At 54.8% G+C, this 57,671-nt stretch carries 48 protein-coding genes; 33 read left to right on the forward strand and 15 right to left on the reverse strand.

Going from position 1 to position 57,671, the window contains the following annotated elements; all coding sequences use genetic code 11:
- The first annotated feature begins 485 nt into the window (after positions 1-485).
- From leuO to mutT, 23 genes are all read left to right on the forward strand, one after another.
- Positions 486-1,430, forward strand: a complete 945-nt coding sequence (gene leuO / locus RS584_RS03600) for a transcriptional regulator LeuO (RefSeq protein ID WP_193042058.1) — start codon at positions 486-488, stop codon at positions 1,428-1,430.
- Between the two features lie 376 nt (positions 1,431-1,806).
- The gene (gene ilvI / locus RS584_RS03605; RefSeq protein ID WP_315748951.1) at positions 1,807-3,531 is read left to right on the forward strand and encodes an acetolactate synthase 3 large subunit; all 1,725 of its coding nucleotides are present in this window, start codon (positions 1,807-1,809) and stop codon (positions 3,529-3,531) included.
- 1 nt (position 3,532) lies between these two features.
- The gene (gene ilvN / locus RS584_RS03610; RefSeq protein ID WP_003856371.1) at positions 3,533-4,024 is read left to right on the forward strand and encodes an acetolactate synthase small subunit; all 492 of its coding nucleotides are present in this window, start codon (positions 3,533-3,535) and stop codon (positions 4,022-4,024) included.
- A gap of 179 nt (positions 4,025-4,203) precedes the next feature.
- Positions 4,204-5,208, forward strand: a complete 1,005-nt coding sequence (gene cra / locus RS584_RS03615) for a catabolite repressor/activator (RefSeq protein ID WP_003856369.1) — start codon at positions 4,204-4,206, stop codon at positions 5,206-5,208.
- 590 nt (positions 5,209-5,798) lie between these two features.
- Positions 5,799-6,257, forward strand: a complete 459-nt coding sequence (gene mraZ / locus RS584_RS03620; protein ID WP_033486443.1) for a division/cell wall cluster transcriptional repressor MraZ — start codon at positions 5,799-5,801, stop codon at positions 6,255-6,257.
- Positions 6,258-6,259: 2 nt separating this feature from the next.
- Positions 6,260-7,201 carry a 16S rRNA (cytosine(1402)-N(4))-methyltransferase RsmH gene (rsmH, locus tag RS584_RS03625; RefSeq protein ID WP_315748952.1) on the forward strand — a complete coding sequence of 314 codons (942 nt, stop codon included), beginning with the start codon at positions 6,260-6,262 and terminating at the stop codon, positions 7,199-7,201.
- Positions 7,198-7,563: a cell division protein FtsL gene (ftsL, locus tag RS584_RS03630; RefSeq protein WP_003856363.1), complete on the forward strand. Its 366-nt coding sequence runs from the start codon at positions 7,198-7,200 to the stop codon at positions 7,561-7,563. Before rsmH ends, ftsL begins: the two co-directional genes overlap by 4 nt.
- Positions 7,564-7,578: 15 nt before the next feature.
- Positions 7,579-9,345, forward strand: a complete 1,767-nt coding sequence (gene ftsI / locus RS584_RS03635) for a peptidoglycan glycosyltransferase FtsI (protein WP_003856361.1) — start codon at positions 7,579-7,581, stop codon at positions 9,343-9,345.
- Positions 9,332-10,819: a UDP-N-acetylmuramoyl-L-alanyl-D-glutamate--2,6-diaminopimelate ligase gene (murE, locus tag RS584_RS03640; protein WP_017383786.1), complete on the forward strand. Its 1,488-nt coding sequence runs from the start codon at positions 9,332-9,334 to the stop codon at positions 10,817-10,819. The genes ftsI and murE overlap by 14 nt, the downstream gene beginning before the upstream one ends.
- Positions 10,816-12,174: a UDP-N-acetylmuramoyl-tripeptide--D-alanyl-D-alanine ligase gene (murF, locus tag RS584_RS03645; RefSeq protein WP_023303078.1), complete on the forward strand. Its 1,359-nt coding sequence runs from the start codon at positions 10,816-10,818 to the stop codon at positions 12,172-12,174. Before murE ends, murF begins: the two co-directional genes overlap by 4 nt.
- A complete protein-coding gene (gene mraY, locus RS584_RS03650) occupies positions 12,168-13,250 on the forward strand; it encodes a phospho-N-acetylmuramoyl-pentapeptide-transferase (RefSeq protein ID WP_003856353.1) in 1,083 nt (360 codons plus the stop codon). Before murF ends, mraY begins: the two co-directional genes overlap by 7 nt.
- Positions 13,251-13,252: 2 nt before the next feature.
- Positions 13,253-14,569 carry a UDP-N-acetylmuramoyl-L-alanine--D-glutamate ligase gene (murD, locus tag RS584_RS03655; protein ID WP_047364708.1) on the forward strand — a complete coding sequence of 439 codons (1,317 nt, stop codon included), beginning with the start codon at positions 13,253-13,255 and terminating at the stop codon, positions 14,567-14,569.
- Positions 14,569-15,813 carry a cell division protein FtsW gene (gene ftsW, locus RS584_RS03660; protein WP_315748953.1) on the forward strand — a complete coding sequence of 415 codons (1,245 nt, stop codon included), beginning with the start codon at positions 14,569-14,571 and terminating at the stop codon, positions 15,811-15,813. Before murD ends, ftsW begins: the two co-directional genes overlap by 1 nt.
- Positions 15,810-16,874 carry an undecaprenyldiphospho-muramoylpentapeptide beta-N-acetylglucosaminyltransferase gene (murG, locus tag RS584_RS03665; protein WP_022650395.1) on the forward strand — a complete coding sequence of 355 codons (1,065 nt, stop codon included), beginning with the start codon at positions 15,810-15,812 and terminating at the stop codon, positions 16,872-16,874. Before ftsW ends, murG begins: the two co-directional genes overlap by 4 nt.
- A 59-nt stretch (positions 16,875-16,933) precedes the next feature.
- Complete coding sequence (gene murC / locus RS584_RS03670) at positions 16,934-18,409, forward strand: UDP-N-acetylmuramate--L-alanine ligase (RefSeq protein ID WP_315748954.1); 1,476 nt, start codon at positions 16,934-16,936, stop codon at positions 18,407-18,409.
- Positions 18,402-19,322, forward strand: coding sequence for a D-alanine--D-alanine ligase (locus RS584_RS03675; RefSeq protein ID WP_047733157.1), 921 nt, complete (start codon positions 18,402-18,404; stop codon positions 19,320-19,322). The genes murC and RS584_RS03675 overlap by 8 nt, the downstream gene beginning before the upstream one ends.
- Position 19,323: 1 nt before the next feature.
- A complete protein-coding gene (gene ftsQ, locus RS584_RS03680; protein WP_003856342.1) occupies positions 19,324-20,166 on the forward strand; it encodes a cell division protein FtsQ in 843 nt (280 codons plus the stop codon).
- On the forward strand, positions 20,163-21,419 hold the full coding sequence (gene ftsA, locus RS584_RS03685) for a cell division protein FtsA (protein ID WP_003856340.1): 1,257 nt from the start codon (positions 20,163-20,165) through the stop codon (positions 21,417-21,419). Before ftsQ ends, ftsA begins: the two co-directional genes overlap by 4 nt.
- Before the next feature lie 63 nt (positions 21,420-21,482).
- The gene (gene ftsZ / locus RS584_RS03690) at positions 21,483-22,634 is read left to right on the forward strand and encodes a cell division protein FtsZ (protein WP_003856338.1); all 1,152 of its coding nucleotides are present in this window, start codon (positions 21,483-21,485) and stop codon (positions 22,632-22,634) included.
- 101 nt (positions 22,635-22,735) lie between these two features.
- Positions 22,736-23,653: a UDP-3-O-acyl-N-acetylglucosamine deacetylase gene (gene lpxC, locus RS584_RS03695; protein ID WP_003856337.1), complete on the forward strand. Its 918-nt coding sequence runs from the start codon at positions 22,736-22,738 to the stop codon at positions 23,651-23,653.
- Between the two features lie 280 nt (positions 23,654-23,933).
- Positions 23,934-24,437 carry a secA translation cis-regulator SecM gene (gene secM, locus RS584_RS03700; protein WP_032103219.1) on the forward strand — a complete coding sequence of 168 codons (504 nt, stop codon included), beginning with the start codon at positions 23,934-23,936 and terminating at the stop codon, positions 24,435-24,437.
- Positions 24,438-24,495: 58 nt separating this feature from the next.
- Positions 24,496-27,201, forward strand: a complete 2,706-nt coding sequence (gene secA, locus RS584_RS03705; protein WP_015572673.1) for a preprotein translocase subunit SecA — start codon at positions 24,496-24,498, stop codon at positions 27,199-27,201.
- Between the two features lie 57 nt (positions 27,202-27,258).
- Complete coding sequence (gene mutT / locus RS584_RS03710) at positions 27,259-27,651, forward strand: 8-oxo-dGTP diphosphatase MutT (RefSeq protein WP_026080649.1); 393 nt, start codon at positions 27,259-27,261, stop codon at positions 27,649-27,651.
- A gap of 34 nt (positions 27,652-27,685) precedes the next feature.
- Here mutT and yacG read toward each other — a convergent pair whose 3' ends face one another.
- From yacG to coaE, 3 genes are read right to left on the reverse strand one after another with little or no spacing between them, the layout of a single operon-like run.
- Positions 27,686-27,880: a DNA gyrase inhibitor YacG gene (gene yacG, locus RS584_RS03715; protein WP_003856332.1), complete on the reverse strand. Its 195-nt coding sequence runs from the start codon at positions 27,878-27,880 to the stop codon at positions 27,686-27,688.
- Between the two features lie 9 nt (positions 27,881-27,889).
- Positions 27,890-28,633 (reverse strand): cell division protein ZapD, encoded by a 744-nt coding sequence (zapD, locus tag RS584_RS03720; RefSeq protein ID WP_015572676.1) that lies wholly within the window; start codon positions 28,631-28,633, stop codon positions 27,890-27,892.
- Entirely contained in the window at positions 28,633-29,253 is a 621-nt protein-coding gene (gene coaE, locus RS584_RS03725; RefSeq protein ID WP_315748955.1) for a dephospho-CoA kinase, read from the reverse strand. The genes zapD and coaE overlap by 1 nt, the downstream gene beginning before the upstream one ends.
- 228 nt (positions 29,254-29,481) lie before the next feature.
- Here coaE and RS584_RS03730 point away from each other — a divergent pair, with 228 nt between their 5' ends.
- Positions 29,482-30,525 carry a GMP reductase gene (locus RS584_RS03730; protein ID WP_017383777.1) on the forward strand — a complete coding sequence of 348 codons (1,044 nt, stop codon included), beginning with the start codon at positions 29,482-29,484 and terminating at the stop codon, positions 30,523-30,525.
- Between the two features lie 33 nt (positions 30,526-30,558).
- Here RS584_RS03730 and hofC read toward each other — a convergent pair whose 3' ends face one another.
- From hofC to nadC, 4 genes are all read right to left on the reverse strand, one after another.
- Positions 30,559-31,743, reverse strand: a complete 1,185-nt coding sequence (hofC, locus tag RS584_RS03735; protein ID WP_315748956.1) for a protein transport protein HofC — start codon at positions 31,741-31,743, stop codon at positions 30,559-30,561.
- Complete coding sequence (gspE, locus tag RS584_RS03740; RefSeq protein WP_315748957.1) at positions 31,733-33,112, reverse strand: type II secretion system protein GspE; 1,380 nt, start codon at positions 33,110-33,112, stop codon at positions 31,733-31,735. The genes hofC and gspE overlap by 11 nt, the downstream gene beginning before the upstream one ends.
- Positions 33,113-33,124: 12 nt before the next feature.
- A complete protein-coding gene (gene ppdD / locus RS584_RS03745) occupies positions 33,125-33,562 on the reverse strand; it encodes a prepilin peptidase-dependent pilin (RefSeq protein ID WP_015572680.1) in 438 nt (145 codons plus the stop codon).
- Positions 33,563-33,736: 174 nt separating this feature from the next.
- Positions 33,737-34,630 (reverse strand): carboxylating nicotinate-nucleotide diphosphorylase, encoded by an 894-nt coding sequence (gene nadC, locus RS584_RS03750; protein ID WP_015572681.1) that lies wholly within the window; start codon positions 34,628-34,630, stop codon positions 33,737-33,739.
- A gap of 87 nt (positions 34,631-34,717) precedes the next feature.
- Between nadC and ampD the strand changes: the two genes are divergently transcribed.
- Together ampD and ampE are read left to right on the forward strand one after the other, a co-directional pair.
- Positions 34,718-35,281, forward strand: coding sequence for a 1,6-anhydro-N-acetylmuramyl-L-alanine amidase AmpD (gene ampD, locus RS584_RS03755; protein ID WP_017694507.1), 564 nt, complete (start codon positions 34,718-34,720; stop codon positions 35,279-35,281).
- A complete protein-coding gene (gene ampE, locus RS584_RS03760; protein ID WP_003856320.1) occupies positions 35,278-36,132 on the forward strand; it encodes a beta-lactamase regulator AmpE in 855 nt (284 codons plus the stop codon). Before ampD ends, ampE begins: the two co-directional genes overlap by 4 nt.
- An 18-nt stretch (positions 36,133-36,150) precedes the next feature.
- On the opposite strand, the gene RS584_RS03765 is transcribed toward ampE, so the two are convergent.
- From RS584_RS03765 to aroP, 3 genes are all read right to left on the reverse strand, one after another.
- Positions 36,151-37,101, reverse strand: coding sequence for a family 43 glycosylhydrolase (locus RS584_RS03765; protein ID WP_315748958.1), 951 nt, complete (start codon positions 37,099-37,101; stop codon positions 36,151-36,153).
- A 10-nt stretch (positions 37,102-37,111) separates the two neighbouring features.
- Positions 37,112-38,509, reverse strand: a complete 1,398-nt coding sequence (locus tag RS584_RS03770; RefSeq protein ID WP_315748959.1) for an MFS transporter — start codon at positions 38,507-38,509, stop codon at positions 37,112-37,114.
- A gap of 164 nt (positions 38,510-38,673) precedes the next feature.
- The gene (gene aroP / locus RS584_RS03775) at positions 38,674-40,044 is read right to left on the reverse strand and encodes an aromatic amino acid transporter AroP (protein WP_315748961.1); all 1,371 of its coding nucleotides are present in this window, start codon (positions 40,042-40,044) and stop codon (positions 38,674-38,676) included.
- A 537-nt stretch (positions 40,045-40,581) separates the two neighbouring features.
- Between aroP and pdhR the strand changes: the two genes are divergently transcribed.
- From pdhR to RS584_RS03800, 5 genes are all read left to right on the forward strand, one after another.
- Positions 40,582-41,346 (forward strand): pyruvate dehydrogenase complex transcriptional repressor PdhR, encoded by a 765-nt coding sequence (gene pdhR / locus RS584_RS03780; protein WP_006173806.1) that lies wholly within the window; start codon positions 40,582-40,584, stop codon positions 41,344-41,346.
- Between the two features lie 123 nt (positions 41,347-41,469).
- A complete protein-coding gene (gene aceE / locus RS584_RS03785; RefSeq protein WP_003856315.1) occupies positions 41,470-44,133 on the forward strand; it encodes a pyruvate dehydrogenase (acetyl-transferring), homodimeric type in 2,664 nt (887 codons plus the stop codon).
- 14 nt (positions 44,134-44,147) lie between these two features.
- Complete coding sequence (gene aceF / locus RS584_RS03790; RefSeq protein ID WP_015572687.1) at positions 44,148-46,046, forward strand: pyruvate dehydrogenase complex dihydrolipoyllysine-residue acetyltransferase; 1,899 nt, start codon at positions 44,148-44,150, stop codon at positions 46,044-46,046.
- A gap of 175 nt (positions 46,047-46,221) precedes the next feature.
- The gene (gene lpdA / locus RS584_RS03795; protein ID WP_003856313.1) at positions 46,222-47,646 is read left to right on the forward strand and encodes a dihydrolipoyl dehydrogenase; all 1,425 of its coding nucleotides are present in this window, start codon (positions 46,222-46,224) and stop codon (positions 47,644-47,646) included.
- A 278-nt stretch (positions 47,647-47,924) separates the two neighbouring features.
- On the forward strand, positions 47,925-49,322 hold the full coding sequence (locus RS584_RS03800; RefSeq protein ID WP_232949619.1) for an RCC1 domain-containing protein: 1,398 nt from the start codon (positions 47,925-47,927) through the stop codon (positions 49,320-49,322).
- 207 nt (positions 49,323-49,529) lie between these two features.
- Here RS584_RS03800 and RS584_RS03805 read toward each other — a convergent pair whose 3' ends face one another.
- Positions 49,530-50,321 carry a DUF2950 family protein gene (locus RS584_RS03805; protein WP_315748962.1) on the reverse strand — a complete coding sequence of 264 codons (792 nt, stop codon included), beginning with the start codon at positions 50,319-50,321 and terminating at the stop codon, positions 49,530-49,532.
- 10 nt (positions 50,322-50,331) lie between these two features.
- Positions 50,332-51,786, reverse strand: a complete 1,455-nt coding sequence (locus RS584_RS03810; RefSeq protein WP_315748963.1) for a DUF3300 domain-containing protein — start codon at positions 51,784-51,786, stop codon at positions 50,332-50,334.
- A 449-nt stretch (positions 51,787-52,235) separates the two neighbouring features.
- Between RS584_RS03810 and acnB the strand changes: the two genes are divergently transcribed.
- Positions 52,236-54,833: a bifunctional aconitate hydratase 2/2-methylisocitrate dehydratase gene (acnB, locus tag RS584_RS03815; RefSeq protein ID WP_063624012.1), complete on the forward strand. Its 2,598-nt coding sequence runs from the start codon at positions 52,236-52,238 to the stop codon at positions 54,831-54,833.
- A 211-nt stretch (positions 54,834-55,044) separates the two neighbouring features.
- Positions 55,045-55,407 (forward strand): protein YacL, encoded by a 363-nt coding sequence (gene yacL, locus RS584_RS03820; RefSeq protein WP_017694501.1) that lies wholly within the window; start codon positions 55,045-55,047, stop codon positions 55,405-55,407.
- Between the two features lie 31 nt (positions 55,408-55,438).
- Here the strand turns inward: yacL and speD are convergent, their stop codons facing one another.
- The 3 genes from speD to RS584_RS03835 form a co-directional block, all read right to left on the reverse strand.
- Positions 55,439-56,233, reverse strand: a complete 795-nt coding sequence (gene speD, locus RS584_RS03825) for an adenosylmethionine decarboxylase (RefSeq protein WP_017383765.1) — start codon at positions 56,231-56,233, stop codon at positions 55,439-55,441.
- Positions 56,234-57,103, reverse strand: a complete 870-nt coding sequence (gene speE, locus RS584_RS03830) for a polyamine aminopropyltransferase (protein WP_193547996.1) — start codon at positions 57,101-57,103, stop codon at positions 56,234-56,236.
- Positions 57,104-57,204: 101 nt separating this feature from the next.
- Positions 57,205-57,552, reverse strand: coding sequence for a YacC family pilotin-like protein (locus RS584_RS03835; RefSeq protein WP_003856306.1), 348 nt, complete (start codon positions 57,550-57,552; stop codon positions 57,205-57,207).
- Positions 57,553-57,671: the final 119 nt, after the last annotated feature.

Below are 57,671 nucleotides of genomic sequence, written 5' to 3' on the forward strand. Positions count from 1 at the left end.
TAATTGTCTATTATTGGACTGGCGATTCATCTCTGGAATAATTTGAATATACTTGGTAGCAATTGAACACAGTAATTTTACCTATGTGCTGTGAAATGGAATATGTTTAATTTCATTGAGTTATAAGTTCCATGAATGAATCACGGGTGGGAAAGTTATCAATAGTGATATCATTTTGTTAATGAAATCGCTGTGTCTGCCCTGCATAGTTTAATATTACTTAAGTTATTATTAACTAAGGCGGTGATTGTGTATTTGCCTGCTTTATGGTTTCATGCATGCATTAAAGTTTTAGATATCATTTGAACGATTTTTAGCTCTTCATTTAGGGAATGCGTAATGCCATCTCTTGAATGAGGGTTCTTTATATATTCTGAATTTTAAATAATTTCCTTTCGCTTGTTGTATATGCATGGTAAATCATATTTTTCGAAGTTATTACTGTACTTTGGCAAAGGGAATTTAGCGTGACAGTGGAGTCAGAAATGCCAGAAAATAATATTAACCAACCACAGCCTTATGATGGGGTTAAGCCTCAGTTACGCACAGTGGATCTCAACCTGTTAACTGTATTTGATGCAGTTATGCAGGAGCAGAATATTACGCGAGCAGCGCAATCTCTGGGAATGTCTCAACCTGCCGTGAGTAATGCCGTAGCCAGACTTAAGGTGATGTTTAACGACGAGTTATTCGTCCGGTATGGAAGAGGTATCCAGCCCACAGCGCGTGCATTCCAGCTATTCGGTTCGGTTCGTCAGGCGCTACAGCTGGTTCAAAATGAGCTTCCCGGCTCAGGGTTTGAACCTTTAAGCAGTGAGCGGGTTTTCCATCTCTGTGTTTGCAGTCCGTTAGACAATTATTTGACGTCTGTTATATATAATAAAGTTGAACAGATTGCTCCTAATATTCATCTCGTTTTTAAATCATCTTTAAATCAAAACACTGAGCACCAGCTTCGTTATCAGGAAACGGAGTTCGTTCTGGGCTACGAAGAGTTTCGCCGTCCAGAGTTTGCCTGTGTTCCGTTGTTTAAAGATGAAATGGTGTTAGTCGCCAGCAAAAAACATCCACGCATGAATTCGCCGCTGCGTGAAAGCGATGTTTACAGCGAGCAGCATGCCGTTGTTGCTCTGGACAGATATGCTTCGTTCAGTCAGCCGTGGTATGACACTGCCGATAAACAAGCCAGCGTGGCCTATCAGGGGATGGCGATGGTCAGCGTTTTAAATGTCGTTTCTCAGACGCAGCTAGTCGCTATTGCACCGCGCTGGCTTGCTGAAGAGTTCTCCGATTCGCTGAGCTTACAAATTTTACCTCTGCCGCTCAAGCTGAATAGCCGTACCTGTTATCTTTCCTGGCATGAAGCGGCGGGGCGGGATAAAGGGCATCAGTGGATGGAAGAGCTGCTGATCAATATTTGTCGTCGATAAGTCAGGGTGAATAAACCGCATGGTGCCATGCGGTTTATTCTGTGATTTTTTATGCAGGCAATATTTTGTTCTGTGCGCATTTTTTCAGACACTCAGGGAGGCTTAAAAATAGATGATTTCCTGATCCATCCTCTATTTAAGAGATGAATTATTAGCGTCTCCCCTCATACCAGATGAATTCACCATATTCGTGTCTCATAGCTGTTTTTTCTGCTTTTATTGCCCATTCTCGCATTCCGTTTGCTAATTGCCTGCCTCATAACGAGCGGTTAAGGTATCCCTCACTCTGCACATTATAAGATGGGTTTACCCTGTCAGAAGACGGCGCGGAAATGAATTCTGTTGACCGTCTATAACAAAAGCCTGGAGGCAAAGCATGGAGATGTTGTCTGGCGCGGAAATGGTCGTCCGATCGCTTATCGATCAGGGCGTGAAACAAGTGTTTGGCTATCCCGGAGGCGCGGTTCTCGATATTTATGACGCGCTGCACACGGTAGGCGGTATTGATCATGTTCTGGTTCGTCATGAACAGGCTGCTGTGCATATGGCTGACGGCCTGGCCCGCGCCACGGGCGAAGTGGGTGTAGTGCTGGTCACTTCGGGGCCGGGAGCGACCAATGCCATCACCGGCATTGCGACTGCGTATATGGACTCTATTCCACTGGTCATTCTCTCCGGACAGGTGGCGACGTCACTGATTGGCTATGATGCGTTTCAGGAATGCGACATGGTGGGGATCTCACGCCCCGTGGTGAAGCACAGCTTTCTGGTTAAGCAAACGGAAGATATCCCGGGCGTGCTGAAAAAAGCCTTCTGGCTGGCCGCCAGCGGTCGTCCTGGGCCAGTGGTTGTCGATCTGCCAAAAGATATTCTCAATCCCGCGAATAAACTGCCTTACCTGTGGCCTGAGTCGGTGAGCATGCGTTCGTATAATCCGACGACGCAAGGGCACAAAGGCCAGATTAAGCGTGCGCTGCAAACGCTGCTGGCTGCGAAAAAGCCCGTAGTCTATGTGGGGGGCGGCGCCGTCAATGCAGCCTGTGAAACGCAACTACGCGAACTGATTGAGAAGCTGAACCTTCCTGTCGCGTCATCGTTGATGGGGCTGGGGGCATTCCCGGCTACCCACCGTCAGGCGCTGGGCATGCTGGGTATGCATGGCACCTATGAAGCCAATATGACGATGCACCATTCTGATGTGATTTTTGCCGTCGGCGTGCGTTTTGACGATCGCACCACCAATAACCTGGCGAAATACTGTCCGAATGCGACGGTGCTGCACATTGATATCGATCCTACTTCTATCTCTAAAACGGTGCCGGCGGATGTGCCCATCGTGGGGGACGCACGACAGGTGCTGGATCAAATGTTGGATCTGCTGGCGCAGGAGACCGCCTCTCAACCGCTGGATGAGATCCGTGACTGGTGGCAGCAAATCGAACAATGGCGCGGCCGTCAGTGCCTTAAATACGACACGCAGAGTGAGAACATCAAGCCGCAGGCGGTGATCGAGACGATCTGGCGTCTGACCAAAGGCGAGGCGTATGTCACTTCTGACGTGGGCCAGCATCAGATGTTCGCTGCGTTGTATTACCCGTTTGATAAACCGCGTCGCTGGATCAACTCAGGCGGTCTCGGTACGATGGGCTTTGGTCTGCCCGCCGCGCTGGGGGTGAAGCTGGCGTTGCCGAACGAAACGGTTATCTGCGTTACGGGTGATGGCAGTATACAGATGAATATTCAGGAGCTTTCTACTGCGCTGCAATATGAGTTGCCAGTGCTGGTGCTTAACCTGAATAACGGTTACCTCGGTATGGTGAAGCAGTGGCAGGATATGATTTATTCCGGCCGTCACTCTCAGTCTTATATGAAGTCACTTCCGGACTTTGTCCGTCTGGCTGAAGCCTATGGTCATATTGGCATGCGGGTAACCGATCCGTCAGAGCTGGAAGCAAAGCTCGGCGAAGCGCTTGAGCACGTTAAAAACAATCGCCTCGTCTTCATGGACGTCATCGTCGACGGCACAGAGCACGTTTATCCGATGCATATCCGTGGCGGTGGTATGGATGAAATGTGGTTAAGCAAAACGGAGAGAACCTGATATGCGCCGGATATTATCTGTATTACTGGAAAATGAGTCGGGCGCACTGTCACGCGTCATTGGGCTTTTTGCGCAGCGCGGATACAACATTGAAAGCCTGACCGTTGCGCCGACCGATGATCCAACGCTCTCACGCATGACGATCCAGACTGTCGGCGATGCAAAAGTGCTTGAGCAGATCGAAAAGCAATTGCACAAGCTGGTGGACGTGTTGCGCGTCAGCGAGCTGGGGCAGGGGGCTTACGTCGAACGTGAAGTGATGCTGGTGAAAATTCAGGCCAGCGGTTACGGCCGTGAAGAGGTCAAGCGTAACACGGATATTTTCCGTGGGCAGATCATTGACGTCACGCCTTCTATATATACTGTGCAGCTTGCCGGAACGAGCGATAAGCTGGATGCGTTCCTGGCCTCCGTCAGGGATGTGGCAAAAATTGTTGAAGTTGCGCGCTCTGGCGTTGTTGGCCTCTCGCGCGGCGATAAAATCATGCGTTAGTTGCGCAAAAGGTTCGCCTCTTTCAGCCCGGTAGCCAAAGCCGGGCTTTTTTTTGCGTAATCCGCCGACAACGCGGACAAAAGCGGTTGCCGTGAAAGCTATTCTGCGTTTAGATGTTAAAATATTTAACCATAACCTTGACAGGGCCATGGACTTTTTTCTTTTTTTGAGGGGCAATTGTGAAACTGGATGAAATCGCCCGGCTCGCCGGCGTGTCGAGAACCACGGCCAGCTATGTGATTAACGGTAAAGCAAAGCAGTATCGTGTCAGCGATAAGACCGTTGAGAAAGTGATGGCAGTCGTTCGTGAGCATAATTACCATCCGAATGCTGTCGCCGCAGGTTTACGTGCCGGACGCACCCGCTCGATTGGCCTGGTGATCCCGGATCTGGAAAACACCAGCTATACCCGCATCGCCAACTATCTTGAACGTCAGGCTCGTCAGCGGGGCTATCAGCTGTTGATTGCCTGCTCCGAGGATCAGCCCGACAACGAGATGCGCTGCATTGAGCATCTGCTGCAACGCCAGGTTGACGCCATCATCGTGTCGACCTCTTTACCACCCGAGCATCCTTTCTATCAGCGCTGGGCGAACGATCCCTTCCCGATTGTGGCGCTCGACCGCGCGCTGGATCGCGAACATTTCACCAGCGTCGTAGGTGCCGATCAGGACGATGCAGAAATGCTGGCTGCCGAGCTGCGTACCTTCCCGGCGGAAACGGTGCTCTATCTTGGCGCTTTGCCTGAACTATCCGTGAGCTTCCTGCGTGAACAAGGGTTCCGTACGGCGTGGAAAGACGATCCGCGTGACGTTCATTATCTGTATGCCAACAGCTATGAGCGCGAAGCGGCTGCTCAGCTGTTCGAGAAATGGCTGGAAACGCACCCGATGCCGCAGGCGTTGTTTACCACCTCGTTTGCCCTGTTGCAGGGGGTGATGGACGTGACGTTACGTCGCGATGGCAAGCTGCCATCCGATCTGGCGATTGCGACCTTCGGCGATAACGAACTGCTCGACTTCCTGCAATGTCCGGTGCTGGCCGTGGCTCAGCGTCACCGCGACGTCGCCGAGCGCGTGCTTGAGATTGTTCTGGCAAGCCTGGATGAACCTCGCAAACCGAAACCCGGGCTTACGCGTATCAAACGTAATCTCTATCGGCGCGGGATTTTGAGCCGCCATTAATATTTCCACAGGGGCGGTAAAACTGCCCCTTTTGCGGCGCATTTATTGCGGGAAATAATTCCCGGATAAAAATTAGGATTTATCTCTAAGATTCGTAGCCGGCTATTTTCTGAATCCGTTTTGGCGTTAAAAAGCGCAATTATAATTTTTAACGGGCATTCTTTTGTATTGTTTTGTTACAAACAGCCGCCAGCCGATGAATATTCAGCCATTTTTTACTCCCCCCTTCAGACCTCAATGCACACGAACGAATCCATATTGCCTTGCGCTTAATCTGGTGCTGTTATCCCCCGGCGATATGACTTAAAATGCTGCCCGCGTCGCAAACTGACACTTTATATTTCCCTGCGATGATATTGAGTGAGTCTTAACGCTCGTGTGCATATTCGGTTTTTTTCTTACAAATATTCATAACGTTAATTTTGCCTCGCCAGTTGTGTAGTTATTAGCCAGGTCACTCTTGCTCTGTAAATACGGTGCTTTCGCGTCCTTATAGAGAGAGTCCTGGCTTGACAAGCTTTTCCCTCGCTCCGTAAACTCCTTCAGGTGGGAATTTGTGGGTTAAAGTGGTGAGGAGGGGTGAGGCTGGCATGTTCCGTGGAGCAACGTTAGTCAATCTCGACAGCAAAGGGCGTTTATCGGTACCAACCCGATATCGCGACCAGCTGATTGAGAACGCTTCGGGTCAACTGGTTTGCACCATTGACATCAACTCCCCCTGCCTGCTGCTTTACCCTTTGCCTGAATGGGAAATCATTGAGCAAAAGCTGTCGCGACTGTCGAGCATGAACCCGCAAGAACGCCGCGTGCAGCGGTTGTTATTGGGACATGCCAGTGAATGTCAGATGGATAGCGCCGGGCGATTATTGATTGCGCCTGTGTTGCGGCAACATGCCGGTCTGATTAAAGAAGTGATGCTGGTCGGGCAGTTCAACAAGTTTGAACTGTGGGACGAAACGACCTGGTATCAACAGGTCAAGGAAGATATCGACGCTGAGCAGTCTGATTCCGCAACATTATCGGAACGGCTGCGGGACTTGTCTCTATAAATATGATGGAAAATTATAAACATACAACGGTGCTGCTGGATGAGGCCGTTAACGGCCTGAATATTCGTCCAGACGGCATCTATATTGATGGCACTTTTGGTCGCGGTGGCCACTCGCGTTTGATCCTCTCCCAGCTTGGAGCGGAAGGACGCCTGCTGGCAATTGACCGCGATCCGCAGGCGATTGCCGTTGCGCAAACCATCGATGATCCTCGCTTTTCCATCGTGCATGGACCTTTCTCTGCGCTTGCGGATTATGTCGCTGAGCGCGGCCTGACCGGCAAGATCGACGGGATTCTCCTCGATCTTGGCGTCTCTTCACCACAGCTTGATGATGCACAACGCGGCTTCTCCTTTATGCGTGATGGACCGCTGGATATGCGTATGGACCCCACTCGCGGCCAGTCTGCCGCTGAATGGTTACAAACGGCTGACGAAGCGGATATTGCCTGGGTAATCAAAACCTTCGGTGAAGAACGCTTTGGCAAACGTATTGCGCGCGCCATCGTGGAGCGCAACCGCGTTGAGCCAATGACCCGTACCAAAGAGCTGGCAGAAGTCATCGCGGCGGCAACGCCGGTGAAGGACAAGCACAAACATCCTGCGACCCGTACCTTCCAGGCGGTTCGTATCTGGGTAAACAGTGAACTGGAGGAAATAGAGCTGGCGCTAAAAAGCTCGCTCGACGTGCTGGCCCCGGGTGGGCGGTTATCCATCATCAGCTTCCATTCGCTGGAAGATCGCATCGTAAAACGCTTTATGCGTGAACAGAGCCGCGGTCCGCAGGTTCCAGCTGGGCTGCCGATGACGGAAGAACAACTCAGAAAGCTGGGAGGCCGTCAGTTGCGAGCATTAGGCAAGTTGATGCCGGGCGAAGAAGAGGTGGCAGAGAATCCACGTGCCCGTAGTTCAGTGCTGCGTATTGCAGAGAGGACGAACGTATGATCAGCAGAGTGACAGAGACCCTAAGCAAAGTTAAGGGATCGTTAGGAAGCAACGAGCGCCATGCCTTGCCTGGCGTGATCGGCGACGATCTTTTGCGGTTTGGGAAGCTGCCACTCTGCTTGTTCATTTGCATCATTGTGACGGCAGTCATGGTGGTTACCACCGCTCACCATACCCGTTTATTAACTGCGCAGCGCGAACAGATGGTACTGGAACGCGATGCGCTGGATATTGAATGGCGAAATCTGATCCTTGAAGAAAACGCGCTCGGCGATCACAGCCGGGTTGAACGGATCGCAACGGAAAAACTGCAATTACAGCATGTTGATCCTTCGCAGGAAAATATCGTAGTACAAAAATAAGGGAAAACGCGACGCATGAAAGCAGCGGCAAAAACGCTAAAACCAAAACGCCAGGAAGAACAGGCCAACTTTGTCAGTTGGCGTTTTGCGTTGCTTTGCGGCTGCATTTTACTGGCGCTGGGTTTCCTGCTGGGACGCGTGGCGTGGCTACAAATCATCGCGCCTGACATGCTGGTACGTCAGGGTGATATGCGTTCTCTGCGCGTGCAGGAAGTTTCTACCTCTCGTGGGATGATCACCGATCGTTCCGGCCGTCCGCTGGCGGTGAGCGTGCCGGTGAAGGCGATCTGGGCCGATCCGAAAGAGTTACACGACGCAGGCGGGATCACCCTTGATAACCGCTGGAAGGCGCTCTCAGACGCGTTGAAAATGCCGCTGGATCAGCTGGCGTCGCGCGTTAACGCCAACCCGAAAGGGCGCTTTATCTATCTTGCCCGTCAGGTGAACCCTGACATGGCTGACTACATTAAGAAACTGAAGCTGCCGGGCATTCATCTGCGGGAAGAATCCCGCCGTTACTATCCTTCGGGCGAAGTCACCGCGCACCTGATTGGCTTTACCAACGTGGATAGCCAGGGGATTGAGGGCGTTGAAAAAAGCTTCGACAAGTGGCTTACCGGCCAGCCTGGCGAGCGAATCGTGCGTAAAGACCGCTATGGTCGCGTCATTGAAGACATTTCCTCGACAGACAGCCAGGCCGCGCACAACCTGGCCCTGAGTATTGATGAACGCTTGCAGGCGCTGGTCTATCGTGAGCTGAACAACGCCGTCGCGTTTAACAAGGCGGAATCGGGCAGCGCCGTGCTGGTGGATGTGGCGACAGGTGAAGTGCTGGCGATGGCCAGTAGCCCCTCATACAATCCGAATAATTTTGCCGGTACAGCAAAAGATGCAATGCGTAACCGCTCCATCACCGATGTGTTTGAACCCGGCTCAACCGTAAAACCTATGGTGGTGATGACGGCTCTACAGCGAGGCATCGTCAACGAAAATACCGTTCTGAATACGATCCCTTATCGAATTAACGGTCACGAAATCAAAGACGTGGCACGTTACAGCGAACTGACCCTGACCGGGGTCTTACAGAAGTCGAGTAACGTCGGTGTGTCAAAACTGGCGTTAGCGATGCCGTCCTCAGCGTTAGTAGATACTTACTCACGTTTTGGGCTGGGAAAGGCGACCAATTTGGGGTTGGTCGGAGAACGCAGTGGCTTATATCCTCAAAAACAACGGTGGTCTGACATAGAGAGGGCCACCTTCTCTTTCGGCTACGGGCTAATGGTAACTCCCTTACAGTTAGCGCGAGTCTACGCAACGATTGGCAGCTATGGCATTTATCGTCCGCTGTCGATCACCAAAGTTGATCCACCGGTTCCGGGGGAACGTGTTTTCCCGGAATCTATCGTTCGTACCGTCGTGCATATGATGGAAAGCGTCGCGTTACCTGGCGGTGGCGGCGTGAAGGCCGCAATTAAGGGCTATCGTATCGCCATTAAAACCGGTACAGCGAAAAAAGTCGGGCCGGACGGCCGCTATATCAACAAATACATTGCCTATACCGCAGGCGTAGCGCCTGCAAGCAATCCGCGTTTTGCGCTGGTGGTCGTCATCAACGATCCGCAGGCGGGTAAATACTACGGCGGCGCCGTCTCCGCGCCTGTGTTCGGGGCTATTATGGGCGGCGTGTTGCGCACCATGAACATTGAACCGGATGCGCTGGCGACGGGCGAAAAAAGTGAATTTGTAATTAATCAAGGCGAGGGAACAGGTGGCAGATCGTAATTTGCGCGACCTTCTTGCTCCGTGGGTGCCTATGCTACCTGCGCGAGCACTGCGAGAGATGGTACTGGACAGCCGCGTAGCGGCTTCTGGCGATCTTTTTGTGGCAGTGGTGGGTCATCAGGCGGACGGGCGTCGTTATATCCCGCAGGCGATTGCGCAAGGTGTTGCTGCCATTATTGCTGAGGCCAAAGATGAGGCAACAGACGGTGAGATCCGTGAAATGCACGGCGTGCCGGTCATCTATCTCAGCCAGCTGAATGAGCGTCTCTCCGCGCTGGCAGGACGTTTTTACAACGAACCTTCCGATCAGTTAAAGCTGGTTGGCGTGACAGGAACCAACGGAAAAACCACCACCACTCAGCTGATGGCGCAGTGGGCACAGCTGCTGGGCGAAACCGGTGCCGTCATGGGCACGGTGGGGAACGGTCTTCTGGGCAAAGTAAGCCCGACGGAAAACACTACAGGCTCGGCGGTTGACGTGCAGCGTGTGCTGGCGGGCCTCGCTGAGCAGGGGGCGACCTTCGCTGCGATGGAAGTCTCTTCCCATGGTCTGGTACAACATCGCGTGGCGGCCCTGAAATTTGCTGCCTCTGTCTTTACTAACCTGAGCCGCGATCACCTTGATTATCATGGTGATATGGAGCACTACGAAGCGGCGAAATGGCTGCTTTATTCCACTCACCACCACGGGCAGGCGATCATTAACGCCGACGACGAAGTCGGTCGCCGCTGGCTGGAAAAACTGCCGGATGCGGTGGCGGTGTCGATGGAAGATCGCATTAATCCGAACTGCCGCGGCCGCTGGCTGAAGGCGGTCGAGGTGAACTACCACGATAGTGGGGCGACGATCCGCTTCGCTTCCACCTGGGGCGAAGGTGAAATTGAAAGCCGCCTGATGGGGGCCTTTAACGTCAGTAACCTGCTGCTGGCGCTGGCGACGCTGCTGGCGCTGGGCTACCCGATGGCGGATCTGCTGAAAACGTCTGAGCGTTTGCAACCGGTCTGTGGCCGCATGGAAGTGTTCAGCGCGCCGGGCAAGCCGACGGTGGTCGTGGATTACGCACACACGCCGGATGCGCTGGAAAAAGCGCTGGAAGCGGCGCGTCTGCACTGCGCAGGCAAGCTCTGGTGCGTGTTTGGCTGCGGTGGCGATCGCGACAAGGGCAAACGTCCGCTGATGGGCGCCATCGCTGAGCAGTTCGCGGATATTCCCGTGGTAACCGATGACAACCCGCGTACCGAAGAGCCGCGGGCCATTATCAATGACATTCTGGCGGGCATGCTGGATGCGGGTCGTGCGCGCGTGGTCGAAGGCCGTGCGGAGGCCGTGACTAATGCCATTATGCAGGCGCAGGAGAACGATGTGGTTCTGCTGGCCGGTAAAGGTCATGAAGATTATCAGATCGTCGGCAATCGTCGTCTGGATTACTCCGACCGCGTGACGGCAGCGCGTCTGCTGGGAGTGGTGGCATGATTAGCATTACGTTAAGCCAGGCCGCTGCGGTATTGCAGGGGATGCTGCATGGTCAGGATCTAACCATTGAGGCTGTGACCACCGACACCCGTAAGGTGACGGCGGGCTGCCTGTTTGTGGCGCTGAAGGGCGAGCGTTTTGACGCCCACGATTTTGCGCAACAGGCTAAAGATAACGGCGCGGGCGCGCTGCTGGTCAGCCGTAAGCTCGATATCGATTTGCCGCAGATTGTGGTGAAAGATACGCGCCTGGCGTTTGGCGAGCTGGCGGCATGGGTTCGCCAGCAGGTGCCAACACGCGTCGTGGCGCTGACGGGCTCGTCGGGCAAAACCTCCGTTAAAGAGATGACGGCGGCGATCCTTAGCCAGTGCGGTAACACGCTTTATACGGCGGGCAACCTTAATAATGACATCGGTGTACCGATGACGCTGCTGCGCCTGACCCACGAGCATGAATATGCGGTGATTGAGTTAGGGGCTAACCATCAGGGCGAAATCGCCTGGACCGTGAGCCTGACGCGTCCGGAAGCGGCGCTGGTGAATAACCTGGCGGCGGCACATCTTGAAGGTTTTGGTTCGCTGGCCGGTGTGGCGAAAGCGAAAGGTGAAATTTATACCGGCCTGCCGGATGACGGCATCGCCATTATGAATGCCGATAACAACGACTGGCTGAACTGGCAGAGCATTATTGGTTCACGCAAAACCTGGCGCTTCTCACCTAATGCGGCAAACAGTGATTTTTCGGCGACCAACATTCATGTGACGTCACACGGCACCGAGTTCACCCTCACGACCCCAACGGGCGACATCGAGGTGCTGCTGCCCCTGCCCGGTCGTCATAACATTGCCAATGCGCTTGCTGCGGCAGCGCTCTCAATGGCGGTAGGTGCCTCACACGCGGCGATCAAAGCAGGTCTGGCAAATTTAAAAGCCGTGCCGGGGCGTCTTTTCCCGATCCAGCTGGCTGAAAACAAACTTCTGCTGGATGACTCCTACAACGCTAACGTCGGCTCCATGACGGCGGCCGTGCAGGTCTTGTCTGAGATGCCGGGCTATCGCGTGATGGTTGTGGGCGATATGGCCGAGCTGGGTGATGAAAGCGAAGCCTGCCATGTTCAGGTGGGTGAAGCGGCGAAAGCCGCCGGGCTTGACCGCGTATTGAGCGCAGGCACGCTGAGCAAGGCCATTTCCGATGCCAGTGAAGTTGGCGAACATTTTGCCGATAAATCTGCACTGATCGAACGCCTGAAGGCATTGATTACAGAAAAACAGATTGTGACTGTTTTAGTTAAAGGTTCACGTAGTGCCGCCATGGAAGAGGTTGTGCACGCATTACAGGAGAACGGGACATGTTAGTTTGGCTGGCCGAACATTTGGTCAAATATTACTCAGGCTTTAACGTCTTTTCCTATCTGACGTTTCGCGCCATCGTCAGCCTGCTGACTGCGCTGTTCATCTCGCTGTGGATGGGCCCGCGCATGATTGCCCGTCTGCAAAAACTCTCTTTCGGCCAGGTTGTGCGCAACGACGGTCCGGAATCGCACTTCAGCAAGCGCGGTACGCCGACCATGGGCGGGATCATGATCCTGACCGCGATTGTGGTGTCCGTTCTGCTGTGGGCCTATCCGTCTAACCCCTACGTCTGGTGCGTGCTGACCGTTCTGGTTGGCTACGGAATCATTGGTTTTGTTGACGACTATCGTAAAGTCGTGCGCAAAGACACCAAAGGTTTGATCGCCCGCTGGAAGTATTTCTGGATGTCGGTGATTGCGCTGGGCGTGGCCTTCGCGCTTTACCTGGCAGGAAAAGACACCCCGGCCACCGAGCTGGTGGTGCCGTTCTTCAAAGACGTGATGCCGCAGCTGGGGCTGTTCTACATTCTGCTGGCTTACTTTGTGATCGTCGGCACCGGCAACGCCGTCAACCTGACCGATGGTCTGGACGGCCTGGCCATCATGCCAACCGTGTTTGTCGCGGGCGGTTTCGCGCTGGTGGCGTGGGCGACCGGTAACATGAACTTTGCAAACTACCTGCACATCCCGTACCTGCGACATGCGGGTGAGCTGGTGATCGTCTGTACGGCGATTGTCGGGGCGGGGCTGGGCTTCCTGTGGTTTAACACCTATCCGGCGCAGGTCTTTATGGGCGACGTCGGTTCACTGGCGCTGGGCGGCGCGCTGGGCATTATCGCCGTGCTGCTGCGTCAGGAGTTCCTGCTGGTGATCATGGGCGGTGTGTTTGTGGTTGAGACCCTGTCGGTGATTTTGCAGGTCGGTTCCTTCAAGCTGCGCGGTCAGCGCATCTTCCGTATGGCACCGATTCACCACCACTATGAACTGAAAGGCTGGCCGGAGCCGCGCGTCATTGTGCGCTTCTGGATTATTTCGCTGATGCTGGTGCTGATTGGCCTGGCAACGCTGAAGGTACGTTAATCATGGCAGATTACCAGGGCAAAAAAGTCGTAATCATCGGGTTGGGCCTCACCGGCCTCTCCTGCGTGGACTTTTTCCTTGCGCGTGGCGTGACGCCGCGCGTGATGGATACGCGCGTCTCTCCGCCGGGTCTGGACAAGCTGCCGGAGCAGGTTGAACGCCACCTGGGTGGTCTGAATGATGAGTGGCTGCTGGCCGCCGATCTGATTGTTGCCAGTCCCGGTATGGCACTGGCGCATCCTTCCCTGAGCGCCGCCGCGGATGCGGGCGTTGAGATTGTCGGCGATATCGAACTGTTCTGCCGGGAGGCGCAGGCCCCGATCGTCGCCATTACCGGTTCAAACGGTAAAAGCACCGTCACCACGCTGGTGGGGGAAATGGCGAAGGCGGCGGGCAAAAATGTCGGCGTTGGCGGTAACATTGGTCTGCCCGCTCTGATGCTGCTTGATAAAGGGTGTGAGCTGTTCGTCCTTGAGCTTTCCAGCTTCCAGCTGGAAACCACTTCAAGCCTGCATGCGGCGGCGGCGACCATCCTAAACGTCACCGAAGATCATATGGACAGATACCCGTTCGGCTTGCAGCAGTACCGTGCGGCCAAACTGCGCGTTTATGAAAATGCCAAAGTTTGCGTAGTGAATGCCGATGATGCACTCACCATGCCGGTGCGCGGCGCAGACGAACGCTGCATTAGCTTCGGTATTAACATGGGTGACTATCACCTTAATCGTCAGCAGGGCGAAACCTGGCTACGCGTGAAAGGTGAGAAAGTGCTGAACGTGAAAGAAATGATGCTCTCCGGCCAGCATAACTACACCAATGCCCTGGCGGCGCTGGCGCTGGCGGATGCCGTTGGCCTGCCGCGATCTTCAAGCCTGAAGGCGCTCACCACCTTTACAGGCCTGGCGCACCGTTTCCAGCTGGCGCTGGAGCACAACGGCGTACGCTGGATTAACGATTCCAAAGCGACCAACGTGGGTAGCACCGAGGCGGCACTGAACGGTTTGCACGTTGATGGCACGCTACACCTGCTGCTGGGCGGCGACGGTAAATCGGCTGACTTCTCCTCGCTGAAGCAGTACCTCAACGGTGAGAACGTGCGCCTGTATTGCTTTGGCCGCGATGGCAGCGAGCTGGCGGCGTTGCGTCCTGAAGTCGCCGAGCAAACCGAGACCATGGAGCAGGCGATGCGCCTCATCGCCCCACGCGTGAAGCCCGGCGATATGGTACTGCTCTCGCCAGCCTGTGCCAGCCTCGATCAATTCAAGAGTTTCGAACAGCGGGGTGATGTCTTTACCCGCCTGGCGAAGGAGTTAGGCTGATGCGTTTATCTCTCCCTCGCCTGAAAATGCCGCGCCTGCCAGGATTTGGTATCCCGGTATGGCTGTTTACGGCGCTGAAAGGCTGGGTGATGGCTTCACGGGATAAAGATTCCGATAGCCTGATCATGTACGACCGCACGCTGTTCTGGCTCACGCTGGGGCTGGCGGCGATCGGCTTTATTATGGTCACCTCGGCGTCAATGCCTGTCGGACAGCGTCTGGCAAACGACCCGTTCCTGTTTGCCAAGCGTGACGGGCTGTACATCATTCTCGCGTTCTGCCTGGCGCTGATCACCTTACGCCTGCCGATGTCGTTCTGGCAGCGGCACAGTACGGCCATGCTCATCGCCTCAATCATCATGCTGTTGATCGTGCTGGTCGTCGGGAGCTCCGTTAACGGAGCATCACGCTGGATTGCCTTTGGCCCACTGCGTATTCAGCCGGCGGAGTTCACCAAACTGTCGTTGTTCTGCTACCTGGCTAACTACCTGGTGCGTAAAGTTGACGAAGTTCGTAACAACCTTCGCGGCTTCTTAAAACCGATGGGCGTGATTCTGGTCCTCGCGATCCTGCTGCTGGCGCAGCCCGACCTCGGTACGGTAGTCGTACTGTTTGTCACTACGCTGGCGATGCTGTTCCTGGCGGGCGCAAAACTGTGGCAGTTCATTGCCATCATCGGGATGGGGATTTCGGCGGTGGTGCTGCTGATCCTCGCCGAACCATACCGTATCCGCCGTGTGACCTCGTTCTGGAACCCATGGGAAGATCCGTTCGGCAGCGGTTACCAGCTGACGCAGTCGCTGATGGCGTTTGGCCGCGGCGAAGTCTGGGGTCAAGGCCTGGGCAACTCGGTGCAAAAACTGGAGTATTTACCGGAGGCGCACACCGACTTCATCTTCTCCATTATTGGGGAAGAACTGGGTTATATCGGTGTGGTATTGGCGCTATTAATGGTATTCTTCGTCGCTTTCCGCGCCATGTCGATTGGCCGGAAAGCGCTGGAGATCGATCACCGCTTCTCCGGTTTCCTGGCCTGCTCAATTGGTATCTGGTTTAGCTTCCAGGCGCTGGTAAACGTCGGGGCGGCAGCGGGTATGCTGCCGACCAAAGGTCTGACGTTGCCGTTGATCAGTTATGGTGGTTCGAGTCTGTTGATCATGTCGACGGCCATCATGTTTTTGTTACGTATAGATTATGAAACGCGTCTGGAGAAAGCTCAGGCGTTTACACGAGGTTCACGATGAATCAACCGAAGCGGTTAATGGTGATGGCAGGCGGGACCGGCGGACACGTGTTCCCGGGACTGGCGGTTGCGCACCATTTAATGGAACAGGGCTGGCAGGTACGCTGGCTGGGAACCGCAGACCGCATGGAAGCCGACCTGGTACCTAAACACGGTATCGAGATCGACTTTATTCGTATTTCTGGCCTTCGTGGCAAAGGGATCAAGGCGCTGCTGCTGGCGCCGGTGCGCATTTTCAATGCCTGGCGTCAGGCGCGCGCCATTATGAAGCGTTTTAAGCCTGACGTCGTTCTGGGCATGGGCGGTTACGTTTCCGGTCCGGGAGGACTGGCGGCGTGGTCACTGGGCATCCCCGTTGTTCTGCATGAGCAGAACGGTATTGCCGGGTTGACCAACAAATGGCTGGCAAAAATCGCCACCAAAGTTATGCAGGCCTTCCCCGGGGCATTCCCGAAAGCGGATGTCGTAGGGAATCCGGTGCGTGTGGACGTGCTGGCGCTGCCGCTGCCAGATACGCGTCTGGCGGGTCGCGAAGGGCCGGTGCGCGTGCTGGTCGTCGGCGGTTCCCAGGGCGCACGTATTTTAAACCAGACGATGCCGCAGGTTGCGGCAAAACTGGGTGATGCGGTGACCATCTGGCACCAGAGCGGGAAGGGCGCTCAGCAGACCGTTGAGCAGGCCTACGCGCAGGAAGGTCAGCCGCAGCATAAAGTGACTGAATTTATTGATGATATGGCCGCAGCCTATGCCTGGGCCGATGTTGTGGTCTGTCGTTCGGGCGCGCTGACGGTGAGCGAAATCGCCGCCGCCGGTTTGCCGGCGCTGTTTGTGCCGTTCCAGCACAAAGACCGACAGCAGTACTGGAATGCGCTGCCGCTTGAGAAAGCGGGCGCAGCGAAGATTTTTGAGCAGCCACAATTTACCGCTGATGCGGTCGCCACTACCCTGGCGGGCTGGAACCGGGATGTATTACTGGAGATGGCGCAACGCGCACGCGCGACCGCTATCCCGGATGCAACGGAACGGGTGGCAAAAGAAGTGAGCCTGGCAGCCCAGGCATAATTCTCGCAGTGCGTGTTGCGCTGCACGATTTTTTTGAAGTAGTCGATGGCGTTTAGAGAATGAATACACAACAACTGGCAAAACTGCGTTCTATCGTGCCCGAGATGCGTCGCGTCCGGCACATTCACTTTGTCGGCATCGGTGGTGCTGGCATGGGCGGTATTGCCGAAGTGTTAGCTAACGAAGGCTATCAGATCAGCGGGTCTGACCTGGCGCCAAACCCTGTTACGCAGCAGCTGGCGTCGCTGGGGGCGACTATCTATTTCAATCATCGCCCGGAAAACGTGAGCGATGCGAGCGTGGTTGTGGTGTCCAGCGCTATCTCCGCGGATAACCCGGAAATCGTTGCGGCGCATGAGGCGCGCATCCCGGTGATCCGTCGCGCGGAAATGCTGGCGGAACTGATGCGTTTCCGTCACGGCATTGCGGTGGCCGGTACGCACGGTAAAACCACCACAACAGCGATGGTCTCCAGCATTTATGCGGAAGCGGGTCTCGACCCGACGTTCGTTAACGGTGGTCTGGTGAAAGCCGCTGGCGTGCATGCGCGTCTGGGCCACAGCCGTTATCTGATTGCGGAAGCGGATGAGAGCGATGCGTCGTTCCTGCATCTACAGCCGATGGTGGCGATCGTCACCAACATCGAAGCTGACCATATGGACACTTACCAGGGCGACTTCGAGAACTTAAAGCAGACCTTTATTAACTTCCTGCACAACCTGCCGTTCTATGGCCGTGCGGTGATGTGCGTGGACGATCCGGTTATTCGCGAACTGCTGCCGCGCGTCGGGCGTCAAATTACGACCTACGGCTTCAGCGAAGACGCTGATGTACGCGTAGAAGATTACAAGCAGATCGGTGCGCAGGGGCATTTCACCCTCGCGCGTCAGGATAAAGACCTGCTGCATGTCACCCTGAACGCTCCGGGACGTCACAACGCCCTGAATGCAGCGGCGGCGGTGGCTGTTGCGACAGAAGAAGGCATTGACGATGAAGCGATCCTGCGCGCACTGGAGAGCTTCCAGGGGACGGGCCGTCGTTTCGACTTCCTCGGTGAATTCCCGCTGGAGCCGGTAAACGGTAAGCCAGGGTCTGCGATGCTGGTCGATGACTACGGTCACCATCCGACGGAAGTGGACGCAACCATTAAAGCGGCACGCGCGGGTTGGCCGGAAAAGAATCTGGTCATGATCTTCCAGCCGCACCGTTACACACGTACCCGCGATCTGTATGACGATTTTGCCAACGTCCTTTCGCAGGTCGATACCCTGCTGATGCTGGATGTTTATGCAGCGGGTGAAACTTCGATTCCGGGTGCGGACAGTCGTTCTTTATGTCGTACCATCCGTGGACGCGGTAAAGTAGATCCTATTCTGGTTCCCGACCCGGCGCAGGTGGCTGAAATGCTTGCCCCGGTCCTGACGGGTAACGATCTGATCCTGATTCAGGGCGCGGGAAATATCGGCAAAATCGCCCGTACCTTAGCTGAAATCAAACTGAAGCCGCAAACTCAGGAGGACGAGCGTCATGGCTGATAAGATTGCTGTCCTGTTTGGCGGCACTTCCGCCGAACGCGAGGTTTCTCTGAATTCGGGCGCTGCCGTGCTGGCGGGCCTGCGTGAAGGTGGCGTGGACGCGCATCCGGTTGATCCGAAAGAGGTGGACGTCACGCAGCTGAAAGCGATGGGCTTCGATAAAGCCTTTATCGCGTTGCACGGTCGCGGCGGTGAAGACGGCACGTTGCAGGGGCTGCTGGAGCTGATCGGTATGCCGTACACCGGCAGCGGCGTGATGGCATCCGCCATCTCCATGGATAAACTGCGCAGCAAGCTGCTGTGGCAGGGGGCGAGCCTGCCCGTTGCGCCATGGGTTGCACTGACGCGTCGTGAATATGAATTGGGTCTGTCGGACAGCGTTAATACACGCATTGCGGCACTGGGCTTACCGGTTATTGTGAAGCCGAGCCGTGAAGGGTCGAGCGTGGGAATGTCCAAAGTCGATAAAGCTGTAGATTTGGCTGACGCTTTAGCACTGGCATTTCAACATGATGAAGAAGTTCTGATTGAAAAATGGCTTAGCGGGCCGGAATTTACCGTCGCGATGCTTGGCGAAGAAATTTTACCGTCAATTCGCATCCAACCCGCCGGAGTCTTCTATGATTATGAGGCGAAGTATCTCTCTGATGAGACGCAATATTTCTGCCCAGCGGGTCTTGAAGCAGAGCGTGAGGCCGAATTACAGTCTCTGGTGCTTAAAGCCTGGAATGTGCTGGGATGTCGTGGCTGGGGACGCATTGACGTGATGCTTGACGGTGACGGGCAATTTTATCTGCTGGAAGCAAACACGTCTCCGGGTATGACCAGCCATAGCCTTGTGCCGATGGCGGCGCGTCAGGCGGGAATGAGCTTCTCGCAGTTAGTCGTACGTATTCTGGACCAGGCGGGCTGATATGTCTCAGGCTGCATTGAACACGCGCAACCGCGATGACGAAGAAGAATACTCCTCTTCGCGCCGGAGTAATGGAACGCGTCTTGCAGGGATCATCTTCCTGCTCGGGGTGCTGTGCACCGTGTTTATCAGCGGCTGGATGGTGCTGGGCTGGATGGAAGACGCGCAGCGGTTGCCGCTGTCGAAGCTGGTGGTGACCGGGGAGCGACACTACACGCGTAACGATGACATTCGCCAGTCGATTCTGGCGCTTGGGTCGCCTGGCACCTTTATGACGCAGGACGTCAACATTATCCAGAGTCAGATTGAACGTCTGCCGTGGATAAAACAGGCGAGTGTCAGAAAACAATGGCCTGATGAATTGAAGATTCATCTGGTTGAATATGTGCCGATTGCGCGTTGGAATGATCAGCATATGGTTGACGTAGACGGAAATTCGTTCAGCGTCCCGAGCGATCGTGTCAACAAGCAGAATTTACCGATGTTGTATGGCCCGGAAGGCAGCGAAAACGAAGTATTGCAGGGTTTTCGTGAGATGGGGCAGGTGCTGGCTAAGGATCGCTTTACGTTAAAAGATGCTGCGATGACGGCGCGCCGTTCCTGGCAGTTGACCCTAACGAATGGCATTAAGCTCAATCTTGGCCGCGGCGACACAATGAAACGTCTGGCGCGTTTTGTAGAACTTTACCCGGTTTTACAGCAGCAGGCGCAGACGGATGGCAAACGGATAAGCTACGTTGATTTGCGCTATGACTCAGGCGCAGCAGTCGGTTGGGAGCCGGCTCCGGTCGAGGAACCTAATCAGCAACAAAATCAGGCACAGGTACAGGCAGAACAACAATGATCAAGTCGACGGACAGAAAATTGGTAGTAGGACTGGAGATTGGCACCGCGAAGGTTGCCGCTTTGGTAGGGGAAGTTCTGCCCGACGGTATGGTCAATATCATTGGCGTGGGCAGTTGCCCCTCCCGTGGTATGGATAAAGGTGGGGTAAACGACCTTGAGTCGGTGGTGAAATGCGTTCAGCGCGCCATCGACCAGGCTGAATTGATGGCAGATTGCCAGATTTCCTCTGTCTATCTGGCCCTGTCTGGTAAGCACATCAGCTGCCAGAATGAAATCGGTATGGTGCCGATTTCTGAAGAAGAGGTGACGCAGGAAGACGTTGAGAACGTTGTCCACACGGCGAAATCCGTGCGTGTTCGCGACGAGCACCGTGTGCTGCATGTGATCCCGCAGGAATACGCGATCGACTACCAGGAAGGCATCAAGAATCCGGTCGGTCTGTCGGGCGTGCGTATGCAGGCAAAAGTGCACCTGATCACATGTCACAACGATATGGCGAAGAACATTGTAAAAGCCGTTGAACGTTGTGGCCTGAAAGTTGACCAACTCATTTTCGCCGGTCTTGCCGCGAGCTATTCCGTGCTGACCGAAGACGAACGTGAACTGGGCGTCTGTGTGGTCGATATTGGTGGTGGTACAATGGACATGGCCGTCTATACCGGCGGTGCGTTACGCCACACCAAAGTGATCCCGTACGCCGGGAATGTGGTGACCAGCGATATCGCTTACGCCTTTGGTACGCCACCGAGCGATGCAGAGGCGATTAAAGTGCGCCATGGTTGCGCGCTGGGTTCTATCGTCGGCAAAGACGAGAGCGTTGAAGTGCCGAGCGTAGGCGGGCGACCGCCGCGCAGCCTGCAACGCCAGACGCTGGCAGAGGTGATTGAGCCGCGTTATACCGAGCTGCTCAACCTGGTCAACGAAGAGATTTTGCAGTTACAGGAACAGCTTCGCCAGCAGGGTGTGAAACATCATCTCGCGGCGGGGATTGTATTAACCGGCGGGGCAGCGCAAATTGAAGGTCTTGCGGCCTGCGCTCAGCGGGTGTTCCATACGCAGGTGCGTATTGGTGCGCCGCTGAATATTACCGGTTTAACGGATTACGCTCAGGAGCCGTATTACTCAACGGCCGTGGGCCTGCTGCACTACGGGAAAGAATCCCATTTGAGTGGTGAAGCAGAAGTGGAAAAACGCGTCTCGGTGGGGTCTTGGGTCAAACGACTTAACACCTGGTTGCGAAAAGAGTTTTAATTTTTTTAAGAGACCGGAGAGAATTAGCGGTCTCGGGCGACAGGCACAACGGAGAGAGAGATTATGTTTGAACCTATGGAATTAACCAACGACGCGGTGATTAAAGTCATCGGCGTCGGTGGCGGCGGCGGTAACGCCGTAGAGCACATGGTGCGCGAGCGCATCGAAGGTGTTGAATTCTTCGCGGTGAACACCGATGCGCAGGCGCTGCGTAAAACGGCTGTTGGCCAGACGATTCAGATCGGTGGTGGCATCACCAAAGGTCTGGGAGCAGGGGCTAACCCGGAAGTGGGCCGCAACGCGGCAGAAGAAGATCGTGAAGCGCTGCGCGCTGCACTGGACGGTGCAGACATGGTCTTCATCGCAGCGGGTATGGGCGGCGGTACAGGTACCGGTGCAGCACCCGTTGTGGCGGAAGTCGCTAAAGATTTAGGTATTCTGACCGTTGCTGTCGTGACCAAGCCTTTCAACTTTGAAGGTAAGAAGCGTATGGCTTTCGCGGAGCAGGGTATCACCGAGCTGTCCAAGCACGTGGACTCTCTGATTACCATCCCGAACGACAAGCTGCTGAAAGTGCTGGGTCGCGGTATCTCTCTGCTGGACGCCTTTGGCGCGGCAAACGACGTGCTGAAAGGCGCGGTTCAGGGTATTGCTGAACTGATTACCCGTCCTGGTCTGATGAACGTTGACTTTGCAGACGTTCGCACCGTGATGTCCGAGATGGGCTACGCGATGATGGGCTCTGGCGTGGCGAGCGGTGAAGACCGTGCGGAAGAAGCCGCTGAAATGGCGATCTCTTCTCCACTGCTGGAAGATATCGATCTGTCTGGCGCGCGCGGCGTGCTGGTCAACATTACCGCTGGCTTTGACCTGCGTCTGGATGAGTTCGAAACCGTGGGTAACACCATCCGTGCGTTCGCCTCTGACAACGCGACCGTCGTTATCGGTACGTCCCTTGATCCGGAAATGAACGACGAACTGCGTGTGACCGTTGTGGCCACCGGTATCGGCATGGACAAGCGTCCTGAGATCACCCTGGTGACTAACAAACAGACTCAGCAGCCGGTTATGGATCGTTACCAGCAGCACGGTATGGCGCCTCTGACTCAGGAGCAAAAACCCGCTGCGAAAGTGGTGAACGACCCGACTCCACAAACGGCAAAAGAGCCAGATTATCTGGATATCCCGGCGTTCCTGCGTAAGCAAGCTGACTAAGAATTGGCTGGAATTTGGGGATTTGCGCTCTTTGTGCTAAACTGGCCCACCGTTAGTGATATACACTCTCGGTTGGATAGTTAATTTGGCGAGATTATACGATGATCAAACAAAGGACACTTAAACGTATCGTTCAGGCGACGGGTGTCGGTTTACATACCGGCAAGAAAGTCACACTGACGTTACGCCCTGCGCCGGCCAATACCGGGGTCATCTATCGTCGCACCGACTTGAATCCACCGGTAGATTTTCCGGCCGATGCCAAATCTGTGCGTGATACTATGCTCTGTACTTGTCTGGTGAACGAGCATGACGTGCGGATTTCTACCGTAGAGCACCTGAACGCCGCCCTGGCGGGTCTGGGTATCGACAACATTATGGTTGAAGTCGATGCGCCAGAAATCCCGATCATGGACGGGAGTGCTGCTCCGTTCGTTTATTTGTTGCTGGATGCCGGCATCGAAGAACTGAACTGCGCGAAGAAATTTGTTCGCATTAAAGAGACCGTTCGCGTCGAAGATGGCGACAAATGGGCTGAATTCAAACCGTACAATGGTTTCTCGTTGGACTTCACCATCGATTTTAACCATCCGGCGATTGACTCCAGCACCCAGCGCTATGCGATGAACTTCTCTGCGGATGCGTTCATGCGTCAGATCAGCCGAGCACGTACCTTCGGCTTTATGCGTGATATCGAATATCTGCAATCCCGCGGCCTGTGCCTGGGCGGCAGCTTCGATTGTGCCATCGTTGTTGACGATTATCGCGTACTGAACGAAGACGGCCTGCGTTTTGAAGATGAATTTGTTCGTCACAAAATGCTGGACGCGATCGGCGACCTCTTCATGTGTGGTCACAACATCATTGGTGCATTTACCGCGTTTAAATCCGGTCATGCACTGAACAACAAATTGTTGCAGGCCGTCCTGGCAAAACAGGAAGCCTGGGAATATGTGACCTTCGAAGACGAAGCTGAACTGCCGCTGGCGTTCAAAGCCCCGACTATGGTCCTGGCGTAACGGTTAAAGCCGTTTCGTAAGAAAAGCGACTGGTTCACTTGGTACTCTCTCCGACCAGGGAAGCCAGTCGTTTTTATTTCTGCCCTTCTTTAATTTGTCCCCCTCACCCCTGGCCTGTGTCGGGTGCCGAATAACGGTGTGTTCGCTGCATTATTGACCGTTTTTACCTGCTGCAAGGTGTCATTCCTGCTGCCGTGTATTGGCTTTAGTGGTAATATCTGGGCGCTAAAAAAGAATAACTGAACTCAGCCTGCACTGGCGGGCGAACGTGGTGGAGCAAGTGAGCGGAATACTGACGCGCTGGCGACAATTTGGCAGACGTTACTTCTGGCCGCATCTCTTATTGGGGATGGTCGCGGCGAGTTTCGGCTTGCCTGTGCTCAGCAACAGCGCAGACGCGGCGACGCCAGCACGTTCCACGACGACCAAACACGATCTCACCACACGGGTTAACTTCACTAATCTCGCATGGCTTGAAGCCAGCCGTCGTCCCAATTTCTCCGTTGATTACTGGCAGCAGCACGCGATTCGCACGGTCATCCGCCATCTGTCGTTCGCGATGGCGCCGCAGACGATGCCTGTTGCGGAAGAAACGCTGCCGGTTCAGGCTCAGCATCTTGCCCTGCTCGATACGCTTAATGCGCTTCTGACGCAGGACAACCAGCCGCCAGTGACCGTAAATCAGACGGCGCAAACGGATTTTGTTTCCCCTGCATCCTTCTCTGTTTCGACATGGATTAGCCAGGTTCACGGCATCCGTGCCGGGCCTCAACGCCTCAGCTAAATTAACCTTTTTCAATACCTTAATTTATCTGCCCGACTGGGGCGTTTGAGAATTTATTATGCTAATCAAATTGTTAACCAAAGTTTTTGGTAGTCGTAACGATCGTACCCTGCGCCGCATGCGCAAAGCTGTGAACGTCATCAACGGTATGGAACCGGCGATGGAGAAGCTCACTGATGATGAGCTGAAAGCGAAAACCGCGGAGTTCCGTGCGCGTCTGGAGAAAGGTGAAACCTTAGAAAGCCTGATCCCGGAGGCCTTCGCCGTTGTACGTGAGGCCAGTAAACGCGTGTTCGGCATGCGTCACTTCGACGTGCAGCTGCTGGGCGGGATGGTGCTCAACGAGCGCTGCATCGCGGAAATGCGTACCGGTGAAGGTAAAACCCTGACGGCAACGCTGCCGGCTTACCTGAATGCGCTGACGGGTAAGGGCGTTCACGTTGTTACCGTCAACGACTATCTGGCGCAGCGCGACGCCGAAAACAACCGTCCACTGTTCGAATTCCTTGGCATGACCGTGGGCATTAACATGTCCGGCCTGCCGGCACCTGCCAAGCGTGAAGCGTATAACGCGGATATCACCTACGGCACCAACAACGAATACGGCTTCGACTACCTGCGTGACAACATGGCGTTCAGCCCGGAAGAGCGCGTCCAGCGCAAACTGCACTATGCGCTGGTGGATGAGGTTGACTCCATTCTGATCGATGAAGCGCGTACCCCGCTGATCATCTCCGGCCCGGCCGAAGACAGCTCCGAGATGTACCGTAAAGTCGACAAAATCATTCCTCACCTGCTGCGTCAGGAGAAAGAAGACTCCGATACCTTCCAGGGTGAAGGTCACTTCTCCGTGGATGAAAAAGCGCGTCAGGTCAACCTGACCGAACGCGGCCTGGTGAAAATCGAAGAGCTACTGGTGGCTGAAGGCATTATGGAAGAGGGCGAGTCTCTGTACTCCCCGAGCAACATCATGCTGATGCACCACGTAACGGCCGCACTGCGCGCGCACGCCCTGTTCACCCGCGACGTTGACTACATCGTTAAAGACGGCGAAGTCATCATCGTCGATGAACACACCGGCCGTACCATGCAGGGACGTCGCTGGTCCGATGGCCTGCACCAGGCCGTGGAAGCGAAAGAAGGCGTGGATATTCAAAATGAAAACCAGACGCTGGCATCCATCACCTTCCAGAACTACTTCCGTCTGTACGAGAAGCTGGCGGGGATGACCGGTACCGCAGATACCGAAGCGTTTGAGTTTAGCTCCATCTATAAGCTGGATACCGTGGTAGTACCTACCAACCGTCCGATGATCCGTAAGGATATGCCGGACCTGGTATACATGACTGAAGCGGAAAAAATTCAGGCGATCATCGAAGATATTCGCGAACGTACCGCGAAGGGCCAGCCGGTACTGGTGGGGACCATCTCCATCGAGAAATCCGAAGTGGTATCTAACGAGCTGACTAAAGCGGGCATCAAACACAACGTTCTGAACGCCAAGTTCCACGCTAAAGAAGCAGATATCGTTGCGCAGGCGGGTTACCCGGCTGCCGTAACCATCGCCACCAACATGGCGGGTCGTGGTACCGATATTATGCTCGGCGGTAGCTGGCAGGCCGAAGTGGCGGAGCTGGAAAACCCAACCCCAGAGCAAATCGCGCAGATCAAAGCCGACTGGCAGGTGCGTCACGACGCGGTGCTGGCATCCGGTGGTCTGCACATCATTGGTACCGAGCGTCATGAATCTCGTCGTATCGATAACCAGCTGCGCGGTCGTGCGGGTCGTCAGGGTGATGCCGGTTCTTCCCGCTTCTATCTGTCTATGGAAGATGCGCTGATGCGTATTTTCGCCTCTGACCGTGTGTCCGGCATGATGCGTAAACTGGGCATGAAACCTGGCGAAGCGATCGAGCACCCGTGGGTTACCAAAGCGATTGCCAACGCCCAGCGTAAAGTGGAAAGCCGCAACTTCGATATTCGTAAGCAGCTGCTGGAATATGATGACGTTGCCAACGACCAGCGTCGTGCGATCTACACCCAGCGTAACGAACTGCTGGACGTGTCCGACGTGAGCGAAACCATCAACAGCATTCGCGAAGATGTGTTCAAAGCCACTATCGACGCGCACATTCCGCCGCAGTCTCTGGAAGAGATGTGGGATATCGAAGGTTTGCAGGAACGTCTGAAAAACGACTTCGATCTCGAACTGCCAATCAAAGAGTGGCTGGACAAAGAGCCTGAGCTGCACGAAGAGACCCTTCGCGAGCGTATCTACGAAACCGCGCTGGACGTCTACAAGCGTAAGGAAGAAGTGGTTGGCGCAGAGATGATGCGTCACTTCGAGAAAGGCGTAATGTTGCAGACCCTGGACTCCCTGTGGAAAGAGCATCTGGCGGCAATGGACTACCTGCGTCAGGGTATCCACCTGCGTGGTTATGCGCAGAAAGATCCGAAGCAGGAGTACAAGCGTGAATCCTTCTCCATGTTTGCTGCCATGCTGGAGTCGCTGAAGTATGAAGTCATCAGCACCCTGAGCAAAGTTCAGGTGCGTATGCCGGAAGAAGTGGAAGCGATGGAGCAGCAGCGTCGTGAAGAAGCTGAGCGTCTGGCACAGATGCAGCAGCTGAGCCATCAGACCGATGAAAGCGAAGCCGCAGCGGCAATTGCAGCGCAGACGGGCGATCGTAAAGTCGGTCGTAACGATCCGTGCCCATGCGGTTCCGGCAAAAAATACAAGGCGTGCCACGGCCGTCTGAGTTAAGAACATAACAAACTGAAAAGGCGCAGATATCTGCGCCTTTTTTATGGAAGTGACATGATGAAAACACTGCAAATTGCTGTCGGGATCATTCGCAACCCGCAAAATCAGATCTTCATTACCCAACGTGCCGCCGATGCGCACATGGCCAACAAATGGGAATTCCCCGGCGGAAAAATCGAATCAGGTGAAACGCCGGAGCAGGCGCTGGTGCGTGAGCTTCAGGAAGAGGTGGGGATCACCCCGCTTGGCGCAACGCTGTTCGATAAGCTGGAGTACCAGTTTCCGGACAGGCACATCACGCTGTGGTTCTGGCTGGTGGAAAACTGGGAAGGTGAACCGTGGGGGAAAGAGGGACAGCCGGGTAACTGGATTGAGCTTCAGGCCAGCGATGCGGAAAAATTCCCGCCTGCCAATGAGCCTGTGATCCTCCGGCTGGCCGCACAACCGTAGGCCTGCTGAGCGAAGCGCCAGCAGGCTTTGAACGTTACTGCTGGTTTTCGCTCCAGTCATCGCTATCCGAGAGATCGCCTTCGCTCGGAATGCGTTTCTCTTCCGCCGCCCATTCGCCCAGGTCTATAAGCTGACAGCGCTTGCAGCAGAATGGGCGAAATGGACTCACTTCTCCCCAGACGACAGTTTTCCCACAGGTTGGGCAGTTTACGGTGGTTACGTCAGACATTGGCACTCCTTAACAACAGGCCAGTTCAAAATCGAGGCGTTCCGGCACGGTGCCATGTTCACTGTCCAGCGGCATAAAGCGGATCGCGAAACGGCTTTTATGCCCGGAAATTTGCGGGTAAAGCTGCTCGCCAAGAGACAGGTTCAGGCGCAGAAGATCGGCGTCGTCGCCGTTATCCTGATAGAAACCGTTGAGACTGGTTTGTTTGCGGAACGGGGCAGAGTTACGCACAAGATCGAGGATCAGGGATAACGTCTGATTCATCGGCTCCAGGCTGCCCAGCCAGCTGTTCACCTGGCGATCGCGCTGTTCCTGCGGCATGTGCAGCCACATATGCAGCGTTGGCAGGTCAAAGCTACAGCATCCGCCCGGTATGCTCAGGCGCTGGCGCACCAGCGCAATCAGACGATCCTCTCGTAAAAACTGGCCAACGCGCGGCGCGGCCATCAGGGTCGTGCTGCTGTTTTTCAGCTGCTGGCGTAAAGCGTCAATTCGACTTTGATCCACGCCCGGTACTTCGGCCCAGGCCTGTAATTTACGCTGCTGGCGCTCCAGCTCTTTCAACAGCTCAGTGCGGACGTCGCCGCGTTCAATCACATCCAGCAGATCGCCCACGTTGCGGAAAAAATGCAGCGCCGTGGCGTGATCGTTGACAGGCAGATGTTGTGAAAGCTGTTGAATAAGAAATTCTATGCGTAGCCAGGTACGCATTTTTTCGTTAAGCGGGTGCTCAAAAAGGATATGAGTCGACATTATGGTTTTTCCTGTGCAACGGCCTGCGCGGCGAAGGTCAGATACTGCGCGTGCAGACGAGCAACATCCGATGCAATGGCATCTGGTGCGCCGTTATTATCAATAACATCATCCGCAATGGCGAGGCGCGCTTCGCGCGTGGCCTGTGCGGCAAGAATTTGTTCAGCATGCTCGCGAGAAACATGGTCACGCGCCATGGTTCTATGGATTTGCGTTTCGCGGGAAACGTCAATCACCAGCGTTCTGTCTGCTTTATTTTGAAGCTGATTTTCCACCAGTAACGGGACCACCCACAACACATAGGGCGAACGGGCTGCGGCAATCTGACGCTGAGTTTCCTGGTGGATAATGGGGTGGAGCAGGGCATTAAGCCAGGCTTTTTCCGCTGGATCGGAAAATATGCACTCACGCAGCTGCCGACGATTCAGGGTGCCGTCAGCCTGTATCACGGGGCGACCAAAATGCGCTTCGATGGCGTTTAAGGCGGGTGTATTGGGTTCTACCACCTGACGGGCAATGATATCGGCGTCGATAATCGTGATGCCGAGACGAGCAAACGCGTGCGCAACGGTGCTTTTACCACTACCGATGCCGCCGGTTAATGCGACGATATACCCCATTAAATCAGATCCTGGGAATTATTCAGTTTTAAAATCAGTTGCTTAAAATTCAAACTTACAACAGCCAATGTTTAGCTCTCTTTACCCGCTTTTTACCAGGTAAATTTATAGGATTGTAGCGTAAAAAAAGAGAATTTCGCAGTCTTGCGGAGCAGGTATTAGTGCGTATGATAGCGTCACTGGAGTTGTGCTTTTAATATATTTGCCTCTAACCCCAGGAATCCGCACATGCGTATCGAAGAAGATCTGAAGTTAGGTTTCAAAGACGTTCTTATCCGCCCTAAACGCTCTACACTGAAAAGTCGCTCAGACGTTGAACTCGAACGTCAATTCACCTTTAAGCATTCCGGTCAGACGTGGTCTGGCGTGCCGATTATCGCGGCCAACATGGATACCGTCGGGACCTTCGAGATGGCGACCGCACTGGCGCAATTCGACATCCTTACTGCGGTACACAAACACTACAGCGCTGAAGAGTGGGATGCGTTTGTCGCCTCCGCCTCGGCTGACGTGGTGAAGCATGTGATGGTCTCGACCGGTACCTCTGATGCAGATTTCGAGAAAACCAAACAGATCCTGAACGCCAATCCGGCGCTGAATTTTGTCTGCATTGACGTGGCAAATGGTTATTCCGAGCATTTCGTTCAGTTCGTCAGCAAGGCACGTGAGGCCTGGCCAACCAAAACCATCATCGCGGGCAACGTGGTGACCGGTGAAATGTGTGAAGAGCTGATCCTCTCCGGGGCCGACATTGTGAAAGTGGGCATTGGCCCGGGGTCCGTTTGCACCACGCGCGTGAAAACCGGTGTGGGTTATCCGCAGCTGTCTGCGGTAATTGAATGCGCTGACGCTGCGCACGGTCTGGGCGGCCAGATCATCAGCGACGGTGGCTGCACCATGCCAGGCGATGTGGCGAAAGCCTTTGGCGGCGGCGCGGACTTCGTGATGCTCGGCGGCATGCTGGCAGGCCACGAAGAGAGCGGCGGTACCGTGGTGGAAGAGAACGGCGAGAAATTCATGCTGTTCTACGGAATGAGCTCTGAATCCGCGATGACCCGTCACGTGGGTGGTGTCGCGAAATACCGTGCGGCGGAAGGCAAAACCGTTAAGCTGCCACTGCGCGGTCCGGTCGAAAATACGGCGCGCGATATCCTCGGCGGTCTGCGTTCTGCCTGCACCTACGTTGGTGCTTCCCGACTGAAAGAGCTGACGAAACGCACGACGTTTATCCGCGTTCAGGAGCAGGAAAACCGCGTATTCAATAGCCTCTGACGGCTACGGCTGGCGCGCGTCCGTGCGCCAGCATTACCCCGCGCTCATTGCATCCCCCAGATGGAAAATCGGCAGATACATTGCCACCACCAGCGTGCCGATAATCAGACCCGTCACGACCAGTAGCAAAGGCTCAAGAAGCGCCGCCAGATTGTCTGCCTGCTGAAATGTCTGTTCCGTATGGTGGCGGGCCAGATTTATCAGCATCACATCCAGTGAACCCGACACTTCTCCGGTGCGAATGAGCTGAATACACAGTGGCGTAAAAACAGAGGCCTTCTGGAAGGAGGACCACACGGGTATTCCCTGTTCGATATCGCTGCGTATCTCACGGAGTTTCTCCTGCCAGTAGCCACTCTCAACGGTCTCCTCCACACTCTCCAGTCCTTGTAAAAAGGCAATTCCGGCCTGCTGGGTTAATGACAGCACGGTAAAAATTTGTCCCAGTTTTTGCCCGCGCGTCAGCGTGCCCATCACCGGTACATGTAACAGGACATACTGCCAGCGCGGATGCCGCCGCAGCTTACAGGCGATGACAACCATTGCCACGAGCAGGGCCAAAAGGGTGGGGATATGCGCCTGAATCAAGGCCGCCAGCCCCATGACTGCCTGCGTGAGCAAAGGGAGCGGGGTGTTGAACGTTTTGTAGATTGCAGCAAACTCAGGCAAAACCAGCGTGACCATCGCCAGCACCACGAAAACGGCGAGCGTCAGGATGATCAGCGGATAGCGCAGCGCTTTCTTCACCTTTGCACTGAGCTGCTGCTGGGATTTTTGTTGCTGCGCAAGCTGACGGCAGCAGGCTTCTAGCTTACCCGTTAGCTCACCCGTCTTCACCATTGAGACATAAAGAGGGCTAAACACCTCTGGCCATTTCTTCATGGCCTCTGACAGGGCGCAACCTTCGCTCAGGTCATCAGCAAGACTGTGCAGCAGCGCCTGCCAGTGCTGCAAAGGATGCTGTTCCGCCAGCATGTGCAGGCTTTGGGACAGCGTGAGTCCGGCCTGTAGCAGCGTGGCGAGCTGGCGAAAAATATCGTAGCAGTGCTGCACCTGCCATCGGTGGCGCTGCTGGCAGCGGTTTAGCGCCAGCGGGTGCAGTTGTTTAAGCACCAGAGCCGTGTAAGCTGCGTTACGATCGATGGCCCAGAGGGTGCCGGTTTGCACCTCCCCCCCGGTGTTCAGGGCACGCCAGCGCCAGAGCGAATTAGCAGCCATCGGGCATTCCCAGGACGCGCAACAGCTCTTCGAGCGTGGTCAGCCCTTGCTCTACGGCCATGCAGCCATGCTCAAACAAAGAGGTCATTTCCGCCTGACGAGCGCTGGACCCAATCACCTCCGTGCTTGCTCCGCTGGCGATGGCCTGCCGCAGCGTGTCGTCGATGACGAGCACTTCAAAAATGGCTACGCGACCATAAAAACCGTGGTAGCAGCGATCGCAGCCGGTGGGTTGCCAGCGAGGAAGCGGCCGGGGCCACAGCGTGCGGGGTAATTCGGTGTGGCGGCTGGCTTCCTGTCGGCAGTACGGACATAAACGGCGCACCAGTCGCTGGGCAATCACCATCGAGAGCGCCGAAGAGATCATCCAGCGCGCGACGCCCATCTGTTGCAGCCGTACCAGCGTTTCAGTCGTCGAATTAGTATGGAGGGTGGATAGCACCAGATGTCCGGTTTGCGCCGCCTTAATGGCAATTTCTGCCGTTTCGCCGTCACGAATTTCACCCACCATAATGATGTCAGGATCCTGCCTGAGCAGGGCGCGCAGCACGCTCTGGAAGGTCAGCCCCGCACGCGGATTAATCTGCGTCTGGTTTAAGCCTGCAAGCGGGATTTCAACGGGATCTTCCACGCTGCAAATATTGACGTCAGGGGTATTTCGCGCCTGTAACGCGCTGTACAGCGTCACTGTTTTCCCGCTACCGGTCGGGCCGGTGACCAGAATCAACCCCTGAGGGCTGTTAAGCGCCCCGGCAAAACGGGCCTGCTGGTCTGCGCTCATCCCCAGCTGTTCAAGCTCCAGAGCCTGCTGTACCTGGTGAAGCAGACGAAGCACGATTTTTTCTCCACCGCTACAGGGAAGGGTTGCGATACGAAAAGAGACGGGGACGCTTGCCAGCTCCACCGTAAACTGACCGTCCTGCGGCAGGCGGCGCTCCGCAATATCCAGTTGACCCAGCACCTTCAGGCGTGCGGCAAGCGTCGTCCCGAGGGCGCCAGAGATCGGCGGTTGCGGGTAGAGAACACCGTCGATTCGCAAACGGATTTGGTAGCCGTGCTCCGTCGGTTCAATATGGATGTCAGAAGCCCGCTGGTTTACTGCCTGCTGCAAGGTTGTACTGAGCACGTCAGCGGCTGAGTTTGGCGCTATGCCCGGCAGGTGTGATGATGAGACGGACTGAAGCCGTTTTTCCATCCGTTCTGCCGTCCAGCACTCAATATCAATACGCTTCTGCGTGGCGAAGCGTAACGCTTCCATCAGCTCAGAGGCAGGATTACCCACTACCGCAATGCTGATCATATCGGCGTCGCTTGCGAGTAGCAGTGCGTGATGGCGCTGACAGAGCGTCATTAGCTGTTCGGTATTCATTGTCCGCTCCTGTCAATTGTTGTCGAAGCGGAAAACATCTTCACAGGCTTGTCTGAGCGCCGTGTCGGACGCAATTTTGCAGTCACGCGTCCAGCCCGTCATACCGTTACCGTCGCTCCAGATCGGTGTCATGAGCACTTCAAGTCCGTTAAGGCTTTCCTGCCCTGTTAACGATACGGCCCCCTTTGCCACGCTCATCGCTGAAACGTAACGTGTGGTTGTCGGGGAAGGGATGCCATTGGTGCCTGCGTCGCAGCTATCCACACCACCACGATCCAGGGCGCAAAGCTCAATGGCGGTGCGGTAGGGGATGAACGTTTGCAGCATATCGGTGAGCGCCGCTTTTCGCAGGTAGTTCTGATAGGCCGGAACGCCAATCGCGCTCAGGATGGCAATAATGCCAATGACCACCATTAGCTCAATCAGGGTAAATCCTTGTTGTCTGTTCATGTCTGCTCCTTACGTTAAGTGGCGCTACTGTGGCAGTGCCAGCATGCAGAAACGAGGGACAAAAGCGTGAACGTGAAGGGGCTTTCAGGGAAATGATGCAGTGTTGCAGAGAAGGACAGCGTAATTGCGAGCGGTTTCGTATTTCCCCTCTCCGCCCGGAGAGGGGAGGATAATTTATTTGAAGCGCATCGAGAGGTCGAGGGCGCGGACGTGCTTGGTCAGGGCGCCAACGGAGATGTAATCGACGCCGGTTTCAGCAAATTCGCGGATGGTGTCGAACGTCACGTTGCCGGACACTTCAAGCTGCGCCTGGCCGTTTGTGCGTTTGACCGCTTCACGCATCTGCTCCGTGTCGAAGTTATCGAGCATGATGATGTCAGCCCCCGCTTTAATGGCCTCGTCCAGCTCCTCCAGCGTTTCCACTTCCACTTCGACCGGCACATCCGGATGCAGCCAGAAGGCTTTTTCCACGGCCTGACGCACCGAGCCAGAGGCAATAATGTGGTTCTCTTTGATCAGGAAGGCATCCGATAGCCCCAGACGATGGTTGGCGCCGCCACCGCAGAGTACCGCGTATTTCAGCGCGGTGCGCAGGCCCGGCAGGGTTTTACGGGTATCCAGCAGCTGCGTGCGGGTGCCTGCCAGCAGGTCAACGTAGCGGCGTACTTCACTGGCAACGCCAGAGAGCGTTTGCACAAAATTGAGCGCGGTGCGTTCACCGGTCAGCAAGACGCGGGACGGGCCGTCCAGCTCGAACAGTGGCTGATTCGCCGTGACCGCATCACCGTCTTCAACGTGCCATGTTACCTGCACCTCGTCGCCTGCCAGCTGGGTAAAGACCTCTTCAACCCAGCGTTTGCCGCAGAAAACCCCCGCTTCGCGGGTGATGATCACCGCATGCGAGCGTGTCTCTTTTGGCAACAATTGGGCGGTAATATCGTTATCGGCGCTGACGTCGCCGCCGAGATCTTCTTTCAGGGCATGGGCAACGCTTGCCGGGATATCACTATTAATACGTTCCAGAAGCGCGTCACGTCGGTGGTCGGGGTTATAGCGGCGAGGCGGCATGATAAAACTCCAAATTGGTAACGAATCATAATATTGAAACATGCTACTCTGAACCGAGTAACAGCACCATAGATAAGGAGTTCCAGCATGTTGTTAGAAAACGGATGGCTGGTGGACGCGCGGCATGTACCGTCGCCGCACCACGACTGCCGCCCGGAGGATGAAAAGCCCACACTGCTGGTGGTTCACAATATTAGTCTCCCGCCGGGTGAGTTTGGCGGTCCGTGGATCGATGCGTTATTCACTGGAACGATAGATCCCGATGCCCACCCCTTCTTTGCTGAGATTGCGCATCTGCGCGTATCGGCGCACTGTCTGATCCGTCGTGATGGCGAAGTGGTTCAGTATGTTCCTTTTGATAAGCGAGCCTGGCATGCCGGCGTGTCGATGTATCAGGGGCGCGAGCGGTGCAATGATTTCTCTATTGGAATTGAACTGGAAGGAACGGACACCACGCCTTACACCGATGCGCAATATGAGAAACTGGTTGCTGTAACGCAAACGTTAATCGGACGCTATCCCGCCATTGCAGACAATATTACAGGGCACAGCGACATCGCCCCCGAAAGAAAAACCGACCCCGGCCCGGCGTTTGACTGGTCCCGGTTTCACGCCATGCTTACCACGTCGTCAGATAAGGAGATAACATGACGTTGTTTACCATGCTGCTGGTTATGATCGCTGAACGCCTGTTTAAGCTCGGCGAGCACTGGCATCTGGATCACCGGCTGGAGGTGTTATTCCGCCGCATCAGACATTTTTCCATGCTGCGCACGCTGCTGATGGCGGCAGGCGTGATGGCGATTACGTTCCTGTTGCTGCGCTCGCTTTACGGCCTCTTTTTCAACGTGCCGCTGCTGGTGGTGTGGATCCTGCTCGGCGTGCTGTGTATTGGCGCGGGCAAGGTGCGTTTGCACTATCACGCGTATCTGAAAGCCGCTTCCCGGGATGATGCCCACGCGCGCGGCGCGATGGCGAGCGAGCTGACGATGATCCACGGCGTACCGCCGGATTGCGATGAACGCGAGTTTCTGCGGGAGCTGCAAAACGCGCTGCTGTGGATCAACTTCCGTTACTACCTGGCGCCGCTGTTCTGGTTCGTGGTGGGCGGACCCTGGGGGCCGGTTCTGCTGATGGGTTATGCGTTCCTGCGCGCCTGGCAGACCTGGCTTGCCCGCTATCTTACGCCGCATGAACGTCTACAGTCCGGCATTGATGCCATCCTGCACGTGCTCGACTGGCTTCCGGTGCGTCTGGTAGGCGTGGTCTATGCCCTCATCGGTCACGGTGAAAAGGCGCTGCCCGCGTGGTTTGTCTCCCTTGCAGACCGCCATACCTCGCAGTATCAGGTTTTAACCCGACTGGCACAGTTCTCGCTGGCGCGTGAGCCGCACACGGATAAAGTCGCAACGCCAAAAGCTGCCGTCTCGATGGCGAAGAAAACATCCTTTGTGGTGGTGGTGATTGTGGCGCTGCTAACGATTTACGGCACGCTGGTCTGAGCCAGCGCGCCGAAGCCGTTACGGCGTATCCGCGGGCGGGATGCCGAAGTCAGGCATCCCGTTTTCGTTCCAGCGGACGAGTTTCAGGCGAGTATGGCGATTGGGATCGTAAAGCGGATCGCCTTCAATTTCAGTGTAGTTTCGCGCGTGGTAGACCAGCACATCTTCGCCTTCCGGCGTCTGCGTAAAGCTGTTATGGCCAGGCCCATACTGACGGTTTTCGTAGCTGGTGACGAACACCGGGCGCGGGGATTTATGCCAGTTAGCCGGGTTTTGCGGATCGGCATTCAGGTCTGCCCACAGTAACCCCATGCAGTAGTTCTCGTCGGTGGCGCTGGCGGAATAGCTGATAAACAGCTTATCGCCATGGAACAGCACCGCCGGGCCTTCGTTGACCCAGAACCCACGGCACTCCCAGTCATATTCCGGTTTACTGAGCATCACCGGCTCGCCTTTCAGCGTCCACGGATTTTCCATTTCACACAGGTAAAGATTGGAGTTACCGGAAATGTCCGGGGCTTTTTGCGCCCACAGATACCAGCGTTTACCCTGATGAACAAAGGTGGTGGCATCCAGCGCGAAGGTGTCAAACGGGGTTTTGATTTGTCCTTTTTCCACCCACGTACCGTTGAGCGGATCGCCGTCTGCGCATTCAATGGCGAACATGCGATGCTGGAACATCCCGAGCTGATCAAGCGCCTGGGTATGCGTGGCGGCAAAATAGATGTACCACCTGCCGTCGATATGATGCAGTTCCGGCGCCCAGATCAGCTGGCTCATCGGGCCGGTGTCGGGCTTGCGCCAGACAACCACCTCTTCGGCATCGCGTAAACCTTCCAGCGAGTCCGCGCGGCGGATCGCCAGCCGATCGTACTCCGGTACGGAGGCGATAAAGTAATATTGCCCATCGTGACGCAGGATATACGGGTCGGCGCGTTGTTCAATAAACGGGTTTGGCCAGGTTTGCATTCGGCTTTCCTTATTTAGTCTCAGCGGCTTTGAGTTCCTGATAATCGTTCAGCTCGCGATAGTTGGTGCGACGCTTTTCCAGATCGGACTGGATCTGCTTCATGGTCTCACGGTCCACTTTCAGCAGACGTACTACGCCCGCGGTAATTAAGTATCCAATGCCGGGAATGACGGTAAACAGCAGCACGATCCCGTTGATGGCATCCGCGCTCTGCGCTTTTGCGCCCGCGTCGTAGCCGTACCAGGAGAGCAGGAAGCCGACCATTGCCCCGGCAATCGCCAGACCCAGCTTCAGGAAGAAGATGTTGCCGGAGAAGCTGATCCCGGTGATGCGTTTCCCGGTTTTCCATTCACCGTAGTCGTCCACGTCGGCCATCAGCGACCAGTGCAGCGGTGACGGGATCTGGTGCAGAATGTTCAGCAGGAAGTAGAGCACGACAATGGTTGTCGTCGCTTTCGGGTCGAAGAAGTAAAAGGCGGTTGAGAAAATCGCCAGCACGATGTTGGTCCAGAAGAAGACCTTCAGCTTACACCAGCGGTCGGTCAGCACTTTCGCCAGCATACTGCCGAACATCATGCCGACCACGCCCAGGCTGATAAACAGCGTGGCGAAATGGGTGCTTTGCCCCATGACCCAGGTGACGTAATACATGGTGGCCGCCATGCGGATAAAGCCAGGGCAGACGTTGCACAGGGTTAACAGCAGGATCCGCACCCACTGGTCATTCTTCCACACGTCTTTCAGGTCGTTTTTCAGTTCGTCATGGGTTTGCACCGCCGGACGCACGCGCTCCCGCACGGTGGCGAAGCAGAACAGGAACATGCAGGTTCCAATCAGCGCCAGCACGGTCATCGCCATCTGGTAGCCTTTGGCTTTGTTATCCCCACCGAACCAGTCGGCCATCGGCAGGAGCGTTAGCGACAGCAGCAGCGTGGCGATACCAACCATAACAAAACGGTAGGACTGGCAGGCAACGCGCTCTTTCGGGTCGTTGGTGATCACGCCGCCGAGCGAGCAGTACGGAATGTTGATGGCGGTATAGGTCAGCGACAGCAGGAAGTAGGTGACAAAGGCATAGATAACTTTGCTGTTATAGCTCCAGTCAGGCGTGGTAAACATCAGGATGCTGAACAGCGCGTAGGGGAAGGCAATCCACAGCAGCCATGGACGAAACCGGCCATATTTGCTGCGGGTACGGTCGGCAATCGCGCCCATAATTGGGTCCGTGACGGCATCAATGACGCGTACGGACAGGAGTAAAACGCCAACCAGTGCAGGAGCCAGACCAAAAATATCCGTATAAAAGTAGTTAACAAATAACATGATGGCGCCAAAGATAATGTTGCATCCGGCGTCACCCATGCCATAGCCGATCTTTTCTTTTACTGACAGTTTGTTGTTATTCATCGACAGCTCTCCGGGTTTCGGTATGGAGAGAATTATTCGCTGGCAAACGAATATATGCGTTGCAATATAAAGGCGGTGATATGGAGGATTTTGCTGTGGGCGCGAATTTGTGAGGAAGGTAACAAGACGCTGTACCCGCAACCGCGAGTACAGCGAGAAAACACTTAGTGCGCTTTCACCGTTTTGGCATTTTTCTGTTTCACCATATAACCCACGCCGAGGATCGCAATCCAGACCGGGATCAGGTAGACGGAAATCGCCATGCCTGGGGTGATGAGCATGATGACCAGCACAGCTGCCATGAACAGCAGGCAAACCCAGTTCCCCAGCGGATAGAGCAGGGCAGGGAAGCGCGTGGTTACGCCCTGCTGGTGCTTGGCGCGGCGGAACTTGATGTGCGCGAGGCTAATCATCGCCCAGTTAATCACCAGCGCGGAAACCACCAGCGCCATCAGCAGACCGAAGGCAGATTCCGGTGCCAGGTAGTTAATCAGAACGCACAGCGCCGTCACGACCGCCGACACGATGATGGTATTAACCGGTACGCCACGCTTATCAACGGTAAGCAGCGCTTTCGGTGCGTTGCCCTGTTGCGCCAGGCCGAACAGCATACGGCTGTTGCAGTAAACGCAGCTGTTATAAACGGAGAGCGCGGCGGTCAGCACCACGATGTTGAGCGCGTTCGCCACGAAGGTGTCGCCCAGCTCGTGGAAGATGAGCACAAACGGGCTGGTATCCGCCGTCACGCGCGTCCATGGCAGCAGGGAGAGCAGGACCGCCAGGGAGCCCACATAGAAGATCAGAATACGGTAGATAACCTGGTTAGTGGCTTTCGGGATGCTCTGCTCCGGGTTGTCGGCTTCCGCGGCGGTGATGCCCACCAGCTCCAGACCGCCGAAGGAGAACATAATGATCGCCATCATCATCACCAGACCGGTCATGCCGTGCGGCAGGAACCCGCCTTGCTCCCAAAGGTTGCGCACGGTGGCCTGCGGACCGCCGTTGCCGCTGAACAGCAGCCAGCCGCCGAAGATGATCATCGCTACAACGGCAATCACTTTGATGATGGCAAACCAGAACTCCATCTCACCAAACACTTTTACGTTGGTCAGGTTAATGGCATTGATAATGACGAAGAAGGCCGCCGCAGACGCCCAGGTGGGGATCTCCGGGTACCAGAACTGAATGTATTTCCCAACGGCGGTCAGCTCGGCCATGGCAACCAGAACGTACAGAACCCAGTAGTTCCACCCCGAGGCGAAGCCCGCGAAGCTGCCCCAGTATTTATAGGCGAAGTGGCTGAATGAGCCTGCGACAGGCTCCTCAACAACCATTTCACCTAACTGGCGCATAATCAGAAAGGCAATAAAACCCGCAATCGCGTACCCCAGAATAATGCCCGGACCGGCCGACTGGATAACCGATGCACTGCCCAGAAACAGGCCAGTACCGATAGCACCGCCCAGGGCGATGAGCTGTATATGGCGGTTTTTAAGGCCGCGCTTTAGCTGATCGCCATGCTGTTGAGCTTCCATTTGAAACCTCGTGTGTGGTTGTTATGTTCACGCTGTGCGTGTGTAATTATGAAAGTCCATATTCTGTATTTATTTCTTTACGGTTAACGATACCGAAAAAAGCGGAGATGGCTTCCGTTAGCGCAAGAATAGTGGTAAGCGCCAGCGAATGCACCTGCTTTATGAAGGGATGAAGACGACTTGAATAAAAAGAAACCAATTGTAAATCGGTACGTTAACCCTTCATACCCCAACCTATAGAATAGAAATGCGTCAGAAGAGGGCGAATTTTCATTTTTTGCCTTGTTGAATCGCTTCAGATTGCAAAAACCCTCGTTTCATTATGGTTAAAGCTGCCTCTTTGGTAGTAACCATTTCATTTGTGCAAAGTTACATTCCTGAAACGTTAGTTCTGTAAGGTTGTTAAAATGTGCCGGGTTTACTGATTTCAATCAAAACCAATATGGACAGAAGGTGAATACTTTGTTACTTTAGCGATACGAACATGAAATTGGTAAGACCAATTGACTCCGGGCAAAAAGGCGTAAGACAGGGAATATGGCCTACAGCAAAATTCGCCAACCAAAACTTTCCGATGTGATTGAGCAGCAGCTGGAGTTTTTGATTCTCGAAGGGACACTGCGCCCGGGCGAGAAGCTCCCGCCAGAACGCGAGCTGGCAAAACAGTTCGACGTTTCACGCCCCTCTCTGCGTGAGGCGATTCAACGTCTCGAAGCAAAGGGCCTGTTGCTCCGTCGCCAGGGTGGCGGAACCTTTGTGCAAAATAGCCTGTGGCAGAGCTTCAGCGACCCGCTGGTAGAACTTCTCTCTGACCACCCAGAATCCCAGTTTGATCTGCTTGAGACCCGTCACGCGCTGGAAGGTATCGCGGCTTATTACGCCGCCCTTCGCAGCACTGATGAAGACCGCGTACGTATTCGCGAGCTGCATCAGGCCATTGAACGGGCACAGCAGTCCGGCGATTTAGACGCCGAGTCCAGTGCCGTCGTCCAGTATCAAATTGCCGTCACCGAAGCGGCGCACAACGTGGTGCTCCTCCATCTGCTACGCTGCATGGAGCCGATGCTGGCCCAGAACGTTCGTCAGAATTTTGAATTGTTGTATGCCCGTCGGGAGATGCTCCCGCTGGTAAGCAACCATCGCACCCGAGTATTCGAGGCGATAATGGCCGGGGAACCGGAGCAGGCGCGCGAAGCGTCGCACCGCCATCTGGCTTTCATTGAGGAAATCTTGCTGGACCGCAGCCGTGAACAATCGCGTCGCGAACGTTCATTACGCCGCATACAGCAACGAAAGGATTAAGCGCCAGGTACTTTTAGAGCGCGGCAACTAAACGCAGAACCTGTCTTATTGTGTTTTCTGGCGAAAATACAATGGGACAGGTTCCAGACAAATCAACGTATTAGATAGATAAGGAATACCCCCATGTCAGAACGTCTCCAAAATGACGTGGATCCGATCGAAACTCGCGACTGGCTACAGGCGATCGAATCGGTCATCCGTGAAGAAGGTGTTGAGCGCGCTCAGTATCTGATTGATCAGCTGCTTTCAGAAGCACGCAAAGGCGGCGTGAAAGTGGCTTCAGGTGCAGGGGCTAGCAACTACGTAAACACGATTGCCGTCGAAGACGAACCGGAATACCCGGGCAATCTGGATCTGGAACGCCGTATCCGTTCTGCTATCCGCTGGAACGCCATCATGACCGTTCTGCGCGCATCCAAGAAGGACCTGGAACTGGGTGGCCACATGGCGTCCTTCCAGTCTTCTGCGACCATTTACGAAGTGTGCTTCAACCACTTCTTCCGTGCAGCTAACGAGAAAGATGGCGGCGATCTGGTGTACTTCCAGGGCCACATCTCTCCGGGCATCTATGCACGTGCCTTCCTGGAAGGTCGTCTGACTGAAGAGCAGATGAACAACTTCCGTCAGGAAGTTCACGGTAAGGGTCTGTCTTCTTACCCGCACCCTAAACTGATGCCTGAGTTCTGGCAGTTCCCGACCGTATCTATGGGTCTGGGTCCAATCGGTGCGATCTATCAGGCTAAATTCCTGAAGTACCTGGAACACCGTGGTCTGAAAGACACCTCTGAGCAGACCGTTTACGCCTTCCTGGGCGACGGTGAAATGGATGAGCCAGAATCTAAAGGCGCGATCACCATCGCGACCCGTGAGAAGCTGGACAACCTGTGCTTCATCATCAACTGTAACCTGCAACGTCTGGATGGTCCGGTAACCGGTAACGGCAAGATCATCAACGAACTGGAAGGCATCTTCGCAGGTGCTGGCTGGAACGTGATCAAAGTGATGTGGGGCGGTCGTTGGGATGAGCTGCTGCGCAAAGACACCAGCGGTAAACTGATCCAGCTGATGAACGAAACCGTTGACGGCGACTACCAGACCTTCAAATCCAAAGACGGTGCCTACGTTCGTGAGCACTTCTTCGGCAAATATCCTGAAACCGCAGCCCTGGTTGCAGACTGGACTGACGAGCAGATCTGGGCGCTGAACCGCGGTGGTCACGATCCGAAGAAAGTTTACGCTGCACTGAAAAAAGCGCGTGAAACCAAAGGTAAAGCGACTGTGATCCTGGCCCACACCATTAAAGGTTACGGCATGGGTGATACCGCAGAAGGTAAAAACATCGCTCACCAGGTTAAGAAAATGAACATGGACGGCGTGCGTTATATCCGCGATCGTTTCAACGTTCCAGTGACCGATGAGCAGGTAGAAAAACTGTCTTACATCACCTTCCCGGAAGGTTCTGAAGAGCACAAGTACCTGCACGAACGTCGTCAGGCGCTGAAAGGCTACCTGCCTGCTCGTCAGCCTAACTTCACCGAGAAGCTGGAACTGCCAGCGCTGGAAGATTTCTCTCAGCTGCTGGAAGAGCAGAACAAAGAGATCTCTACCACTATCGCTTTCGTTCGTGCCCTGAACGTGATGCTGAAGAACAAGTCGATCAAAGATCGTCTGGTTCCAATTATCGCCGACGAAGCGCGTACTTTCGGTATGGAAGGTCTGTTCCGTCAGATCGGTATCTACAGCCCGAACGGTCAGCAGTACACCCCGCAGGATCGTGAGCAGGTTGCATACTACAAAGAAGACGAGAAAGGTCAGATCCTTCAGGAAGGTATCAACGAACTGGGTGCAGGCGCATCCTGGCTGGCTGCTGCGACTTCTTACAGCACCAACAACCTGCCGATGATCCCGTTCTACATCTACTACTCCATGTTCGGGTTCCAGCGTATCGGTGACCTGTGCTGGCAGGCAGGCGACCAGCAGGCTCGCGGCTTCCTGATCGGTGGTACTTCTGGTCGTACGACCCTGAACGGTGAAGGTCTACAGCACGAAGATGGTCACAGCCACATTCAGTCTCTGACTATCCCTAACTGTATCTCTTACGACCCGTCTTACGCGTACGAAGTGGCAGTCATCATGCATGACGGCTTGCAGCGCATGTACGGTGAAGCGCAAGAGAATATTTACTACTACATCACCACCCTGAACGAAAACTACCACATGCCGGCAATGCCAGCAGGTGCCGAGGAAGGTATCCGTAAAGGTATCTACAAACTCGAAACCATCGAAGGTAGCAAAGGTAAAGTTCAGCTGCTGGGCTCCGGTTCTATCCTGCGTCACGTTCGTGAAGCAGCGCAGATCCTGGCGAAAGACTACGGTGTGGGTTCCGATGTGTACTCTGTTACCTCCTTCACTGAACTGGCGCGTGATGGCCAGGATTGTGAGCGCTGGAACATGCTGCACCCAATGGAAACCCCACGCGTTCCGTACATCGCTCAGGTGATGAACGACGCGCCAGCGGTGGCGTCTACTGACTATATGAAACTGTTCGCTGAGCAGGTTCGTACTTACGTTCCAGCTGATGATTATCGCGTACTGGGTACTGACGGCTTCGGTCGTTCTGACAGCCGCGAAAACCTGCGTCACCACTTCGAAGTTGATGCTTCCTACGTGGTAGTAGCAGCACTGGGCGAACTGGCTAAACGTGGCGAAATCGATAAGAAAGTGGTTGCAGACGCAATTACCAAATTCAACATCGATGCAGATAAAGTTAACCCGCGTCTGGCGTAAGAGGTAAAAGAATAATGGCTATCGAAATCAATGTACCGGACATCGGGGCTGATGAAGTTGAAATCACCGAGATCCTGGTCAAAGTGGGCGACAAAGTTGAAGCTGAACAGTCGCTGATCACCGTAGAAGGCGACAAAGCTTCTATGGAAGTCCCGTCTCCTCAGGCTGGCATCGTTAAAGAGATCAAAGTCTCTGTTGGCGATAAAACCGAGACCGGTAAACTGATCATGATTTTCGATTCCGCCGACGGTGCAGCAGCTGCTGCACCTGCGCAGGAAGAGAAGAAAGAAGCCGCTCCTGCTGCTGCTCCAGCAGCGGCCGCGGCAGCGAAAGAAGTGAACGTGCCTGACATCGGCGGTGACGAAGTTGAAGTCACTGAAATCCTGGTGAAAGTGGGCGATACCGTTGCGGCCGAGCAGTCACTGATCACCGTAGAAGGCGACAAAGCCTCTATGGAAGTGCCGGCACCGTTCGCGGGTACCGTTAAAGAGATCAAGATCAACACCGGCGACAAAGTGTCTACGGGTTCCCTGATCATGATTTTCGAAGTGGCGGGCGCTGAAGGCGCTGCGGCTCCAGCGAAAGCGGAAGCTGCTCCGGCTCCGGCTGCTGCACCAGCGGCTGCTGGCGGCGTGAAAGACGTTAACGTACCGGACATCGGCGGTGACGAAGTTGAAGTGACCGAAGTGATGGTAAAAGTGGGCGACAAAGTTGCCGCTGAACAGTCACTGATCACCGTTGAAGGCGACAAAGCTTCTATGGAAGTGCCTGCGCCGTTCGCCGGTACCGTTAAAGAGATCAAAATCAACACCGGCGACAAAGTATCTACCGGCTCTCTGATCATGGTCTTCGAAGTGGAAGGCGCAGCACCTGCCGCCGCTCCAGCTGCCGCGGCTGCTCCGGCACCGGCTGCTGCACCGGCTCAGGCTGCTAAACCGGCTGCTGCCCCTGCTGCTAAAGCAGAAAAATCTGAGTTCGCTGAAAACGACGCTTACGTCCACGCGACTCCGCTGATTCGTCGCCTGGCGCGCGAATTCGGTGTGAACCTGGCGAAAGTGAAGGGCACTGGCCGTAAAGGCCGTATCCTGCGCGAAGACGTTCAGGCTTACGTGAAAGATGCGGTGAAACGCGCCGAAGCTGCACCTGCTGCTGCTGCCGGTGGCGGTATCCCGGGCATGCTGCCATGGCCGAAAGTGGACTTCAGCAAGTTCGGTGAAATCGAAGAAGTGGAACTGGGCCGTATCCAGAAAATCTCGGGTGCTAACCTGAGCCGTAACTGGGTAATGATCCCGCACGTTACCCACTTCGATAAGACCGATATCACCGATCTGGAAGCGTTCCGTAAACAGCAGAACGCCGAAGCTGAGAAGCGTAAGCTGGACGTGAAGTTCACTCCAGTGGTCTTCATCATGAAAGCGGTTGCCGCTGCCCTTGAGCAGATGCCTCGCTTCAACAGCTCCCTGTCCGAAGACGGCCAGAAGCTGACGCTGAAGAAGTACATCAACATCGGTGTTGCGGTTGATACGCCAAATGGTCTGGTTGTTCCGGTCTTCAAAGACGTGAACAAGAAGAGCGTCACTGAGCTGTCCCGTGAACTGACCACCATCTCCAAAAAAGCGCGTGATGGTAAGCTGACTGCCGGCGAAATGCAGGGCGGCTGCTTCACTATCTCCAGCATCGGCGGCCTGGGTACCACCCACTTCGCGCCGATTGTGAACGCGCCGGAAGTGGCTATCCTCGGTGTGTCCAAGTCCGCGATGGAGCCGGTGTGGAATGGCAAAGAGTTCGTGCCGCGTCTGATGATGCCAATCTCTCTGTCCTTCGACCACCGCGTGATCGACGGGGCTGATGGTGCGCGTTTCATCACCATCATCAACAACATGCTGAGCGACATTCGCCGCCTGGTGATGTAATCGAAAAGCCGGCCAGTCGGCCGGCTTTTTTCTGATAATCTCATGGGGTTTTTGAGGTTATTGGTGAAAGCGATAATTCGTGAGCCGTTTGTTGTTTCAAAATTGTTAACAATTTTGTAAAATACGGGCGGATAGAACGACCCGGTGGACGACGGGTATACATTAAGAGGTCATGATGAGCACAGAAATCAAAACTCAGGTCGTAGTACTTGGGGCAGGCCCGGCAGGTTACTCCGCAGCATTTCGCGCCGCGGATTTAGGTCTGGAAACCGTCATCGTAGAACGTTACAGCACCCTCGGCGGTGTTTGTCTGAACGTCGGCTGTATCCCTTCTAAAGCGCTGCTGCACGTAGCGAAAGTTATCGAAGAAGCCAAAGCGCTGGCTGAACACGGTATCGTCTTCGGCGAGCCGAAAACCGACATCGACAAAATTCGTACCTGGAAAGAGAAAGTTATCACTCAGCTGACCGGCGGTCTGGCGGGTATGGCCAAAGGCCGTAAGGTGAAAGTGGTAAACGGTCTGGGTAAATTCACCGGTGCGAACACCCTGGAAGTGGAAGGCGAAAACGGCAAAACCGTGATTAACTTCGACAACGCGATCATCGCGGCAGGCTCTCGCCCAATCGAACTGCCATTCATTCCACATGAAGATCCACGCGTGTGGGATTCCACCGATGCGCTGGAGCTGAAAACCGTTCCTAAGCGCCTGCTGGTTATGGGCGGCGGTATCATCGGTCTGGAAATGGGTACCGTGTACCATGCGCTGGGTTCAGAGATCGACGTGGTTGAAATGTTCGACCAGGTTATCCCCGCTGCCGACAAAGACATCGTTAAAGTCTTCACCAAACGCATCAGCAAGAAATTCAACCTGATGCTGGAAACCAAAGTGACTGCCGTTGAAGCGAAAGAAGACGGTATTTACGTTTCCATGGAAGGCAAAAAAGCCCCATCCGAACCACAGCGTTACGACGCCGTGCTGGTGGCTATCGGCCGTGTGCCGAACGGTAAAAACCTCGACGCGGGCAAAGCTGGCGTGGAAGTGGACGACCGTGGCTTCATCCGCGTTGACAAACAGCTGCGCACCAACGTGCCGCACATCTTTGCTATCGGCGATATCGTCGGTCAGCCAATGCTGGCGCACAAAGGTGTTCACGAAGGTCACGTTGCCGCTGAAGTTATCGCCGGCATGAAGCACTACTTCGATCCGAAAGTGATCCCATCTATCGCCTACACCGAGCCAGAAGTTGCATGGGTCGGTCTGACTGAGAAAGAAGCGAAAGAGAAAGGCATCAGCTATGAAACCGCCACCTTCCCGTGGGCTGCTTCTGGCCGTGCTATCGCGTCCGACTGCGCAGACGGTATGACCAAACTGATCTTCGACAAAGAGACTCACCGTGTAATCGGTGGTGCGATTGTCGGTACCAACGGCGGCGAGCTGCTGGGTGAAATCGGTCTGGCTATCGAAATGGGCTGTGACGCGGAAGACATCGCGCTGACCATCCACGCTCACCCGACTCTGCACGAGTCCGTGGGCCTGGCGGCAGAAGTGTTTGAAGGTAGCATTACGGACCTGCCAAACGCGAAAGCGAAGAAGAAATAAGTTGCTTTGTGCCTGATAAGCGCCTCTTCGGAGGCGTTTTTTTTGGTTTAAAGTCCATATCTTAGTGTTAATTATCAATTTAAATGCAGAATAGATAAAATATTTGTACATGGTTAATTGAATTTATTCGCGAATCAAATGATTCATTTAATTTTTAATGGGTTTGTATAAGCCGCTGTGTTTATGTTTTTTTTAGGAGTGGCTTGGTTAATTTGACTTAAAATAGAAAGATAATATAACTATCGCTGGGATTACTCTATTAAAAGGAACCAGTTATTATGAATAGTTATGAATCGACCTCTGGTATTCGTGATTTAAAAGTCATGGGGGCCAGAACACAATTAGGGGGTGCTTGGGCGAGTGCGACGCATAAGCTTGTAGCCCTTGATAAAGAGACCCTACAGCCCGTCAGCGTTGACTGGTGGTATGAAGATGAATCCGCACCGCGCTTTACTGGACCTGTTTTCACCGATACCCGCCCAAATGTACGCTTGCTGGCAAATTCTGATGTTTATCGGCTGGGTGATGTTATTAATATCAGTAACTTTGGGGGTTCGAGTTCCGCGTTTGCTGTCATAAAAGATGATGGTACCGTAGAAGCGTGGGGGAAGCCAAAACATGGTGGAACCTCACCAACCAGCGAGCGTAACTATAATGTCAGGGCTATTTATGGCGGCCAGTACGCTTCTGCGGCTGTTAATACCAATGGCCAGGTATTTACCTGGTCTGTGGATGATGATAACCCTCTGCCTGATAATGTTGTTGCACTGGATGATATTTTAGATATTAAAGTTGCTGGTGGTAACGACGGTAATGACATCTATCTTGCGTTGCGAGCTAACAACCAAGTCGTACAGTGGAAAGTTGGGGCTTCTCAAAATGACTTTCCTGCTGATATTGCTGCGCGCAGTGATTTCATAGCCATCCAATCCACGGAAACTGCCTTTGCGGGAATTCTACAAAATGGTCATGTGCTAGCTTGGGGAAGTGCAGCATACGGTGGCGCGCTACCGACACATCTGAAAGAAGTAAATGATGTTGTCGCACTTTACAGTAATAGCGGTGCATTTGTGGCACTCAGGGCCTCAGGCAGTGTGATTGCATGGGGAAGCGCCAGTTGTGGCGCTATGATTCCGGATCATATTGCTTGCCTCAAGGATATTGTTTCCGTACACAGCACCAATTCAACTTTTATTGCTTTAAGACAAAATGGCAGTGTGGTTTTTTGGGGGCAGAATTACTATTTGACCGAAATGCCACCGGAAATTGCCGGTCTGACAAATATTATCGATGTTCAGGCCGCTGTTAATGGCAGCTATGCTTTTTTAACTTCGGAGGGGAAAGTGTACTGCTGGGGACATGTCTCGATTTTCGATATACAAATGCCTGAGGATCTTACGGATGTGGTATCTCTGACAGGGGGTACTTACAATTCTTTTGCAGCGCTTCGCCGTGACGGTACCGTAGTGGCATGGGGATTGGGGTATGAAGGTGGCGACACCTCACCTGTCGCACATGAACTTTATAATATTCGTGCCATCTATTCCTGCGATTACCATTTTTGTGCCCTGCGTGACGATAATCATCTCTTCGAATGGTATGCGGAGGACGGAACGGATATAACAAAGATGCCAGCAGATTTGCAGGGGAATGTAACCTATAGCTTTGTTAAATGATCGTGCTGCCAACCCCGAAAGCGAAACAGAAATAAGTTTCTCTCTTGAGTGGTCTCCATTGCGAACAATGTTGATCTGAATTAGAAGAAGCGAAACCTATACTGGAAGCTCAGTTGGTGAATATTTTGTAAAAACATAGCCGGGTGACGCTGCGCTTACCCGGCCTACAAAAATCGTAGACCGGGCAGGCGAGGTGCCACCGGACGTTTACGGTGCCACGGGCTGCCAGGATGTATCAGGTTTATACACGGTCAATGCCTGGACTTTTCTGGCGGTTTCACTGCCGAGGTCTGCCTGATAAACTTTGTCATCCTGGTTAACAACAAAGCTCATTACCCCCGTCTGACCATAGCTCACGGGCCAGGCAACCATCGCAAAGCCATTTTTATCCGGCAGAATGCGGAACCGATAGCCGTGATAGCCCATACCCGACTCCGGCGGGCTGAAGGCGGGACCCAGCGGGCTTGGCGCTTCGCCCGGCGAGATGGGCCAGTACAGGCCGTCTTTTAGCCCTGGCGTGCTGACAATCTTCTGCGCATAGCGGTGGTTCATGGCGTAGTAGCTCTGCTGTGCGTCGACGTAGGCGTGCAGCGCTTCGATAGCCGCGAGTTCGTTGCGGCCGATTTCGCGGGTCAGGATCTCATCAGCCGCTTTCTGCATATCAAATTGCCAGCCCACTTTTTTCTTCACTACCGGTATGGGGAGTTGCCAGCCGTTATCGCCAACTGACAGATGGGCAATATCGCCGCTGATTTCGGTACGATGGTTAATCTTCCAGTCACGCAGGAATCGAGCTACCGCCTCCGGATCAACCCCTTCAGGTGGCAGATAGTCGCGCCAGTTATCCCCCAGCAGGTCGGCCATCGCGCTCTCATTCTGCTCGCTGATGGCCTTCGTCAGGGCATTGGCCGCCTGCTCAGGCGTGGAGAAAGATTGCTGGGCGCAGGCGAAGGTGGATACCATCAACAACAGCATTCCACCGATCGGTTTCATGTTCATAGCGGCTTCCTTAACGACGGTGGAATTCACGGTGTTCGGTATGATGTTCGGACAGCTGCTGGCGGCTTTGCAGCCCGCGCTGGTGCTGGGCCTGCCAGTTGGCCGAGCGGCTGTCGTTGCCGCTCAGGGCGTTTGCCCGCAGCGGCTGATGCTGAACCTGCGTCGGGCGTCTGGTTTGCGCAAGAGTATTATTCATCTGTTGTGCGTGTGGCCGCGCGCTGTCGTAGCCGCGATAGTTGCTGCGCTGAGAGAGCTGCTTCAGCTGCTGCGCGGACGCTGAATGTTGCGGGAAATGCGCGTCGCCATGCTGTAGCTGTGTGAGGGTTTTGCCCGTCGACTGCTGTACCTGCGCCATCGCGGCCTGCCGCTGGCTATCGCGGTTGACCGGCTGCTGCCGGGTAGCGCTCAGCCCGCCCGGCACTGAAGTCTGATGATAGCGGCTGGCAAGCTGGCTATTGGCGTAGGGCACGCCGTTGCGGTAGGTCGGATTATGCTGCCAGACCTGATGATTATCGGTACGGTGCTCGCCGGTGATCTTATTGAAGCTATTAACATTAATATTAATGTTATCGCCGTTATGCGAATAACCGCCGTGGTGATCGTCATCATGATCGTGATGATGTTCGTCGTCATCGTCCCAGTCTATGTTACTGAACAGCGCATAGGTAGTGGCTACGCCGAGGCTATAGCCAAAGCCTCTGACAAAACTATTGGTAAACTGCTGGCCGGGAGACGGGGGCAGATACACAGGCGGATAGCTGGCGTTTGGCCACGTGCCGTAAACGGTGGAAGGGTTGTAGGTAGGGACATAAACCACCTGTGGATCGGCTGGCTCAATTTTAATCACCGTCGGACTAGCCGACGTTGACGTCGCGGCTGTACTGGTGGAGGCTGGCGCAGATTTTTTCACGGTGGTGACGGTCTGCTGCGGGGTGGATTGCAACGTGCCTGTCTGCTGCGCGAGCAGGCGCAGACGCTGCACGGAATCCATCACATCCTTTGGCTGGGCCAGAAAGGCGTCGCCGAGGCTCTGTACCCACGACGGGTTTTCTCCCATCAACGACATTAACTGCGGAAAGGCGACCAGCGATTTCACGCTGGCATCCCATGGCTGCCCGCTGACCGCCTGAATGGCGGTATCGCCCTGAATTTTAGGGTTGTCCTTTGACCACTGGGCGGCCTGAATCACGCTCGCCGGATAGGTTGAGGCCATCAGAATTTGCGACAGCAGCGCGTCGGGATAGAGCGCAATGGGCGCTGTCCACTGATCGATCTGCGCGGCGGTATAGGCCGGAGTCGCCACCGGGGCAGGTTGTGCTGTCGGGGCGGGGAGCTGCGGGGCTACCGGCGCAAGTGCGGGAGCGGGTTCCGTTGCGCGGCTTTTAACGAACATGACGCCCGAGGCGGCAAACAGCCCCGCACTGCAAAGCAGAACAAGAAGATGTGGTTTAAAAGGCAACTTCATAGATTGACTCCAACGAGACGAGTGCAGTGCCGTGAGGCGTTGCTGTTGCCGCGAGTATCATTCACCCGTGTTTTACAGTTTTAACTTTTGTTGGGAAAACCTCCGAAGCATCCGGATAAAGAGTGTGAGTATTTATTACACAATTATATCGGACGGCTGAGCAGGCGACGGACATTCAGAAGGCCGCTCTTGCGAGCGGCCAGCAGCTAGCTGCTGGGGTGGCGACAAACTTACGGAACTGCTTTCGGGCCCGGTGACGGGGTGCTATACCATGCTTAACGATTCAGCAAATTTTTTAATGTTGCTTTTTTGTAAACAGATTAACACTGTGCAGAAATCCTGCTATGCTGCCCGACGCGGTATCGGGCATTTACCCTACAAACTGCTGTCTCACAGGAGCGTGAAGAGAACGCCCGCCGCATATGACAATGAGAGCGAGGAGAACCGTCGTGCTAGAAGAATACCGTAAGCACGTAGCAGAACGTGCCGCCGAGGGAATTGTACCCAAACCGTTAGATGCAACCCAAATGGCCGCGCTCGTCGAGCTGCTGAAGAACCCGCCTGAGGGCGAAGAAGAATTCCTGTTAGATCTGCTGATCAACCGTGTACCGCCTGGCGTAGATGAAGCTGCCTACGTAAAAGCCGGATTCCTTGCCGCCGTTGCCAAAGGCGAAGCCACCTCCCCACTGGTTACTCCTGAAAAAGCGATTGAACTGCTCGGCACCATGCAGGGCGGCTATAACATTCATCCGCTGATTGACGCGCTGGATAACGACAAGCTGGCGCCGATTGCTGCCAAAGCGCTCTCTTCGACGCTGCTGATGTTCGATAACTTCTACGATGTGGAAGAAAAAGCCAAAGCAGGCAACGTTTACGCGAAGCAGGTGATGCAGTCATGGGCCGATGCCGAATGGTTCCTGAACCGCCCTCAGCTTGCTGAAAAAATTACCGTTACCGTCTTTAAAGTGACCGGTGAAACCAACACCGATGACCTTTCTCCGGCGCCGGATGCATGGTCTCGCCCGGATATCCCACTGCACGCCCTGGCGATGCTGAAAAACGCCCGTGAAGGCATTGAGCCGGATCAGCCTGGCGTGGTTGGCCCGATCAAACAGATCGAAGCCCTGCAACAAAAAGGTTTCCCGCTGGCTTACGTCGGTGATGTGGTCGGTACCGGTTCTTCCCGTAAATCCGCCACCAACTCCGTGCTGTGGTTCATGGGCGACGACATTCCGCACGTGCCGAACAAGCGCGGCGGCGGCCTGTGCCTCGGCGGCAAAATTGCGCCAATCTTCTTCAACACCATGGAAGATGCGGGCGCGCTGCCAATTGAAGTGGACGTGAGCAACCTGAACATGGGCGACGTGATTGACGTTTACCCGTATAAAGGCGAAGTGCGTAATCACGAAACCAACGAGCTGCTGGCAAGCTTCGAGCTGAAAACCGACGTGCTGATCGACGAAGTGCGTGCCGGTGGCCGTATTCCGCTGATCATCGGCCGTGGCCTGACCACCAAAGCGCGTGAAGCGCTGGGTCTGCCGCACTCAGACGTTTTCCGTCAGGCGAAAGACGTGGCGGAAAGCGATCGCGGCTTCTCGCTGGCACAGAAAATGGTGGGTCGCGCCTGCGGCGTCGCTGGTATCCGTCCTGGCGCGTACTGCGAACCGAAAATGACCTCCGTGGGGTCTCAGGACACCACTGGCCCAATGACCCGTGATGAACTGAAAGACCTGGCGTGCCTGGGCTTCTCTTCCGATCTGGTGATGCAATCCTTCTGCCACACCGCGGCGTATCCGAAGCCGGTTGACGTAACCACGCACCACACGCTGCCAGACTTCATTATGAACCGTGGCGGTGTCTCCCTGCGTCCGGGCGACGGCGTTATCCACTCCTGGCTGAACCGCATGCTGCTGCCGGATACCGTCGGTACCGGCGGTGACTCCCATACCCGATTCCCAATCGGGATCTCCTTCCCGGCGGGTTCCGGTCTGGTGGCGTTTGCCGCAGCGACCGGCGTGATGCCGCTGGATATGCCGGAATCGGTGCTGGTGCGCTTCAAAGGTAAAATGCAGCCGGGCATTACCCTGCGCGATCTGGTGCACGCGATCCCGCTGTATGCCATCAAACAGGGTCTGCTGACCGTTGAGAAGAAAGGCAAGAAAAACATCTTCTCTGGCCGCATTCTGGAAATTGAAGGTCTGCCGGATCTGAAAGTGGAGCAGGCGTTCGAGCTGACCGATGCCTCTGCCGAGCGTTCTGCGGCGGGCTGTACCATCAAGCTGAACAAAGAGCCGATTATTGAGTATCTGACCTCCAACATCGTGCTGCTGAAGTGGATGATAGCGGAAGGCTACGGCGACCGTCGTACGCTGGAGCGTCGTATTCAGGGCATGGAAAAATGGCTGGCGGATCCGCAGCTGCTGGAAGCCGATGCTGACGCAGAGTACGCGGCGGTGATTGAGATCGATCTGGCGGATATCAAAGAGCCAATCCTGTGTGCGCCTAACGATCCGGACGATGCGCGTCTGCTCTCTGACGTACAGGGCGATAAGATCGACGAAGTGTTCATCGGCTCCTGTATGACCAACATCGGCCACTTCCGTGCTGCCGGTAAGCTGCTGGATACCCACAAAGGCCAGCTGCCGACCCGTCTGTGGGTGGCGCCGCCAACCCGTATGGATGCGGCGCAGCTGACCGAAGAGGGTTACTACAGCGTGTTCGGTAAGAGCGGGGCGCGTATCGAAATCCCTGGCTGTTCCCTGTGTATGGGCAACCAGGCGCGCGTGGCCGACGGTGCGACGGTGGTTTCCACCTCAACCCGTAACTTCCCTAACCGTTTAGGAACCGGGGCGAACGTTTACCTGGCCTCTGCGGAGCTGGCGGCGGTTGCGGCGCTGATTGGCAAACTGCCAACGCCGGAAGAGTACCAGACCTTTGTGGCTCAGGTAGATAAGACGGCGGTGGATACTTATCGTTATCTGAACTTCGACCAGCTCTCTCAGTACACCGAGAAGGCTGACGGGGTGATCTTCCAGACCGCAGTATAAATGCTACCCTCTCCCGTGGGAGAGGGGCTGGGGGTGAGGGCGCCAGACCGCTCCGCACCTGACCCATTGCCCGGTGGCGCTACGTTTACCGGGCCTACAAAACCCATCGCAACGTCGGTGGGTTTTTATTTTCATTCCTCCCACCTCGCCCGCTTTTTTTCTTCCTCTCTGCTGCGATAATTACCCTAATGGCTTTGCAGAGGAAAACGCTATGGATTACGAATTTTTGCGCGACATCACCGGCGTGGTGAAAGTGCGAATGTCGATGGGGCACGAAGCCGTTGGACACTGGTTTAACGAAGAGGTGAAAGAGAACCTCGCGCTGCTGGATGAAGTCGAACAGGCGGCGGAAACGGTGAAAGGCAGTGAACGCTCCTGGCAACGCGCCGGGCACGAATACACGCTGTGGATGGATGGCGAAGAGGTGATGGTGCGCGCCAACCAGCTTGAGTTCTCGGGTGATGAGATGGAAGAGGGAATGAGCTACTACGACGAAGAGAGCCTGTCGCTGTGCGGCGTGGAAGACTTCCTGAGCGTGTTGAACGCCTACCGCGATTTTATGAAACAGAAGTAATTCCCCGAAGCATCCCTGCTCCGGGTCACGTTTACACGGTCGGAATGTTACGGCCGTAGTAAATTTCGCGCATCTCTTTCCAGAGCAGGTCGGTAATGACCTTACGCTCTTCTTCACTTAAATCTTCCGGCCTGGTGTGGAACATATAGTGCTTAAGATCGAACTCTTTAAGCATCATCTTGGTATGGAAGATATTCTCCTGATAGACGTTCACATCCATCATGTCGTACAGCGACTTCATGTCCTCGGACATGAAGTTCTGAATGGAGTTGATCTCATGATCAATGAAGTGCTTCATGCCGTTGATATCACGGGTAAAACCACGCACGCGATAATCAATAGTGACGATATCGGATTCCAGCTGGTGGATTAAATAATTCAACGCATTCAGCGGTGAAATCACGCCGCAGGTCGACACTTCAATATCCGCGCGGAAGGTACACAGCCCGCCTTCCGGGTGGCTTTCCGGGTAGGTGTGCACGCAGATGTGGCTTTTATCCAGGTGGGCGACTACCACTTCCGGCAGCGGGCCGGGGTGCTCGGTTTTGTCGATAAGCTTCGGGTCAACCGGCTCTTCACTCACCAGAATGGTGACGCTCGCACCCTGAGGCTCATAATCCTGGCGCGCGATATTCAGGATGTTCGCGCCGATAATCGAGCAGGTCTCTGTCAGGATCTCGGTCAGACGGTTGGCGTTGTAGAGTTCATCGATATAGGCGATGTAACCATCGCGCTCTTCTGCTGTTTTGGCGTAGCAGATATCGTAAATACAAAAACTCAGGCTTTTGGTCAGATTGTTAAAGCCATGCAGTTTAAGCTTTTTCAATTAGTTCACCTCCTTTGAGGACAGCGCGTCTTGCAGATATTGAGGCAACGCAAAGGCTGCGGTGTGGATCGCCGGGTTGTAGTATCGGCATTTGAGTCCGGCCTGGTGGAAGCGGGCCTGCACGATCTCGGTAGAGAGATGGCGCAGAACGTCGTTATCCGTCGCCCAGGCAAAGGTCATGATCCCGCCGTAGTAAGTGGGGATCGCCGCCTGGTAGAAGCTGACGTCAGCAAAATAGGTGCTCAGCTTACGGTGGCTATCAAGTGCTTCATCCTGTTGCAGGAAGCAAACACCGTTTTGCGCCACAAAAATTCCGCCAGGCTTCAGGCAGCGCTTGCAGCCTTCGTAAAACGACGAGGTAAACAGCGACGCGCCCGGACCGATAGGGTCGGTACAGTCAGAGATAATGACATCAAACGTTTGCGTAGTCTGGTTAACAAAATTGACGCCATCATCGATAACCAGATTAAACCGCGGATCGTCATAGCTGCCGGCATTATGGTTGGGCAGATACTGGCGGCAGAACGACACCACACCGGCGTCGATTTCCACCATGGTGATGGTTTCGACATTCTGATGGCGAGAGACTTCACGCAGCATCGCGCCGTCGCCGCCGCCGATAATCAGCACGTCCTTCGCGTGGCCGTGGGCCAGCAGCGGGACGTGGGTCATCATTTCGTGATAGATAAACTCGTCGCGCTCGGTGGTTTGCACCACGCCGTCCAGCGCCATCACGCGGCCAAAGGCGGCGTTTTCGAAGATTATCAAATCCTGATGATCGGTTTTCTCATGATAGAGCACGTTATCCACGGCAAAATACTGACCAAACTGGTCATGCAGCGTTTCTTGCCATACCGTTTTTTCGGTCATGGGGAGCACCTCCTTCGTTAACATCCATTACATCCGGCAGATGGGCGCAACACAACACCGCCGTGAGGCGGTTAACGGGTCAACAAGGGGCGTCGGGAAGGTTACTTCACGTAGGCGAGCAGGCTGAGTGAATCGCGAGCCAGCGCTTTGCATTTTTTAGCAGTGGGAATGCCAATACCGCTTAAATCACGGTAGCTGTCTTCACCGAGCGCCTTCATGTCGAAGCTGTCGTAGTTGCTGAGGTCCCATTGGTTCTGCTGGGCAAAAAAGACCAGTGCGCGACGAATTTGCCCATTGGGTAAATTCTGGTAACCACAATCGTTTTTCAGAAAAACAAAAACTGCCGTCAGATCGGCCATATCTTCCGCTTCGTTTTCACTTAGCGCGTAACTGTTCGCACACATCGCCATCAGGCTGGCGAACAAAATTGTTCTGAAAAACGTCTTCATTGCCTTTACCACTGCATCACGGAAAATTAACGTTAGCATACTTGATGCCAGGCCGACGATCTTTATTATTGCCGCCGTGCTTGACCTTCCGGTAAGGGGAGGGTTTATGCTCAAAAGAT

Origin of the sequence: Enterobacter sp. DTU_2021_1002640_1_SI_PRY_ASU_LCPMC_013, assembly GCF_032389435.1 — a bacterium.
In the GTDB taxonomy this organism is placed as follows: domain Bacteria; phylum Pseudomonadota; class Gammaproteobacteria; order Enterobacterales; family Enterobacteriaceae; genus Enterobacter; species Enterobacter hormaechei_C.

Coding starts and splice junctions, on each gene's coding strand:
- leuO (WP_193042058.1), top strand. CDS start 486: ATGCCAGAAAATAATATTAACCAACCACAGCCTTATGATGGGGTTAAG.
- ilvI (WP_315748951.1), top strand. CDS start 1,807: ATGGAGATGTTGTCTGGCGCGGAAATGGTCGTCCGATCGCTTATCGAT.
- ilvN (WP_003856371.1), top strand. CDS start 3,533: ATGCGCCGGATATTATCTGTATTACTGGAAAATGAGTCGGGCGCACTG.
- mraZ (WP_033486443.1), top strand. CDS start 5,799: ATGTTCCGTGGAGCAACGTTAGTCAATCTCGACAGCAAAGGGCGTTTA.
- rsmH (WP_315748952.1), top strand. CDS start 6,260: ATGATGGAAAATTATAAACATACAACGGTGCTGCTGGATGAGGCCGTT.
- ftsL (WP_003856363.1), top strand. CDS start 7,198: ATGATCAGCAGAGTGACAGAGACCCTAAGCAAAGTTAAGGGATCGTTA.
- ftsI (WP_003856361.1), top strand. CDS start 7,579: ATGAAAGCAGCGGCAAAAACGCTAAAACCAAAACGCCAGGAAGAACAG.
- murF (WP_023303078.1), top strand. CDS start 10,816: ATGATTAGCATTACGTTAAGCCAGGCCGCTGCGGTATTGCAGGGGATG.
- mraY (WP_003856353.1), top strand. CDS start 12,168: ATGTTAGTTTGGCTGGCCGAACATTTGGTCAAATATTACTCAGGCTTT.
- murD (WP_047364708.1), top strand. CDS start 13,253: ATGGCAGATTACCAGGGCAAAAAAGTCGTAATCATCGGGTTGGGCCTC.
- ftsW (WP_315748953.1), top strand. CDS start 14,569: ATGCGTTTATCTCTCCCTCGCCTGAAAATGCCGCGCCTGCCAGGATTT.
- murG (WP_022650395.1), top strand. CDS start 15,810: ATGAATCAACCGAAGCGGTTAATGGTGATGGCAGGCGGGACCGGCGGA.
- murC (WP_315748954.1), top strand. CDS start 16,934: ATGAATACACAACAACTGGCAAAACTGCGTTCTATCGTGCCCGAGATG.
- RS584_RS03675 (WP_047733157.1), top strand. CDS start 18,402: ATGGCTGATAAGATTGCTGTCCTGTTTGGCGGCACTTCCGCCGAACGC.
- ftsQ (WP_003856342.1), top strand. CDS start 19,324: ATGTCTCAGGCTGCATTGAACACGCGCAACCGCGATGACGAAGAAGAA.
- ftsA (WP_003856340.1), top strand. CDS start 20,163: ATGATCAAGTCGACGGACAGAAAATTGGTAGTAGGACTGGAGATTGGC.
- ftsZ (WP_003856338.1), top strand. CDS start 21,483: ATGTTTGAACCTATGGAATTAACCAACGACGCGGTGATTAAAGTCATC.
- lpxC (WP_003856337.1), top strand. CDS start 22,736: ATGATCAAACAAAGGACACTTAAACGTATCGTTCAGGCGACGGGTGTC.
- secA (WP_015572673.1), top strand. CDS start 24,496: ATGCTAATCAAATTGTTAACCAAAGTTTTTGGTAGTCGTAACGATCGT.
- mutT (WP_026080649.1), top strand. CDS start 27,259: ATGAAAACACTGCAAATTGCTGTCGGGATCATTCGCAACCCGCAAAAT.
- yacG (WP_003856332.1), bottom strand. CDS start 27,880: ATGTCTGACGTAACCACCGTAAACTGCCCAACCTGTGGGAAAACTGTC.
- zapD (WP_015572676.1), bottom strand. CDS start 28,633: ATGTCGACTCATATCCTTTTTGAGCACCCGCTTAACGAAAAAATGCGT.
- coaE (WP_315748955.1), bottom strand. CDS start 29,253: ATGGGGTATATCGTCGCATTAACCGGCGGCATCGGTAGTGGTAAAAGC.
- RS584_RS03730 (WP_017383777.1), top strand. CDS start 29,482: ATGCGTATCGAAGAAGATCTGAAGTTAGGTTTCAAAGACGTTCTTATC.
- hofC (WP_315748956.1), bottom strand. CDS start 31,743: ATGGCTGCTAATTCGCTCTGGCGCTGGCGTGCCCTGAACACCGGGGGG.
- gspE (WP_315748957.1), bottom strand. CDS start 33,112: ATGAATACCGAACAGCTAATGACGCTCTGTCAGCGCCATCACGCACTG.
- ppdD (WP_015572680.1), bottom strand. CDS start 33,562: ATGAACAGACAACAAGGATTTACCCTGATTGAGCTAATGGTGGTCATT.
- nadC (WP_015572681.1), bottom strand. CDS start 34,630: ATGCCGCCTCGCCGCTATAACCCCGACCACCGACGTGACGCGCTTCTG.
- ampD (WP_017694507.1), top strand. CDS start 34,718: ATGTTGTTAGAAAACGGATGGCTGGTGGACGCGCGGCATGTACCGTCG.
- ampE (WP_003856320.1), top strand. CDS start 35,278: ATGACGTTGTTTACCATGCTGCTGGTTATGATCGCTGAACGCCTGTTT.
- RS584_RS03765 (WP_315748958.1), bottom strand. CDS start 37,101: ATGCAAACCTGGCCAAACCCGTTTATTGAACAACGCGCCGACCCGTAT.
- RS584_RS03770 (WP_315748959.1), bottom strand. CDS start 38,509: ATGAATAACAACAAACTGTCAGTAAAAGAAAAGATCGGCTATGGCATG.
- aroP (WP_315748961.1), bottom strand. CDS start 40,044: ATGGAAGCTCAACAGCATGGCGATCAGCTAAAGCGCGGCCTTAAAAAC.
- pdhR (WP_006173806.1), top strand. CDS start 40,582: ATGGCCTACAGCAAAATTCGCCAACCAAAACTTTCCGATGTGATTGAG.
- aceE (WP_003856315.1), top strand. CDS start 41,470: ATGTCAGAACGTCTCCAAAATGACGTGGATCCGATCGAAACTCGCGAC.
- aceF (WP_015572687.1), top strand. CDS start 44,148: ATGGCTATCGAAATCAATGTACCGGACATCGGGGCTGATGAAGTTGAA.
- lpdA (WP_003856313.1), top strand. CDS start 46,222: ATGAGCACAGAAATCAAAACTCAGGTCGTAGTACTTGGGGCAGGCCCG.
- RS584_RS03800 (WP_232949619.1), top strand. CDS start 47,925: ATGAATAGTTATGAATCGACCTCTGGTATTCGTGATTTAAAAGTCATG.
- RS584_RS03805 (WP_315748962.1), bottom strand. CDS start 50,321: ATGAACATGAAACCGATCGGTGGAATGCTGTTGTTGATGGTATCCACC.
- RS584_RS03810 (WP_315748963.1), bottom strand. CDS start 51,786: ATGAAGTTGCCTTTTAAACCACATCTTCTTGTTCTGCTTTGCAGTGCG.
- yacL (WP_017694501.1), top strand. CDS start 55,045: ATGGATTACGAATTTTTGCGCGACATCACCGGCGTGGTGAAAGTGCGA.
- speE (WP_193547996.1), bottom strand. CDS start 57,103: ATGACCGAAAAAACGGTATGGCAAGAAACGCTGCATGACCAGTTTGGT.
- RS584_RS03835 (WP_003856306.1), bottom strand. CDS start 57,552: ATGAAGACGTTTTTCAGAACAATTTTGTTCGCCAGCCTGATGGCGATG.